This is a genomic window from Arthrobacter sp. efr-133-TYG-104, from assembly GCF_030208915.1.
Taxonomy (GTDB): domain Bacteria; phylum Actinomycetota; class Actinomycetes; order Actinomycetales; family Micrococcaceae; genus Arthrobacter.
The window spans coordinates 1-56,748 of sequence record NZ_JARVTA010000010.1; the positions used below are offsets into that span (position 1 = coordinate 1).

50 protein-coding genes, 2 tRNA genes and 1 riboswitch are annotated in these 56,748 nt (G+C 63.4%); of the genes, 26 read left to right on the forward strand and 26 right to left on the reverse strand.

The window, feature by feature from the left end:
• Positions 1–280 precede the first annotated feature (280 nt).
• Together QRN04_RS08740 and QRN04_RS08745 are read right to left on the reverse strand one after the other, a co-directional pair.
• Complete coding sequence (locus QRN04_RS08740; RefSeq protein ID WP_284975631.1) at positions 281–1,726, reverse strand: MFS transporter; 1,446 nt, start codon at positions 1,724–1,726, stop codon at positions 281–283.
• A 104-nt stretch (positions 1,727–1,830) separates the two neighbouring features.
• Positions 1,831–3,996 (reverse strand): RecQ family ATP-dependent DNA helicase, encoded by a 2,166-nt coding sequence (locus QRN04_RS08745; RefSeq protein WP_284975632.1) that lies wholly within the window; start codon positions 3,994–3,996, stop codon positions 1,831–1,833.
• Between the two features lie 140 nt (positions 3,997–4,136).
• Here QRN04_RS08745 and QRN04_RS08750 point away from each other — a divergent pair, with 140 nt between their 5' ends.
• The 3 genes from QRN04_RS08750 to QRN04_RS08760 are packed head-to-tail and all read left to right on the forward strand — an operon-like array spanning position 4,137 to position 6,579.
• Positions 4,137–5,555, forward strand: a complete 1,419-nt coding sequence (locus QRN04_RS08750) for a phosphomannomutase/phosphoglucomutase (protein ID WP_284975633.1) — start codon at positions 4,137–4,139, stop codon at positions 5,553–5,555.
• Between the two features lie 12 nt (positions 5,556–5,567).
• Positions 5,568–6,104 (forward strand): hypothetical protein, encoded by a 537-nt coding sequence (locus QRN04_RS08755; RefSeq protein ID WP_284975634.1) that lies wholly within the window; start codon positions 5,568–5,570, stop codon positions 6,102–6,104.
• 4 nt (positions 6,105–6,108) lie between these two features.
• Positions 6,109–6,579, forward strand: coding sequence for an RrF2 family transcriptional regulator (locus tag QRN04_RS08760; protein WP_284975635.1), 471 nt, complete (start codon positions 6,109–6,111; stop codon positions 6,577–6,579).
• Positions 6,580–6,680: 101 nt separating this feature from the next.
• Here QRN04_RS08760 and QRN04_RS08765 read toward each other — a convergent pair whose 3' ends face one another.
• On the reverse strand, positions 6,681–8,507 hold the full coding sequence (locus QRN04_RS08765) for a phosphoenolpyruvate carboxykinase (GTP) (RefSeq protein WP_284975636.1): 1,827 nt from the start codon (positions 8,505–8,507) through the stop codon (positions 6,681–6,683).
• A 283-nt stretch (positions 8,508–8,790) separates the two neighbouring features.
• Between QRN04_RS08765 and QRN04_RS08770 the strand changes: the two genes are divergently transcribed.
• A tRNA-Arg gene (locus tag QRN04_RS08770) sits at positions 8,791–8,864 on the forward strand.
• 218 nt (positions 8,865–9,082) lie between these two features.
• On the opposite strand, the gene QRN04_RS08775 is transcribed toward QRN04_RS08770, so the two are convergent.
• The gene (locus QRN04_RS08775) at positions 9,083–9,811 is read right to left on the reverse strand and encodes a FadR/GntR family transcriptional regulator (protein WP_284975637.1); all 729 of its coding nucleotides are present in this window, start codon (positions 9,809–9,811) and stop codon (positions 9,083–9,085) included.
• A 406-nt stretch (positions 9,812–10,217) separates the two neighbouring features.
• Between QRN04_RS08775 and QRN04_RS08780 the strand changes: the two genes are divergently transcribed.
• The 5 genes from QRN04_RS08780 (at position 10,218) to QRN04_RS08800 (ending at position 15,907) form a co-directional block, all read left to right on the forward strand.
• Positions 10,218–11,675: a dihydrolipoyl dehydrogenase family protein gene (locus QRN04_RS08780; protein ID WP_284975638.1), complete on the forward strand. Its 1,458-nt coding sequence runs from the start codon at positions 10,218–10,220 to the stop codon at positions 11,673–11,675.
• Between the two features lie 90 nt (positions 11,676–11,765).
• Complete coding sequence (locus tag QRN04_RS08785) at positions 11,766–12,497, forward strand: ABC transporter ATP-binding protein (RefSeq protein ID WP_284975639.1); 732 nt, start codon at positions 11,766–11,768, stop codon at positions 12,495–12,497.
• The gene (locus tag QRN04_RS08790; protein WP_284975640.1) at positions 12,494–14,530 is read left to right on the forward strand and encodes a YhgE/Pip domain-containing protein; all 2,037 of its coding nucleotides are present in this window, start codon (positions 12,494–12,496) and stop codon (positions 14,528–14,530) included. The genes QRN04_RS08785 and QRN04_RS08790 overlap by 4 nt, the downstream gene beginning before the upstream one ends.
• On the forward strand, positions 14,527–15,177 hold the full coding sequence (locus QRN04_RS08795) for a TetR/AcrR family transcriptional regulator (RefSeq protein WP_284975641.1): 651 nt from the start codon (positions 14,527–14,529) through the stop codon (positions 15,175–15,177). Before QRN04_RS08790 ends, QRN04_RS08795 begins: the two co-directional genes overlap by 4 nt.
• Before the next feature lie 172 nt (positions 15,178–15,349).
• On the forward strand, positions 15,350–15,907 hold the full coding sequence (locus tag QRN04_RS08800; protein WP_284975642.1) for a hypothetical protein: 558 nt from the start codon (positions 15,350–15,352) through the stop codon (positions 15,905–15,907).
• 50 nt (positions 15,908–15,957) lie between these two features.
• Here the strand turns inward: QRN04_RS08800 and QRN04_RS08805 are convergent, their stop codons facing one another.
• Positions 15,958–16,869 (reverse strand): EamA family transporter, encoded by a 912-nt coding sequence (locus tag QRN04_RS08805; RefSeq protein WP_284975643.1) that lies wholly within the window; start codon positions 16,867–16,869, stop codon positions 15,958–15,960.
• Between the two features lie 72 nt (positions 16,870–16,941).
• On the opposite strand from QRN04_RS08805, the gene QRN04_RS08810 reads away from it, so the two are divergent.
• Positions 16,942–17,829, forward strand: a complete 888-nt coding sequence (locus tag QRN04_RS08810; protein ID WP_284975644.1) for a LysR family transcriptional regulator — start codon at positions 16,942–16,944, stop codon at positions 17,827–17,829.
• On the opposite strand, the gene QRN04_RS08815 is transcribed toward QRN04_RS08810, so the two are convergent.
• From QRN04_RS08815 to QRN04_RS08825, 3 genes are all read right to left on the reverse strand, one after another.
• Positions 17,826–18,350, reverse strand: a complete 525-nt coding sequence (locus QRN04_RS08815) for a SixA phosphatase family protein (protein WP_284975645.1) — start codon at positions 18,348–18,350, stop codon at positions 17,826–17,828. The two genes, QRN04_RS08810 and QRN04_RS08815, sit on opposite strands and share 4 nt — an antisense overlap.
• Before the next feature lie 81 nt (positions 18,351–18,431).
• Positions 18,432–19,298 carry a winged helix-turn-helix domain-containing protein gene (locus QRN04_RS08820; protein WP_284975646.1) on the reverse strand — a complete coding sequence of 289 codons (867 nt, stop codon included), beginning with the start codon at positions 19,296–19,298 and terminating at the stop codon, positions 18,432–18,434.
• Between the two features lie 749 nt (positions 19,299–20,047).
• On the reverse strand, positions 20,048–20,971 hold the full coding sequence (locus tag QRN04_RS08825; RefSeq protein ID WP_284975647.1) for a hypothetical protein: 924 nt from the start codon (positions 20,969–20,971) through the stop codon (positions 20,048–20,050).
• Positions 20,972–21,172: 201 nt separating this feature from the next.
• Here QRN04_RS08825 and QRN04_RS08830 point away from each other — a divergent pair, with 201 nt between their 5' ends.
• The 6 genes from QRN04_RS08830 (at position 21,173) to QRN04_RS08855 (ending at position 30,047) form a co-directional block, all read left to right on the forward strand.
• Positions 21,173–21,913 carry a response regulator transcription factor gene (locus QRN04_RS08830; RefSeq protein ID WP_284975648.1) on the forward strand — a complete coding sequence of 247 codons (741 nt, stop codon included), beginning with the start codon at positions 21,173–21,175 and terminating at the stop codon, positions 21,911–21,913.
• A gap of 3 nt (positions 21,914–21,916) precedes the next feature.
• Positions 21,917–23,410: a HAMP domain-containing sensor histidine kinase gene (locus QRN04_RS08835; protein WP_284975649.1), complete on the forward strand. Its 1,494-nt coding sequence runs from the start codon at positions 21,917–21,919 to the stop codon at positions 23,408–23,410.
• A gap of 132 nt (positions 23,411–23,542) precedes the next feature.
• Positions 23,543–23,700: riboswitch (cyclic di-AMP (ydaO/yuaA leader) on the forward strand.
• Positions 23,701–23,707: 7 nt separating this feature from the next.
• Positions 23,708–24,556, forward strand: a complete 849-nt coding sequence (locus tag QRN04_RS08840) for an aggregation-promoting factor C-terminal-like domain-containing protein (RefSeq protein WP_284975650.1) — start codon at positions 23,708–23,710, stop codon at positions 24,554–24,556.
• Positions 24,557–24,727: 171 nt separating this feature from the next.
• The gene (locus tag QRN04_RS08845; RefSeq protein ID WP_284975651.1) at positions 24,728–26,059 is read left to right on the forward strand and encodes a glycosyltransferase; all 1,332 of its coding nucleotides are present in this window, start codon (positions 24,728–24,730) and stop codon (positions 26,057–26,059) included.
• Entirely contained in the window at positions 26,056–28,089 is a 2,034-nt protein-coding gene (locus QRN04_RS08850; RefSeq protein WP_284975652.1) for a glycosyltransferase family 39 protein, read from the forward strand. The genes QRN04_RS08845 and QRN04_RS08850 overlap by 4 nt, the downstream gene beginning before the upstream one ends.
• 2 nt (positions 28,090–28,091) lie before the next feature.
• Positions 28,092–30,047 (forward strand): ArnT family glycosyltransferase, encoded by a 1,956-nt coding sequence (locus tag QRN04_RS08855; protein ID WP_284975653.1) that lies wholly within the window; start codon positions 28,092–28,094, stop codon positions 30,045–30,047.
• Between the two features lie 17 nt (positions 30,048–30,064).
• Here the strand turns inward: QRN04_RS08855 and QRN04_RS08860 are convergent, their stop codons facing one another.
• From QRN04_RS08860 to upp, 3 genes are read right to left on the reverse strand one after another with little or no spacing between them, the layout of a single operon-like run.
• A complete protein-coding gene (locus tag QRN04_RS08860; RefSeq protein WP_284975654.1) occupies positions 30,065–30,760 on the reverse strand; it encodes an HAD-IA family hydrolase in 696 nt (231 codons plus the stop codon).
• A 40-nt stretch (positions 30,761–30,800) separates the two neighbouring features.
• Positions 30,801–31,178: a glyoxalase superfamily protein gene (locus QRN04_RS08865; RefSeq protein ID WP_284975655.1), complete on the reverse strand. Its 378-nt coding sequence runs from the start codon at positions 31,176–31,178 to the stop codon at positions 30,801–30,803.
• A gap of 60 nt (positions 31,179–31,238) precedes the next feature.
• The gene (upp, locus tag QRN04_RS08870) at positions 31,239–31,874 is read right to left on the reverse strand and encodes a uracil phosphoribosyltransferase (RefSeq protein WP_284975656.1); all 636 of its coding nucleotides are present in this window, start codon (positions 31,872–31,874) and stop codon (positions 31,239–31,241) included.
• 22 nt (positions 31,875–31,896) lie between these two features.
• Between upp and QRN04_RS08875 the strand changes: the two genes are divergently transcribed.
• The gene (locus QRN04_RS08875; RefSeq protein ID WP_284975657.1) at positions 31,897–32,445 is read left to right on the forward strand and encodes a nucleoside deaminase; all 549 of its coding nucleotides are present in this window, start codon (positions 31,897–31,899) and stop codon (positions 32,443–32,445) included.
• On the opposite strand, the gene QRN04_RS08880 is transcribed toward QRN04_RS08875, so the two are convergent.
• Genes QRN04_RS08880 through QRN04_RS08895 form a run of 4 tightly spaced genes read right to left on the reverse strand, consistent with a single transcriptional unit; the run spans position 32,392 to position 36,106 of the window.
• On the reverse strand, positions 32,392–33,612 hold the full coding sequence (locus QRN04_RS08880; RefSeq protein ID WP_284975658.1) for a DNA glycosylase AlkZ-like family protein: 1,221 nt from the start codon (positions 33,610–33,612) through the stop codon (positions 32,392–32,394). The genes QRN04_RS08875 and QRN04_RS08880 overlap by 54 nt on opposite strands.
• A gap of 40 nt (positions 33,613–33,652) precedes the next feature.
• A complete protein-coding gene (locus QRN04_RS08885) occupies positions 33,653–34,657 on the reverse strand; it encodes a glycosyltransferase family 4 protein (RefSeq protein WP_284975659.1) in 1,005 nt (334 codons plus the stop codon).
• The gene (locus QRN04_RS08890) at positions 34,658–35,056 is read right to left on the reverse strand and encodes a 6-pyruvoyl trahydropterin synthase family protein (protein ID WP_284975660.1); all 399 of its coding nucleotides are present in this window, start codon (positions 35,054–35,056) and stop codon (positions 34,658–34,660) included.
• Between the two features lie 3 nt (positions 35,057–35,059).
• Positions 35,060–36,106 (reverse strand): zinc-dependent alcohol dehydrogenase, encoded by a 1,047-nt coding sequence (locus QRN04_RS08895; RefSeq protein WP_284975661.1) that lies wholly within the window; start codon positions 36,104–36,106, stop codon positions 35,060–35,062.
• A gap of 107 nt (positions 36,107–36,213) precedes the next feature.
• On the opposite strand from QRN04_RS08895, the gene QRN04_RS08900 reads away from it, so the two are divergent.
• Positions 36,214–36,303 (forward strand) — tRNA-Ser (locus tag QRN04_RS08900).
• 79 nt (positions 36,304–36,382) lie between these two features.
• Here QRN04_RS08900 and QRN04_RS08905 read toward each other — a convergent pair.
• The 3 genes from QRN04_RS08905 to QRN04_RS08915 all read right to left on the reverse strand — a co-directional run bounded on the left by QRN04_RS08905 (position 36,383) and on the right by QRN04_RS08915 (position 38,777).
• Positions 36,383–37,585: a type II toxin-antitoxin system HipA family toxin gene (locus tag QRN04_RS08905; RefSeq protein WP_284975662.1), complete on the reverse strand. Its 1,203-nt coding sequence runs from the start codon at positions 37,583–37,585 to the stop codon at positions 36,383–36,385.
• Positions 37,578–37,781 (reverse strand): helix-turn-helix transcriptional regulator, encoded by a 204-nt coding sequence (locus QRN04_RS08910; protein ID WP_284975663.1) that lies wholly within the window; start codon positions 37,779–37,781, stop codon positions 37,578–37,580. Before QRN04_RS08910 ends, QRN04_RS08905 begins: the two co-directional genes overlap by 8 nt.
• Before the next feature lie 216 nt (positions 37,782–37,997).
• The gene (locus QRN04_RS08915) at positions 37,998–38,777 is read right to left on the reverse strand and encodes a hypothetical protein (protein WP_284975664.1); all 780 of its coding nucleotides are present in this window, start codon (positions 38,775–38,777) and stop codon (positions 37,998–38,000) included.
• A gap of 110 nt (positions 38,778–38,887) precedes the next feature.
• Here QRN04_RS08915 and QRN04_RS08920 point away from each other — a divergent pair, with 110 nt between their 5' ends.
• On the forward strand, positions 38,888–40,042 hold the full coding sequence (locus tag QRN04_RS08920) for a cation:proton antiporter (protein WP_284975665.1): 1,155 nt from the start codon (positions 38,888–38,890) through the stop codon (positions 40,040–40,042).
• A 55-nt stretch (positions 40,043–40,097) separates the two neighbouring features.
• Here QRN04_RS08920 and QRN04_RS18150 read toward each other — a convergent pair whose 3' ends face one another.
• Entirely contained in the window at positions 40,098–40,376 is a 279-nt protein-coding gene (locus tag QRN04_RS18150) for a hypothetical protein (RefSeq protein WP_350224929.1), read from the reverse strand.
• On the opposite strand from QRN04_RS18150, the gene QRN04_RS08925 reads away from it, so the two are divergent.
• Genes QRN04_RS08925 through QRN04_RS08935 form a run of 3 tightly spaced genes read left to right on the forward strand, consistent with a single transcriptional unit; the run spans position 40,279 to position 46,519 of the window.
• Entirely contained in the window at positions 40,279–40,758 is a 480-nt protein-coding gene (locus tag QRN04_RS08925) for a DUF4232 domain-containing protein (protein ID WP_350224926.1), read from the forward strand. The two genes, QRN04_RS18150 and QRN04_RS08925, sit on opposite strands and share 98 nt — an antisense overlap.
• A gap of 57 nt (positions 40,759–40,815) precedes the next feature.
• Positions 40,816–45,696, forward strand: coding sequence for an ATP-dependent helicase (locus QRN04_RS08930; RefSeq protein WP_284975667.1), 4,881 nt, complete (start codon positions 40,816–40,818; stop codon positions 45,694–45,696).
• A complete protein-coding gene (locus tag QRN04_RS08935; RefSeq protein ID WP_284975668.1) occupies positions 45,689–46,519 on the forward strand; it encodes a DNA-formamidopyrimidine glycosylase family protein in 831 nt (276 codons plus the stop codon). Before QRN04_RS08930 ends, QRN04_RS08935 begins: the two co-directional genes overlap by 8 nt.
• Here the strand turns inward: QRN04_RS08935 and yczE are convergent.
• Positions 46,516–47,130 carry a membrane protein YczE gene (yczE, locus tag QRN04_RS08940; protein WP_284975669.1) on the reverse strand — a complete coding sequence of 205 codons (615 nt, stop codon included), beginning with the start codon at positions 47,128–47,130 and terminating at the stop codon, positions 46,516–46,518. The two genes, QRN04_RS08935 and yczE, sit on opposite strands and share 4 nt — an antisense overlap.
• Before the next feature lie 59 nt (positions 47,131–47,189).
• On the opposite strand from yczE, the gene yczR reads away from it, so the two are divergent.
• Positions 47,190–48,653 carry a MocR-like transcription factor YczR gene (gene yczR / locus QRN04_RS08945; protein WP_284975670.1) on the forward strand — a complete coding sequence of 488 codons (1,464 nt, stop codon included), beginning with the start codon at positions 47,190–47,192 and terminating at the stop codon, positions 48,651–48,653.
• 17 nt (positions 48,654–48,670) lie between these two features.
• Here the strand turns inward: yczR and QRN04_RS08950 are convergent, their stop codons facing one another.
• Positions 48,671–49,177: a DUF4188 domain-containing protein gene (locus QRN04_RS08950; RefSeq protein WP_284975671.1), complete on the reverse strand. Its 507-nt coding sequence runs from the start codon at positions 49,175–49,177 to the stop codon at positions 48,671–48,673.
• An 81-nt stretch (positions 49,178–49,258) separates the two neighbouring features.
• Here QRN04_RS08950 and QRN04_RS08955 point away from each other — a divergent pair, with 81 nt between their 5' ends.
• Positions 49,259–49,834, forward strand: coding sequence for a TetR-like C-terminal domain-containing protein (locus QRN04_RS08955; RefSeq protein ID WP_284975672.1), 576 nt, complete (start codon positions 49,259–49,261; stop codon positions 49,832–49,834).
• A gap of 12 nt (positions 49,835–49,846) precedes the next feature.
• On the opposite strand, the gene QRN04_RS08960 is transcribed toward QRN04_RS08955, so the two are convergent.
• Both QRN04_RS08960 and QRN04_RS08965 read right to left on the reverse strand, forming a co-directional pair.
• Entirely contained in the window at positions 49,847–50,539 is a 693-nt protein-coding gene (locus tag QRN04_RS08960) for an SRPBCC family protein (protein ID WP_284975673.1), read from the reverse strand.
• 42 nt (positions 50,540–50,581) lie between these two features.
• On the reverse strand, positions 50,582–51,184 hold the full coding sequence (locus QRN04_RS08965) for an ArsR/SmtB family transcription factor (RefSeq protein WP_284975674.1): 603 nt from the start codon (positions 51,182–51,184) through the stop codon (positions 50,582–50,584).
• Between the two features lie 149 nt (positions 51,185–51,333).
• On the opposite strand from QRN04_RS08965, the gene QRN04_RS08970 reads away from it, so the two are divergent.
• Positions 51,334–52,260: an RluA family pseudouridine synthase gene (locus tag QRN04_RS08970; RefSeq protein ID WP_284975745.1), complete on the forward strand. Its 927-nt coding sequence runs from the start codon at positions 51,334–51,336 to the stop codon at positions 52,258–52,260.
• Here QRN04_RS08970 and QRN04_RS08975 read toward each other — a convergent pair.
• The gene (locus QRN04_RS08975) at positions 52,257–52,799 is read right to left on the reverse strand and encodes an O-acetyl-ADP-ribose deacetylase (RefSeq protein ID WP_284975675.1); all 543 of its coding nucleotides are present in this window, start codon (positions 52,797–52,799) and stop codon (positions 52,257–52,259) included. The genes QRN04_RS08970 and QRN04_RS08975 overlap by 4 nt on opposite strands.
• A 53-nt stretch (positions 52,800–52,852) precedes the next feature.
• Here QRN04_RS08975 and QRN04_RS08980 point away from each other — a divergent pair, with 53 nt between their 5' ends.
• On the forward strand, positions 52,853–53,485 hold the full coding sequence (locus QRN04_RS08980; RefSeq protein WP_284975676.1) for a DedA family protein: 633 nt from the start codon (positions 52,853–52,855) through the stop codon (positions 53,483–53,485).
• A gap of 29 nt (positions 53,486–53,514) precedes the next feature.
• Here the strand turns inward: QRN04_RS08980 and QRN04_RS08985 are convergent, their stop codons facing one another.
• The gene (locus QRN04_RS08985; RefSeq protein WP_284975677.1) at positions 53,515–53,820 is read right to left on the reverse strand and encodes a hypothetical protein; all 306 of its coding nucleotides are present in this window, start codon (positions 53,818–53,820) and stop codon (positions 53,515–53,517) included.
• A 17-nt stretch (positions 53,821–53,837) separates the two neighbouring features.
• Positions 53,838–56,636 carry a phosphoenolpyruvate carboxylase gene (ppc, locus tag QRN04_RS08990; protein WP_284975678.1) on the reverse strand — a complete coding sequence of 933 codons (2,799 nt, stop codon included), beginning with the start codon at positions 56,634–56,636 and terminating at the stop codon, positions 53,838–53,840.
• Positions 56,637–56,748: the final 112 nt, after the last annotated feature.

Below are 56,748 nucleotides of genomic sequence, written 5' to 3' on the forward strand. Positions count from 1 at the left end.
CTGAGAACGATGTCCCGACTCACGTGTGAACTATGTCGTGAAACTACACACCCCCGTCTCCGCGTTGTGTGATGAGTCGAGACATCCTTCACGGATGTGTCGGGACATCATTGACACCCCCGGTCTTCGGACCGGGGGTGTTTTGTTTTTTCGGTTGGTAGCCGCGGGCTGGGTTAATGGTGAAGTCGGCGAGGATTTCGCCGCCGATTTTCGAACCCGGACCACCTGCGTTGGGGGGGTCTGCCCCTAGGCCGGCGCTTCACTCCCGGAGAGGCAGCGGCTAGGGATTTGCCTGCTTTCGCTTGGCCCCTCCGCTGACTTCCGCACCGGCGTGCCGGTGCAGAGTAAGGCTGTCGGCTGTGCTGATGAGCATCAGCGCCGCCATAGCAAGGAACGCCCCTTTGTAAACCCCCACGTGATCGGGACCGAACAGATGTGACGTCTCAAAAGATCGGAGGAACAAAGCGGCTATGGCGATTCCACCGGCGGCGGCCAGCTGAACCAGCGTTGCGGAGATCGCGTTGGCCGAAGAGAGTTGGGCGGGAACTATGTCCGCGTACTGCACTGAGGCATAGGCGGAGAAACCGATGGAACGGAACGCGCCACTGAAAAGTAGAAGAGTGAAGATGAGCGGTTCAGGTGTCTGGGCCGTCAGGAGAGCGCACATCGCGAACGTCAGGGCTGACGCGAGTGACGCGAAGACAAGGACTGGCTTGAATCCAAAGCGACTTATGAGTGGCGTTGTAGCGGGCTTGATGCCGATATTACCCACGAAGACTGCGGCGACCATGACCCCGGCCTTCAACGGGTCCCACCCGAACCCGTCTTGGAACATCAGGGGCAGCAGGAATGGCACCGAACTGATGGTCAGACGGTAAACGAAGCCGCCAGTCGACGTCGTGCGGAAAGTCTTGGTCGCAAAAACAGCGAGGTTGAACAGCGGAACCCTCGCCTTGGACATCCACCAGACAGCTCCCCCGAGGGAAAGTGCACCGCCGACGACCGTTACACCGGTCAGCAAGTTGGATCCGCGCCCGCCGAGGGCTTCAAGGCCCACCACCAACGCGCCGACCCCCAGGGTGGTGAGCGCCAAGCCAAACCAATCGAGTCGACGGTTGGAGTCGAAGTTCGTTTGTGGAACCAGGCGCAGGGCGGTAATGAGTGCAGCGATTCCAAGCGGAACGTTAATGAGGAAAATCCAGTGCCAGGACAGGAAGGTGGTGAGGGCACCGCCTACCATCGGAGCCAGCACGGGCGCGAGGAGGCCCGGCCACACCAAATAGGCGGTGGCTCGCAGCAGCTCGGACTTAGGGGTGCCGCGCAAAACCACCAGCGTTCCGACGGGGACCATCATGGCACCGCCCACGCCTTGGGCAACACGGCTGAGGGTAAGCTCCGGCAAGCCCGTGCTGAGCGCGCAAAACAACGAGGCGATGGTGAATATCGAAATGGCCAGGCAAAAGACCCTGCGGGCACCGAACCTTTCGGCGAGCCAGCTGCTAAGAGGAATTCCCATGGCCACCGTCACCAAGTACGCGGTCATGGTGACGTTGATATCAGCCGGGGCCGCATGGAAATCCGAGGCGATGCTGGGCATCGCTGTGGTGAGGATTGTTCCATCCAGGAACTCCATGAAGAACGTCGCTGCAACCAGAAGGGCCAATTGCGGTCGCCACGAGCTCTCCGCGGCGTCGACGGTTTGGATATCTCTGGGATTTAAGGTCATGGCTCCGGTCCAAGGTATGCCTGGTCCAACCGTGGGGCGGACACGGACGGGTTTCTCTGATCCTAGCCGGAACGAGTGAGAGCGCTCACAAGATGACGTCCCAGCTAGCCTGCCTGGGCCAAGGCCAACGGGAGCACCGCTCCTACGCCGGCTTGACGCAACGCCCGGGCCGAAACAGTCATGGTCCAACGGCTGTCTATAAGATCGTCCACCAAGAGGACCGACTGTCCATCGATCCCAGTAAGGCCTTGGGCTAATTCTGGGCCCACCACAAGGCGGTCCCAAACTCCCGCGAGCCTGTATGCGCTGTTGCCCCCACGAGAGCCCGCCGGTCCGCCGTGAGCGATCTGCAGTTGGCCCAAGTAAGGCATTCGACCAATGCCGGCAATTCCTCGGGCGAGCGAATCAACTAGCAAAGGCTTACTCCGCGAAGGGATACTGATCACGGCCGCCGGCCGTCCTGCGCCACTCCACGCAGGACCCCCTTCAGCGCCCGACCACTCGCGCAGCACCTGCACGCACGCTTTCAGCATACCCGGGTCAACGGAGCGGTCGGGGGCCCCCGCCGCGAACAGGTCCCGGAGTGCGCCACCCCAGCCCAAGTCGGTAAGCCTCGCCAAAGCACGCCCTACAGCCGCGTTTTCGTCTGGCTTGATCTTGCCTTTGACGGCAACGCCCAGGCGATCCATCCCTGAGGGCCACTGGAGTCGTGGTTCGATCACAACGCCGGCCCGGCGCAAGGTTTGCCCCGCGGCGTCGACGGCGGATGCCGCTATGTCCACGGGAAACCACCGGCCGGCACAATTATCACAACGGCCACACGCGGTAGCGCTCTCGTCATCCAACACGGAGGTGATGTATTCCATGCGGCAGCCCGCCGTGTCTTGATAGATCACCATGGAGTCCTGCTCATCTACACGGGCCTCCGCGATGCGCGCGTAACGCTCGGCATCATAGGTCCAGGATCGGCCGGTTGCTTTCCACCCGCCGCCGACGCGTTCAACAGCTCCGTCCACGGCCAAGACTTTCAACAGCAGTTCCAAGGGCGTTCGTCGAAGATCCACTCGCGCCTCCAGGGCAACCGTGGAAAGAGCTGCTCCTGCCTCCGCGAGAACCGACAATACGGCGGCTGCTTTCTCAGCCGATGGCATGGACGCCGTTGCGAAGTACTGCCAGATTTCACGGTCCTCAGCTCCTGGGAGGAGCAGTACGTCAGCGTTGGCCGCTCCACGCCCGGCACGACCAACTTGCTGGTAGTAAGCAACCGGTGATGAGGGCGCACCGAGGTGGATCACGAACCCCAGATCCGGCTTGTCGAACCCCATACCCAAGGCGGAGGTGGCCACAAGGGCCTTCACCTTGTTCTCCTTAAGTAACTGTTCAGCCCGCTCCCGGTCCGCTGGATCGGTTCGCCCTGTGTAGGAAAGGACGTTATGGCCAGCCTCAACCAAAAGCCGGGCTGTGTCCTCCGCCGCTGAAACAGTGAGAGTGTAAACGATCCCGCTGCCGGGCATCTCAGCCAGGTGGGTAAGCAACCAGCCCAACCGGTCCCGGGAATCGGGCAGGCTAAGCACCCCGAGCCGCAGCGACTCTCGGCCAAGTGCTCCGCGGATGGTCAGCACACCCTCACCCAATTGCTCCTCGATATCATGCACCACCCTTGAGTTCGCCGTTGCAGTGGTAGCAAGAACCGGAACCGATGCCGGCAGTTGGGCTATCAAGTCGGCAATGCGACGATAATCGGGGCGGAAGTCGTGCCCCCAGTCGGAAATACAATGAGCCTCGTCAATAACCAAAAGGCCCGTCCTGCGGATGAGCTCCGGAAGCTGGTTTTCCCTGAAAGACGGATTAGTGAGCCTTTCGGGAGATACAAGGAGCACGTCGACCTGGTCCGCAGCCAACTGAGCCAGCACGCTATCCCAGTCGAGCGCATTGGCAGAGTTTATGGCGACAGCCCGCACACCTGCGCGGGCTGCTGCCGCCACCTGGTCCCGCATGAGCGCGAGCAAGGGCGAGACGATCAGCGTCGGACCTGCTCCCCGCCGGCGCAGTAGCAATGACGCCACAAAGTAAACAGCCGATTTTCCCCAGCCGGTGCGCTGGACCACCAACGCGCGACGCCCCTCGTCGACCAAAGCCTCAATAGCTTCAAATTGGCCGTCGTGGAACGTGGCTTCAGGGTGCCCCACCAGTTCGCGGAGGCATTGCAGGGCGTCCTGTCCGGTAGGTGATTGCACTGAAACTGAAGCATTCGGGGAGTTGTTGGCCATCACTCCAGTATTCCAGTCGGTCATGAGGGCCGGGATCGCTGGGCCTCCTATGTGGACAACAGCAGCCCAGGCCCATCGGCTGTCCACAGACAGCGGCCGGCATAGGCACCGAATTGCGCGTCCACAGTAGGATTGAGCCCGTGACTAAAGAGCAGAACAAGACATTCGACCTCTCCGCTTCCTTCAAGGCGTATGACGTCCGTGGCATCGTGGGTGAGTCCATCACGGCCCAGATCGTCGAGGCCGTGGGTGCTGCGTTCATTGACGTCCTGGGCCTCGAGGGCGGCACAGTGTTGGTTGGGGGCGATATGCGCCCATCTTCACCGGAGTTCAGCGAAGCCTTCGCCAAGGGTGCAGCAACACGGGGAGCCAACGTGCAATTGCTGGACCTGATCTCCACCGATGAGCTTTACTACGCATGCGGGGCCCTCAATGCTGCGGGTGCCACGTTCACGGCGAGCCACAACCCTGCGCAGTACAACGGCATCAAAATGGCCAAGGCCGGAGCGCAACCCATCTCTTCTGAGTCCGGGCTTAAGGAAATTCAAGCCCTCGCCGAGCAATACCTGAACGCCGGGGTTATCCCCCCCGCTGCAACGCGCGGGGAGATCGGCGTGCACGATGTCCTCAAGGACTACTCTGTGTACCTGCGTCAACTGGTTGATCTCTCCGGCTCACGTCCGCTGAAGATTGTGGTCGACGCTGGCAACGGAATGGCGGGCCTGACCACTCCGGCGGTCCTGGGCGACAGGTTGCTTCCGGCCCTGCCGTTCGAGATCATCCCGCTGTACTTCGAACTTGACGGCTCGTTCCCGAACCACCCGGCCAACCCGCTGGAATCGGAGAACCTCCGCGATCTCCAGGCCGCCGTCATCAAGCACGGCGCCGACATCGGCCTGGCGTTCGACGGCGACGCTGACCGCTGCTTTGTGATCGACGAAAACGGTGACCCGGTTTCCCCTTCCGCCATCACTGGCATGGTCGCCCGTCGCGAGATCGCCAGGGCACAGGCAGCGGGCGAACAGACCCCGGTCATCATCCACAATCTCCTGACGTCCAAGGCCGTTCCGGAGCTCGTAGCAACAGACGGCGGTCGTGCAGTCCGGACCCGTGTGGGGCACTCGTTCATTAAGGCCGTCATGGCCGAGGAAGGAGCAGTCTTCGGCGGGGAACACTCGGCCCACTTCTACTTCCGCGATTTCTGGAACGCGGACACCGGAATGCTTGCCGCCATGCACGTCCTCGCCGCCTTAGGAGAGCAGGACGGTCCACTGTCCGAACTCGGACGCCAGTACGAGCCCTACGTCTCTTCAGGGGAAATCAACTCGGAGATCGAGGACAAAGCCGGAGCGGTGGAGCGCGTGCGCGTGGACTTCGAAAATGAAGACGTAGAAATCGATCATCTGGACGGCAGCACCTTCACTGCCAGGGACGGTAGCTGGTGGTTCAACTTGCGCCCATCCAACACCGAACCGTTCCTCCGCTTGAACGCAGAGGCCACGGACCAGCCCACCATGGAAAAGATCCGTGACCGCGTCCTCGCCCTGGTCCGGGCTTAGGAGCCGGGCAGTATGAGCGAATTGGGCACCGGCAATGCCACCCCGGACAACGGAAGTTCCGGCGATACCCCTTCCGGGGAACCGGCTACGTCAGCGGACTTTACTGGTCCGCAGGAGTCGGTTCAGGATAGGGAGTTACGGGAAACCCTAGGAACCGGTCTAGGCACGGCTCAGGAGCATCTCCAACAGAACGGCGGATTTTTTCCCTTCGGCGTGACACTCTCAAATGATGGAGAGCTAAGGGTTCTCCTCGTCACCCCCGGCGAGCCCGACGAAGACGGGGAAGTAGATGCCGGAAAGATGCTGGACGATCTTCATGAATTGCTTCGGCAAGGCCGTGACGAGTTTCGGGCCGCAGCAATCATTAGCGATGTTAGCCTCCCGGAGCACGGCTCCGACGGCATTCACGGTGCGGCCGAACACCGGGATGGGAGCGTGGGCGCCGCCATCATTCCCTACATCCCAGGTGCTGAGGGCTTCGTCTTTCAGGCGATGGAACCCGACACCCACGAGCCATCCATTTGGGTGGACGAGAGCTACCTAGGCTGAACCCATGAAGATCAACGCCTTCGCCGATGTCAGCCTTCGCGCCATCATGGTGTTGGCGGCGGTTCCTGAGGGCGCCCTGCTGACCACTCAGGCGGTGGCCGACGCAGTCGGAACACCGTACAACCATGTCAGCAAAGCAATGGTTCGTTTGCGCTCGCTCGGCTTTATCGACGTCGAACGTGGCCGTCTGGGCGGTTCGCGGCTTAACGAAGCCGGGCGTAAAGCCACCGTTGGAATGCTCCTCCGCCATTTGGACAGCCGGCAAGACCCCGCCGAGTGCCAGTCAAGCGCTGGGGATTGTCCACTCATCACCGAATGCGCACTGCGCCACGCCATGAGTCGCGCACGTGAGGCTTTCTACCGGGAGCTCGACGGAGTAGTCATCTCATCGCTCCCCCATGCTCGACAAATGAACCCGGTTTTCCAGTCCATCGGCCTCCGGCCTGAATTCAGGAAGCCCGCGGCGCAACTCTGACCAAAGCACTCTGACCAAAGAACGACGGCGGCCCGTCACCTTCAACCGAAAGGTGACGGGCCGCCGTCGTTCACTTAAGAACGCCGTTGTTCCTAAGAGGTCTAGGCCAGCCTGGCCTTAAGGCCATCCAGCTCGGACTGCAGTGCCGCCGGGAGTGATTCGCCGAAGTTGGCAAACCACTCCTCGATGGATGCCAGCTCGGTTGCCCACTCGTCCGGATCCACCCTAACAGCGGCTTCAACCTCGGCCGGGGTCATGTCCAGGCCTTCCAGATCGATAGCCTCACCGGTCGGAACAAAACCGATCGGCGTCTCCACCGCCTCAGCCTTGCCTTCGAGGCGCTCGATAGCCCATTTAAGGACGCGGGCGTTGTCGCCGAATCCGGGCCATGCGAATCCACCCTCAGGTGTGCGTCGGAACCAGTTGACCAAGAAGATCTTGGGCAGACGGTCGGGGTTGGCCTTGGCAGAAAGGTTCACCCAGTGGTTCAGGTAGTCACCCGCGTCGTAACCGATGAAGGGAAGCATCGCCATCGGGTCGCGGCGAACAACCCCAACGGCACCGGCGGCCGCAGCCGTGGTTTCCGAGGACAGCGTGGAGCCCATGAAGATGCCATTTGACCAATCGCGGGCTTCGGTAACCAACGGAATGGTGGTCTTGCGGCGGCCACCGAAGAGGATAGCGGAAAGTTCCACACCGTCCGGGCTGAAGTACTCCTCAGCGAGCATGTCGATCTGGTCGATCGGCGTGCAGAAGCGCGAGTTGGGGTGCGCCGCAGGTGTATCCGAGTCCGGAGTCCAGGAGTTGCCCTGCCAGTCAGTCAAGTGCGCGGGAGTTTCCTCCGTCATACCTTCCCACCACACGCCCCCGTCATCGGTGAGGGCCACGTTGGTGAAGATGCTGTTGCCCTTGGCGATGGCGCGCATGGCGTTCGGGTTGGTGCCCCAGCCGGTGCCGGGAGCAACCCCGAACAGTCCTGCTTCAGGGTTGACGGCGCGGAGCTCACCTTCTTTGCCGAAGCGCATCCAGGTGATGTCATCACCCAAGGTTTCCACCTTCCAACCCTTAATGGTGGGGTCCAGCAGCGCAAGGTTGGTTTTTCCGCAGGCCGACGGGAATGCAGCGGAGACGTAGTAGGTCTTCTGCTCGGGGGACGTCAGCTTGAGGATGAGCATGTGCTCAGCCAACCAGCCTTCATCGCGGGCCATGACCGAAGCAATGCGCAGCGCGAAGCATTTCTTGCCGAGCAGTGCGTTGCCGCCGTAGCCTGAACCGAAGGACCAGATGGAGCGTTCTTCGGGGAAGTGCACAATCCACTTATCCGGGTTGCAGGGCCAGGCGACGTCGGCCTGACCGTCCTCCAGCGGAGCGCCGAGGGAATGCAGAGCCGGAACGAAGAATGCATCGGTCTGCGTAATGCGGTCCAGGACGTCGGTGCCGATGCGGGCCATGATGCGCATTGAGGCAACCACGTATGCGGAGTCAGTGATCTCGACGCCAAACTTGGGATCCTCTGCATCAAGGTGGCCCATGACGAAGGGGATGACGTACATGGTGCGGCCGCGCATGGAGCCGGCGAACAATCCGCGCAGCTTCTGCTTCATCTCGGCCGGAGCCATCCAGTTGTTGGTGAAGCCGGCGTCGCGCTTGTTTTCGGAGCAGATGAAGGTCTGCTCCTCTACGCGGGCAACATCGGCGGGGTCGGAGAACGCCGCGAAAGAGTTGGGGAACGTTTCCGGGTTCAACCTCTGCAGGGTCCCGGCTTCGACGAGTTCGTCCGTCAGTTTCTTGTTTTCTGCTTCACTACCTTCAACCCAGTGGATTCGCTCGGGCTGGGTCAGTTCGGCAACTTCCTCTACCCAAGCCAGAAGGCCAGCATGCGTAGTAGGTGCCTTCTCAAGCAGCGGCAGTCGCGCCAGATCGCCCATTGCGGTTCCCTTCCTCGGGTTCAGTGGTGTGTCCTAAACGATAGGGGTCGCGGACCAGACCAATCCGTTGTCAGACATATGACGTCCACCTAGGCGAAATGCAAAAACCTCTAGAAATCAAGGGAGCGGACTCAGAAACCCGACATTTAAGTGACTAAGGTCACGTAGACCGGTCTAGTCGGCCAGGTAACACCTGCTGGATTTGGAACTTCACATGAACTTCTGTAAAGTTTATTGAGGTTCGAGGGGGTCTGAGAAACAGACTGCCGCGAAACACGAAAATGCGCCCATAGCTCAGCTGGATAGAGCGTCTGTCTACGGAACAGAAGGTCAGGGGTTCGAATCCCTTTGGGCGCACAAATCAAGACCCGCATCGGTTAGCCGGTGCGGGTCTTTTTTGTTTCTCCGCCAGGGCAATTTCTCCCGGCCCGCGCAAGCCCGCCCTAGGCAACGCGCAAGCCTACCCAAGGCAATGAGCAGCAGCGCGCGTGCCCCCCAGACGTGCTCTGCCACTACTTAGTAGGGCGCGGGAGGGAGACCTTGCCCCCACTCGCGCCCCAACTAACCGTCCTCAACTAGTCGCGCACGGCCTCTCCGATACGGCGCCGAATACCGTCAAAATGCCGGTTAAGCAGCTCGGCGGCCAGGACTTTATTGCCCGCCGCCACTGCCGCGTAAATGCTGCGATGGTTCGCGGCGGTCTTGATCAGGTCCTCATTGCCGGGCCCGATCTCCAGATGGATCTTTCGGTACGCCTTCCAGAACACACCCATCAGGTTTATGAGGATTTCATTGTTGAGGGGTTCGAACAGCCTGCGATGGAACTCGGCGTCGGCCATGACGAAGTTCTCCCCGGCACCCGCCAGCTCCTCCATCTGCTTGACCGACTCTTCAATGGTGGCCAGCTGTTCTTTGGTCATGAAGTCGATGGACGAGCCGATGAGTCCCGACTCAAGTGCCTGACGCACGTCAACCAGTTGCAACGCTTCGAGTCCGTGGTGACGAAGCGATAGTCTCCCCCGGAACGTGAGTCCGTCTGCGAGGGCATCGAAGTTAGTGGGCGCCACGAACATGCCGAAACCGTGGCGGATCTCGATGACGCCGAGGGCCTGAAGGACTTTGAGGGATTCACGTAGCGTGTTGCGGCCGACGCCGAGTGCCACGGATAGCTCATTCTCTGTCGGCAAGGGATCGCCCGCCTCGAGCTCACGCTCCAGGATCAGTTCCATAATGTCCGACTGCAAGGCTCGCAGCCTGGTCTGTGCGCTGAACCGCGCTTGCGGGACTACACCGGAAGTTGTCATGGCGCTCTCCTTGCAAATGCACCAATCGGGGGTTCGGAGGGTTCGGATGCTCCAATACCGGATGGTGCAGCGTTAATGTTGAGGCGAGCTTATTACCCGCCGCAGAATCAGTGACTCGCAACATACAATATCGGATGTCCCACCTCCTTCATAGGCCATGTGGCTAAATCCGTTGAGATTTTGCCTGCCCGCACGGCCTCCGTTCTGCTGGATCATTCAAACGGCCTCCACGCGGAAGGGCTGTCTCGACGGCGTTCTGCACAGGTTGACCTGCTGATGATCCAGCAGAACGTAGCGATGCACGAGTAGCCCTTTCGTTGCGGGGCCCGCCCTGCACCCCGAAACACGCTCAAACCCAGCAAAGCGGGCCCCGCAACGCAGGGGGAAGCGGCGGTAGGCTTTCCACATGACTGCCGAGAACTCCCGCGAATTTGACGTCATTGTGATCGGCGCCGGCGCCGTAGGAGAAAACGTTGCGGACCGGGTGGTTCGAGGCGGCCTGTCTGCCGTGATCATCGAAAACGAACTGGTCGGCGGTGAATGTTCCTACTGGGCATGCATGCCTTCGAAGGCACTCCTGAGGCCGGGCAGTGTGCTCCACGCGGCCCAGGGGATTCCCGGCGCAACAGAAGCTGTCACGGGAACAATCGACGCCCACTCCGCTCTGCAGCACCGGGATTGGTTTACCAACAACTGGCAGGACGGCAGCCAAGCGGAGTGGTTGGACAGCGCAGGCATCGAACTCATTCGCGGCCGGGCCCGCATCACCGGCCCGCGCGAGGTCCTCGTCGATGGGCTCGACGGCAACAGCTATGCGCTCAAAGCACACCACGCCGTGGTGGTGGCTACCGGCTCCACCCCCTCCATTCCAGACATCGATGGCCTCAGCGACGTGCCCTTCTGGACCACGCGCGGAGCGACGGCAGCCAAGGAAGTTCCGAAGCGATTGGTGGTCCTCGGCGGTGGCGTCGCCGGCGTCGAACTCGGCCAGGCTTTCGCCCGGCTCGGATCCGAGGTGGCCGTGGTGGCCCGTGGTCGGCTACTGAGCAGTTACCCGGAGGAGGCCGCCAGTCTGGTACTGGCCGGGCTTCGGGCCGACGGCATCGACGTCCGCCTTCACACCGACGTCGCGAAAGTCGAGAAGAACGACGACGGTTCCATCACCGTGACAGTCGACGGCAAGAACCTCACAGCGGACCAACTCTTGGTCGCATCCGGACGCCACCCCGCGCTGGCCAATCTTGGCTTGGAAAACGTTGGCATAGAGGCCCCTGACGGCAAGCCCCTCCGGCTGACTACTGATCCGAGCGGCCTGGTGGATGGCCCTGCCAGCGACGGGACCAGCGGGTTCTGGCTCTACGCGGCCGGAGATGCCGCCGGAATGGTCCTCCTGACCCACCAGGGAAAGTACGAGGCCCGCGCCACGGGTGATGCAATCGTCGCAAGGGCCAACGGCAAGCTGCACGGAGCACCTCAACCGTGGAGCCCCTGGGCCCACACGGCCAATGAGCATGCGGTCCCCAGCGTTGTCTTCACCGATCCGGAGGTGGCCTCGGTGGGCCTCAGCCTGGAGCAAGCGCTGTTGCAGGGCAGGAACGTCACTGGCGTGGAACTCCCCATTGATGTCTCCGGGGCGCAGCTGTACTCCCCGGATTACAAGGGCTGGGCCCAGATGGTGGTGGATGAGGACCGCAAAGTGATCATTGGGGCAACTTTCGTGGGCCCGGGCGTCGCTGAGTTGCTGCACTCCGCCACGATCGCGGTCGTTGGCGAAGTGCCTTTGGACCGCCTCTGGCATGCGGTTCCTTCCTATCCCACTATCAGCGAGGTCTGGCTGCGCTTGTTGGAAAAGTACGGCCTCTAGGAACCTGTTTCGGACGGGCTACGCTATTTGAACTGACCAGTCAGTTCAGTTAGACTTTCAGCAGACACCATTTCTGCGAAAGGCTTCATTGTGCTGTCCGTACAGCAACTCCAGATCACCGGCCGCCGGGGAGACCTCCTTCCAGCTACCTCCCTCCAAGCCCATCGTGGCGAACTCCTCCTCGTCTCCGGCGAGGGGCAGGACCAGCGGACCGCGCTGGCACTGGCCCTGAGCGGCCGCATGAAGCCCAGCAACGGGGTGCTGAGCTGGGACAACAACACCCCCACGAAGAAGATCCGGCTCGCGAGCGCACTGGTGGACTCTCCGGGCGTGAATGAGCCTGAGCAACACCTCAGCGTTCGGGACCTCGTGACCGAAGACCTCTCCTTGATACCCCGCCGCTACCGGGGGGCGCTGTTGAGCAAACCGTGGTTGAAGGTCCACAGCTTCGAAGACATCGCAGAGCTTTGGATCGAACAAGTTCCGCCGGCGCGTCGGCTGGAGCTACTCACCGCCCTCGCACTGGCAGATCCCGCCACGGACCTCCTGGTGGTGGACTCCCCCGACCGGCACAGCGCCAGCCCCGCCACGTGGTTGCCCCGGCTTGAGGCTTTGGCGGCCGACGCCGGGCGGCCGCTCGCCGTCGTCGCCGTCGTCGCCTCCTTGCCCGAGAGCTGGGCCGGTGCAGCCGCGGTGATCGGCAACTCGGTGACCCGCGCTCCCGAGCCGGAACCTGAGCCCGCCGCGATACCTGAAGCCGAACCGGCAAACGAACGTTCAAATGAACGCGAATCCCAAGAACTCCAAAGGATTGAAAAGTGACTGTTCTGCGGCTGGCCCGCTCCGAACTCAAGCGTATGACCGGCGGGCTTTTGCCCAAGCTGACGATCCTTGCGCTGACCATGGTGCCGCTGTTGTACGGCGCCGTGTACCTCTACGCCAACTGGGACCCTTACGGCAACCTGGACCACATTGATGCCGCGCTCGTCGTCGAAGATTCCGGTGCCACGTCAGCGAACGGAACCCAACTTCAGGCGGGCAAGAAGGTGGCGGACAGCCTGGTTGAGGGCCACGTTTTCAATTGGAAGCAGGTCTCCAGCGCGGCCGAGGCCGATGCCGGCGTCCGTACCGGCGAATATGCCTTCGCCCTGCGCATTCCCAAGGACTTCTCGGCCAACCTCGTCTCCCCAGGTAGCTTCGACGCCGCCAACCAGGCCATGCTCCACGTGACCACCAACGATGCCAACAACTACCTGTTGAGCACCATCGTGGACAAGCTGACCACGGCCGTCCACTCAACCGTGGCCAAGGAAGTGGGTGAGGAAACAGCCAACCAGCTCCTCACGGGGTTTGGCACCATCCATTCCTCCATCGTCAAGGCCGCGGACGGGGCATCCGACTTGGCCACCGGCGTCGGGCAACTCAGCGATGGAGCGGCGACGCTGCACAACGGCACCAGCCAGCTTGTCACCGGAGCCGATCAGCTGGTGGCCGGCCAGACCCAGCTCCGTGACGGCGCCAACCAGCTCAACAGCGGTGCCGGCCAGTTGAGCTCCGGGCTCAACCAGCTCAAAAGCAAAACCGCTGCCCTCCCCGCACAGTCCCAACAGCTCGCAGCTGGAGCAGCCCAGGTTGCCGCCGGAAACGCCGAGTTGAACACCAAGGTCCAAGACGTTGCGGCGCAACTTGACGCTGCCGACAAGGGTTTGCGCGAGCGGCTGGTCCAGTCCAACGCGCAGCTCGTCGCCTCCGGCGTGTTGACCCAAGCTCAAGCCGACAAGGTGATGGCGGACTTCGATACTGCCGCCGCCTCCACCCCGGTCACGGACGCCAAGGCGAAGCTTTCCGGTGACGCTGCCAAGATCCAGCAACTCTCGGAAGGCTCAGCCGCCGTCAGCGCCGGAGCCGCCCAGCTCGCAGGGGCGACGCCGGCCCTAACCGATGCCATCTCGCAAGCCGCTGCCGGGGCCGGCCAAGTGAGCAGCGGAGCGGCCACCCTCGCTGCTGGCCAGCAGACGGCACTGGACGGCGCCGCCAAGCTCGACGACGGCGCCCACCAGCTCGATACCGGCGCTGCACAGCTGGCTTCCGGCGCTTCCACAGCGTCCGACGGCGCCCACACCTTGGCCTCGGAACTCGCCAAGGGAGCCGGCCAAGTCCCGAATCCCAATGATGCGCAGAAGAGCAGCGTCTCCAAGGTCATTGCCGACCCCGTAGCAGTGGACAACGTTTCGCAGGCCAAGGCTGGCTCCTATGGTGCCGGGCTTGCTCCCTTCTTCATGACGTTGGCGCTCTGGATCGGCGTCTTCATGTTGGTCCAAGCCATGCGCCCCATCACCCAACGGGCACTGGCCTCGAACGCGGCGTCCTGGAAAATCGCCGTCGGAGGCTGGCTGCCGTTCTTCGTGGTGTCAGTCGTCCAGGCAAGCATCCTCACTCTGGTGGTGGACCTCGGCCTCGGCTTGAAGCCCTCGCATCCGATCGGGATGTGGCTCTTCATGCTGGCTGCAGTGATGGCCTTCAGCGCTATCATCCAAGGCATCGTGGCGCTCATGGGGACCCCCGGAAAGTTCGTGGTCCTGGTGCTGTTGGTGCTCCAGCTTGTGTCCTCCGGAGGCACCTTTCCTTGGCAGACCACACCGATGCCGCTCCACGTGGTGCATGAGGTCTTGCCTATGGGCTACGTGGTGACCGGGATGAGGCACCTGATCTACGGCGGGGAGCTCAGCATGATCTGGCCCACCGTACTGGGCTTGGTTGGTTACACTTTGCTGGGAGCTGCGTTGTCGACGCTCGCAGTCCGCAAACATAAGGTGTGGACCCTCAAGACCCTGAAACCGGAGATCGCAGTATGAGCACCACCGAGCCGGTCGCTACGGATTCGACTGCCGATTCCGCTTCCGGGGGCAAGAAGCTCCGGCCACAACGGACCAATGCCACCAAGCAGCGCTTGTTCGAGGCCTCCATGGAGCTTATTGGGGAGCGCGGCGCGGCCGGCGTTACTGTGGACGAAATCGCCGCGGCCGCTGGAGTATCCAAAGGCACCGTCTACTACAACTTCGGCAGCAAATCTGACCTGATCGCACAGCTGCTGCGACACGGAGTGGACATCATGCTCGCGCGGCTCCAAGCCATTGAAGCCCAGAGCAACGACCCCTTGGAATCGATGACGAACATGGTGGACCAAGCCATGGTCTTCATGGACAAGTATCCGTCCTTTGCCCGGCTATGGGTGAGCGAGAACTGGCGCATGCCTGGCGAGTGGAGTTCTGTGTTCACAGAGCTACGGGCTGAGTTGTTGGCCGTCATTGGCGCGGCAGTGGAGCGTGTGGCAGCGGGATACCAAGTGGACACGAGCATCGCCCGGGGCAGCCTGGAAGCGGCGATTTTCGGAGCCATCTTCGTCGTCGGCCTGGACCGCCAGACCTACAACCCCGAAAGGTCCCGCGAGCAATGCGTCGCGGCGGTCATGACCATCATGCACGGGTACGTGATCAAGTAGCCCGCCCTACACTCACGTTGCGAGGCCCGCTCTGCACTCACGTTGCGAGGCCCGCTCTGCGCGGTATTGGGCACTCCTAGCCTGCAGAGCGGGCCCCGCAACGGTATCCAACTGCAATCTACGACGGCGTGGCGCGGCGCCGCCGTCGTAGATGATTAACCTCATGCGTCACATGGGGAACAGCGGAAAGCTTGCGGTAGTGGCCGCGTTCGTGTCACTCGGTCTCCTGGCGCTGGCCGCCACTCTGCTCGAAGAAGTGCTCCTTTACCTCTTCCTGGCCGCCGTGGCGGTCTGCTACCTGGCCTCGATGGTTCAGGTCTTCAATCGGCGTCGGTACGTCATCGTTTTTCTCGGCGCGGCCGGAACCAGCTTGTTCATCGGCTTCAGCATCGCATTCCTGCGCATGTGGGGACTGGCCTTCAGGCAGGATGGGGATGCGATGGGGAGCGACGTGAGCAGCACGGACTCGGACATCTACTTCTACTTGGCGGCCCTGGCAGGCTGCGGAACCCTGGCTCTGATGTTCCTTGGGGCCGTGCTGCCATCCTTCGGTTCGCGCGCCGCTGCTGCCCCCAAAAGGGCCGTCCCTGCGGCCAAGCGAACGCCCGCTGCCCGCAAGCCCGCCGCACGCTCGACGACAGGCAAGCCAACGACAGCGGGCAAGTCCCCGACGTCGTCCAAGCCCACCAATCGACCCGCAACCCCACGTAAGACAGCCTCCAAACGCTGACCAGCCTCCCCACCCTCTTGCGGGGCCCGCTCTGCAGGCTTCGCGGGCTTCTATGGGTGCAAAGCGGGCCTCACAACGGGGGCTGCGGGCCGGTTTCGGGCGCCGCCCAGAACGGCAGTGGCCACCCCCAGAAGCAAAATCAGGCCGCCGCCGATTTCAGGCAATGACGGAACTTCGTTGAGGACGAGCCACGCGGCAGTCATCCCCACCACCGGAACCAGCAGCGTGAAAGGCACGACGTCGGAGCTCGGGTAGAGCGTCAGAAGACGATTCCAAATTCCATAACCCACCAACGAGGCGAAAACGGCCGTGTAGACGGCGCTGAGGATAGTCGCAGGCTGCAGATCGGACACAGTTGCCCATAACGTGTCCGGCCCGTCAACCATCAGCGACAGCCCAGCCAACGGAAGTGGCACTACGGCACCGGACCAGACCACCAGGCCCAGCCCGGAAGCTGCCTTGGTGCGGTGCGCGATCACGTTACCCACAGCCCAGGACAATGCGGCAGCCAACACGATCATCAGCGGCACCACGGGAGCCACCGCGCTCCGCCCCAGCGCCACCACGCCCAGCCCCGCAATGCCGAGAACCACGCCAATCATTTGCCTGCGGCCAGGCCGTTCGCCGAGGACACGCGCGGCAATGAGAACCGTAAAAAGCACCTGCGCCTGCAGCACCAAGGACGCAAGGCCGGCCGGCATGCCCAAAGCCATTCCCAGATACAACAGGCCAAATTGTCCGGCGCTCATGAAAAGCCCGACGCCGGCAATCGCCTTCCAGCCCACGTCGGGTTTCCTGACGAAAAAGATGAACGGGAAGACGACCAACAAGAAGCGCAGCGCAACGAACAACAGGGGCGGCACGTCATGGCCTTGCGGGTGCAGGCCAAGGTCGATGGCGACGAAGTTCGCGCCCCAGAGGACGGCGACTAGGACAGCGAGGAAAGAGTGGCGAATGGTCACGAGTCCACTCTGACGCGTTTGGCAATGAAGCACCAGCGTTGAATTCAGCATCGAACAATGTAGATTTGCTTCATGATCGATATCATGGCACTGCGCGCCCTTGTCGCCGTGGAGCAGCACGGTTCCGTAGTGGCCGCCTCGGAGGTGATGGGCTACAGCCCCTCGGCAGTATCGCAGCAAATCAAGAAGCTGGAGAAGCAAGCCGGAGTCGCCGTTTTGGAACGGAACGGCCGCGGCGTCCTGCTCACGGAGAAGGGCGTTGCGTTGGCCGGATATGGCCGTCGCATCATGGGGGAACTGGAGGAATTGCAGGCAACGCTGCTCGCAGATCCAGCCAAGCCCGCAGGCCTTCTGCGGCTCGTCGCCTTCTCGACTGCATGCCGGGGTCTCGTGGGGCCCGTGCTCGGACGTATCGCAGAATCACATCCGGACCTGGAAGTCACCGTGCTTGCCGAAGATCCCCGCGAGGCCGTCCAACGGGTAGCCTCTGGCGAAGCAGAGCTTGCCGTAGTGCACAACTGGAATTCCGTACCCTTGGTGATTCCGGAGAACCTGGTCCACGAGGACCTCTGCGTAGATCAGGCCGATGTCATCGTGAACACTGCGCACGCACTCGCCGGCCGAGCCGCCGTCGAGCCTGAAGACCTGCTGAACGAAACCTGGATCAGCACCCCTGCCGGTGCCATCTGCAATGAAGCGCTACTTTTGATTTTCGCTGGGCTTGGCCGTGTGCCTGACATTCGAATCTACGATCCGGACTTTTCCACCCATATCGCCATGGTGGAACAGGGCGTGGCCGTGGCGCTCGTTCCGCGACTTGGCCGGCCCACCCTGCCGTCCAACGTGGTCGCTGTTCCAGTGATCAACCCAGTCCAACAACGTTCCGTAGGCATCGTGTACAGGAAAACGATGGCACAGAGCCCGAATATCCGGCTGGCCATTGACCTGCTGCGGGGCTAGGGCCGTGGCACTTTGAAATGCGTCAGGCGAGCGTCTTGCCCGTCCAGTTCAGCCCATGGTTTCTCCGTTTCCATCACCGTCAGCGCGCTCGTGGGGTAGTGGGAAGCAGCATCCATGTAGGCGTCATGATCTGATTCCCGGGAGGCCAGATGCATGGCCAAGTCCTGCACGCCGGGCATGTGCGAGATCACCATCAGGGTGGTCACCGTCTCCGGAACGTGGTTGAGTACCGCCAACATACGGTTCGCGGAGGCTGAGTACAGGCCATCCTCGAGTTTTGGCGTCGGAGCCTTATCGCCCAGTTCGCTGCACACCCATGTGCACGTTTGTCGGGTTCTGAGCGCCGAAGAGCAGAGAATGAAGTCCGGGACAACGCCGTGCTTGAGCAACCACTTCCCGGCCAGGGGCGCTTCCCGGTGGCCGCGCTCCTCCAAAGGACGGTCATGGTCGGGCACCCCCGTGGGCCAGTCCGCCTTCGCATGGCGCATGATCACCAGGCGCTTGATGTGGTGGTCGCTCATCCTCCAACCCTATAACCGCGAAGGCACAAGCAACGCAGAAGCGCCCGCCCCTGCTGGGACGGGCGCTATCTCAGTGAAAAACTAGATGGAGTATTCCGGAGCAGCCCAGACAATGACTTCGGGGTGCTCATAGAACCGGTACCCCTGGCCGCGGACGGTGCGTACAGTGTTTGCCAAACGTCCCAGCTTGGAGCGGAGCCGGCGAATGTGAACGTCGATGGTGCGCTCGTTCGGCACCTCTTCGGCGTTGCGCCACAGGCCTTCGAGCAGTTCATCGCGCCCCACGGTGCGGGTGCCGTTTTCGACGAGGTAGTTAAGGAGTTCGAATTCCTTGAAGGTCAGATTCAGTGATTCGCCGTCCAAGTGCACTTCACGGCGGGCAAGGTCGATCAGCACGCCGGACGGGCGGGCCTCCTGCTGCTGAGCCGGGCGGGATGCCTCCGAGCGCTGCCGGGTGGCCACGGTTGGGTCACCGAACGTGGAACGGACGACGTCGAGGGCGGACCCGGGCGCGCCGGCCGGGGCAACAGCGACGGCGGCGTAGCTTTCGGCTCCCGACACGAGGGACTGGGCGTAGGCCCGAATTTCCTGGGCGAGCTTGGCAATGGATGTCCCCGCTGCAGCGGCAGTCTCCTCGTCAATACCCATGTAGAGGACAAAGCCGCGGGCCACGGTGTCGTTGGCAACCGGGCGCAGCCTGTCAGACTGGGCGATCACTGGAGTGGGGGCCGTCATGGGAGCAGGCTCGCTTGCCGGGACGGCGCGCAATTGTCCATACGAGTTGGGGTTGTAGCCCTGCGGAACGTAACCGGGGGCCTGCTGGCCCGAGCCCTGCGGGGCGGGAGCGTAGGCCGGGCGGTTACCAAAACCGGGGCGAAGCCCTGCGTTCGATGCAGCCTTGTTGGCGTTACGGACGGAGATGTGGACGTATCCAGATGCAACTGACATGGAGTGCTTACCTCAAAGTGAATAGCCGTCATCGCGGCTTCGAATGCTGGTTTGTCCCCGCACTGATTCTGGGGATGGCGCCCATCGCTGGGCTGGGGGGCGAATGCCTGAAACTTTTTGGGGTGGAAAGTTAGGCTTGCATTCGACAACAGCGGGTCTCGGCGCCAGCGGGTGCGCTGGGCCGGATTGCTGCGGCTGCAGGTGCTGTTGAGTTCTTGTTCACATTGGAAGTGTGCAACGTAACAAAGGCAACACGCAAGTAACAAAGCGTGAAACCGTCCACATTTTGAGACTCCGAGGTCTAGTGTGCTCTAAATCACCATTCAGTCAGACGGAAGATGAGCATCCTTACATTCGTCAGGTCGGCCGTCCAGGGCTTCTTTTTCGAACAGAATTCGGATCACTGGCCACCTTTGGCCATATCCATTCGCCCGCACCGGTTGAACGCGGAATCTCACGATCTGAAACAGATGCTGCCTAATCAACGTGGGAGGCCGGAGCGCATTTTTGTACGAGTGAGGGTCACTTGGGCTATGTTCGCCCGACCGAAGTCCTCGCTACTCCGCTGCTCGAGGCCCCAGGTCCGGGCCTTGCGATGCCTTGGCTTCAGGTGCCACTGAGCGAACCTAGCGGAGAGTTGAAAAGAGCGTCGGTAACTTATCTGCGCTGAGGACGAGCCAAACAGCAGTGCCAACCACAAAGTAGATGGCGTCGCGCCGACTCCAGCCCGCACGACGCCTACCGCACTCCTAAGAGGTTCCCTGCCCCGACGTCGTTCCTTGCCCCGACGTTTTGGCAGTGGTGAGCCTCAGCGCCGTGGCCGTGTAGGTGTCTCCGTTTTTGGTGGCTGTCACCCGGAGGGTGGAACCTACTGTGACGTCAGCCAGCGTCAGGGTGCTGGGGGTACCGCCACGTTGCCGCGTGGCCGAACCCACAGTGGTGCTCGAGTTGAGGACGTAGGCCTTGGTGTAGCCGTCGGCGCTTTTGACTGTCACGGAGGTGGCAGAGACGTCGGTGACGTCGCCAAGCTGGTCGGCCATGGTCACATAGGTGGATCCGTTGAGGATCACGTACTCCGAGTGGATGGATGCAACGAGGCCGCCTCCCAAGCCCGCGCCGTTCCCCCCGCGTAACCCCGATCCTCCCCCGGCTTGGCCAGGTCCGCCCGGGACTTGCCCTCCTCCTGGCTGACCGTTGAGTCCGGAATTCCCATTCTGGTTCTGTGCCACGTTTGCCGCGTCCGCCGATCCCGCTCCCCCGCCGAGGGTGTAGATCCCTGCTGCCGTTCCGGCAGCGACCACCACTGCCACGCCGGCAACCACAAGGATGCGCCGGGGAGTCCACGGCTTCGCGTCCTTACCGGACCCCGGGCGCTGGGAACCGTAGCGTTGGGGGCCCGACGGCGGCGCACCCCACCCAGCAGACGGCGCATTGGTCTGCTGCGGGAGCTGCTGCGTGGTATCTTGCGGCGCGCTCCACCCAGCCGACGGCGGCGCGCTCCACCCTGCGGACGGCGGGCTGTAAGGGGCGTTCTGGCTCTCTTCCTGGGGTGACCACGCCCATCCCGAGCCTGCGTTGGACGACCCGGCCGGCGCCGGGTTTGCCGGGCCCGGGTTAACCGGTGGCTGGTTTGCCGGACCCGGGTTAACCGGTGGCTGGTTCTGCTCGTTCATGGTGCTCTCCATCTAGCGTGTGATCAGGAACTACGCCTAGCATCGGACGCTTGGCTGTGCGGATCCTGTGTGGCACTGAAGGCTTCCCTGTGACCTGTGGATAAGAGTGCTTCGGGGTTCCCACCTCGCTAGTCTTGACCTCACAGCGTCCTCACAGGGCGGGCAAAGCGCGGGCAAACCCGCAGACTGGAGAGTAGTCCCATGGCCACACCGCACTCCATGACCAATAACCTCCCCCAGTTGTCCCATCCGGATGGTTCCCCCATCCGCGCCTTGGTAGTGGATGACGAGCCCAGCTTGGCCGAACTCATGAGCATGGGGCTTCGGATGGCCGGCTGGTCAGTGGCCGTCGCAGTGGACGGTCCGGACGCTGTGAAAACCGCCAAGGAATTTCGTCCGGATGTGCTGGTGTTGGATGTCATGCTTCCCGGATTCGACGGCGTCGAAGCCCTCGGTCGCATCCGTGCCTTCGCGCCTGAGGTGCCGGCGTTGTTCCTGACCGCGAAAGATGCGGTGCAGGACCGCATTGTCGGTTTGGCGGCCGGCGGCGACGATTACGTGACGAAGCCTTTCAGCATGGAAGAAGTTCTCCTGCGACTTCACCGACTGATCCAGCGTTCGGGGGTCGCGGCTATGGACACGGCAGAACTGGTGGTGGGAGACCTGCGGCTGAACGTTGACACCCGCGAGGTCACCCGCGGCGGCGAGGACATTCCGCTCACCGCAACGCAGTTCGACCTATTGCGTTACCTCATGGAAAATCCCAAAAGGGTGGTCAGTAAGGCACAGATCCTGGACAGGGTGTGGGACTACGATTTCGGCGGCCAAGCCAACATCGTGGAACTGTACATCTCCTACCTACGCAAGAAAATCGAAGCAAACCATCCTCCAATGATTCACACCGTGCGTGGCGCGGGGTACGTCATCAAGCCCGCGGACTAAGAATTGACCACACTCTCAGGAGTAGCCAAGACCACGCACCGTAGCTGGCTCAATCCATCGACCTGGCATTTGCGCACCCGCTTGGTCCTCGTAGCCATGGTCCTTTTGGTCGCCATTTGCGGTGCCGTGGGGCTGGTGAGCTACGCATCCATGGACCTGGTCTTCAATAAGCAGCTCGACATGCAACTGGCACAGGCCTCGGGCCGCGCGAACGTGTTCGGAAGGGCGCCGTCGAACTTTCCCTCGTCCGGAAGGCCTGACCCGCTGGAAGCACGTGGCCAAGGCGCAGGAACGCTCAACGCCCGTATCAGCGGAACCACGGTCAGCAGCTCCGGGCTCATCGATGCCGGCGGTAACCGGGTGGCGTTGTCCTCCACGGATCAGCAAGTACTCTTGTCACTGCCCCGCGGGAACCTGCCGGTGGACCGTTCCCTCTCCAACGGCGACTACCGCCTGGTCGCCGTCGAAACCCCGTACGGAGACGTGATCGTGACGGGCCTGCCGCTGGCTGATAAACAAAGCACAGAGGCCTCGCTGGTATGGACCATGGTCCTTGTGTCGTTGGGCGGCCTGGTTTTGATTGGCCTCGCAGGCACCGTGGTCATTCGACGGACCATGCGTCCACTCGAGCAACTGGCCGACGTCGCCACCAAAGTATCCCGCCTGCCGCTCGACGCCGGTGAGGTGGCACTGGGCGTACGGGTGCCGCCGTCGGCCGCGCATCCAGGGACGGAAGTGGGCAGCGTCGGCTATGCCCTGAATCAGATGCTGGACAACGTAGCGAACGCCTTGGAAGCCCGCCAGCAAAGCGAAACCAAGGTCCGCCAATTCGTCGCGGACGCTTCCCATGAACTGCGCACGCCGCTCACTGCCATCCGTGGCTACACGGAGCTGCTGCGGATGACGGAATCTTTCACCGATGATGGCCGCAAATCGCTGGCCCGCGTCCAAAGCCAGTCGGAGCGCATGACCACGCTGGTAGAGGATCTGCTGCTGCTGGCCCGCTTGGATGAGGGACAACCCCTGCATGTCACGGATGTGGACCTCACGCAGTTGGTCATTGAGACCGTCAACGACGAGAAAGTCATGGCACCGGACCATCACTGGCAACTGCGGCTTCCCGATGAACCGATCTCGGTCCGGGGCGATGCGACGCAGCTGCATCAGGTCATGGCCAATCTGCTATCGAACGCCCGCAAACATACCGATCAGGGCACCACTGTGGTGACCGGTGTATCGCTCTCGGCAGACGGCAGCGCCGTGGTCACCGTGACGGACAACGGCCCTGGCATACCCGAGGACTTTCAACGCCGCATCTTCTCGAGGTTTGCCCGTGCAGACGCTGCCAGGTCGGGGTCCGAAGGTACCTCGGGGCTGGGTCTGTCCATCGTCGAATCCATAGTCCAAGCACACGGGGGGAACGTGGAAGTGACATCCCGTCCGGGGCGGACGGAGTTCGCCTTGCGTCTTCCGTCAATGAACACCGGCTTGACGTAATGAAACGAGCAAGTCGACTCTCCGCATTCGTGATCTCTGTTACCTAAATGTGACTTTGAGCGAAGGGTCCTGTACCGTCGAAAGGGTGGGTCGCTCCAACTGGCCCACTTCCGGGATGCGCCGAGCTCTGCCACTTCCCGGAGTCCGTTCTTCTTTGAGGCAGAGACGGGGGACCCAGAGTCTCCGGGCCAGGCCTAGTGCCAGCCCTTGGGGTGAAACCGCAGCGTGATGCGCGGCCGGATGACCTCATCCGAACCCGACAGCTAACTCCGCAGGCGCTGAGAGGCAATCAAAACCATGTCTGAATTTAACGATCAGGCGCGCCCTTCCGCGCGTCACCGTGACGACAAGAGCACACCCCTGACCAAGTCGCAGTCCGTCCTAAAGAACGCTGCCCGCCGGGGTAAAAGCGGCTACCGCATGTCGGTAGTGGCCGGCGTTATCGCCGCAGGGCTGGGTGTTGCATCGCTGGGCCAGGCCGCGAATGCAGCGTTCACTCTTCCTGAAATGAGCAAGGCAGCGGAGACCCAGTCAACCGCACAGTCTGACAGCAAGGCTAAGGACGCTGTGGCACAGGCTGTAGCAAAGGCCGACGCCGCCAGGCAGGCCGCTGCAGACAAGGCAGCAGCTGACAAAGCTGCAGCCGATAAGGCAACAGCAGACAAAGCTGCAGCCGATCAAGCAGCAGCAGCGAAAGCCGCAGCGGACAAGGCAACTGCGGACCAAGCCGCTGCCGCACAAAAAGCTGCTGCGGATGCTGCCACGAAGCAGGCCGCTGACGCCGCTGACGCCCAGACTGCTGCTGCCGCGCAGGCTGCCGCCACCCCCGTGGCTGTGGACGATCCTGCCGGCGCCAAGGCCTATGCAGCAAGCGTTCTCTCCAGCTACGGCTGGGGCCAGGGCGAAATGACCGCCCTGAACGCACTGTGGGAAAAGGAATCAGGATGGCGGACCACTGCTACCAACGCTTCCAGCGGTGCCTACGGCATTGTCCAGTCCCTTCCCGCTTCCAAGATGGCTACTGCCGGTGCTGACTGGCAGACCAACTACCAAACCCAGATCAAGTGGGGGCTGGACTACATCAAGCAGCGTTACGGCTCCCCCTCGGCTGCCCTCGCGTTCCACTTGGCCAATAACTGGTACTAAACCACCAGGGCTAACCATCGCCGCACTGTCCCTGATTGCCGCACTGTCCCTGCATGTCCACTACAGCGTCCGCTGCAGTAGGCAATCGGGACGGTGCGGCAATTCCGGTTTCACAGTCACATCACAGCTTCCGCCTAAAGCACTCATACGAGGCTGCCCCACGCTGGATACATGACGCTCACAGATCCGGCAACTGGTGCACCACCAAGCCCACGCCAAGGCGGGGAACTGGCATCCTCCGCTGTGCCGCTGGCGCAAGCGCGGCGCTCTCCGGTTGATACCCACACTGCCGTTCCGGTCCTTGACGTGACAATCCCTGTCCACAACGAGGAAAGCGACGTGGAAGCCTGCCTCCGCAGGCTTCACGCGCACCTTGCGGAAACGTTCCCCCACAGCTTCCGTATCACCGTGGCCGATAACGCAAGCACGGACAACACCCTCCGGATCGCGGAAAGACTTGCTCGGGAAATCCCGGAAATCGTGGTGATGCGCTTCGAGGAAAAAGGCCGGGGAAACGCGCTGCGCCAAGTATGGATGGCTTCGGCCTCACCGGTCCTGGCCTACATGGACGTGGATCTCTCCACCGACCTGGCCGCCCTTGCCCCTCTCCTTGCGCCCCTCATCTCGGGCCACTCAGACCTCGCCATCGGCACCCGCCTTGCCCGCAACTCACGGGTGGTCCGCGGTCCCAAAAGGGAATTCGTCTCCCGCAGTTACAACATGCTGCTGCACACCGTGATGGGGGCCCGCTTCTCCGATGCGCAATGTGGCTTCAAAGCCATCCGCGCAGACGTTGCCCACCGGCTGCTCCCGCACACCCTGGACAACGCGTGGTTCTTCGACACCGAACTGCTGGTAGTAGCCGAGCGTTGCGGCCTCCGGGTCCATGAAGTCCCGGTCGACTGGACGGACGACCCCAACTCGAGTGTCGACGTCGTACGTACCGCTTTAGCCGACCTTCAAGGGATGGCGCGCCTCACGCGTGACCTGGTGACCGGGCGAATCCCGGTCCCCGAACTCCGCGCCGCATTGGCCCGCGGCCCGCTCCCCGCTTCCTCGCGAACTGCCGAGCTGACGCCAAAAAGCAGCCTCTTCGGCCAACTGGTCCGGTTTGGCGCGATCGGCGCCGCCTCCACGGTGGCGTATTTGGCAATTTTCCTCTTTTGCCGAGGTTTCATGGACCCGCAGCTCGCCAACTTCCTGGCGCTCCTGATCACAGCGATCGCCAACACGGCCGCTAACCGGCGCTTCACCTTCGGCATCCAAGGCGGCAACCCTGCCCGGCATCACTTTGAAGGCCTGATTGTCTTTGGCATCGGCCTGGCCCTCACCTCCGGGGCACTTGCCTTGGTGCACGGAACCACGACGCCGACCGCTTGGGTGGAGGTGGGCACCGTCGTGGCTGCCAACCTCCTCGCGACGGCCGCACGGTTCCTGTTGTTCCGCCTCTGGGTCTTCCGTAAGCCAACCACCGAATCAGTCGCCGAGGAGTCCGCATCATGAGCACCGCCCTGATTTCGCCGCAAGTCCAAGCCACTCCCGCTGAAACCGGCAGCGACCACACGCGGTGGGAGCGCATCGCCTTTGGCGGTCAGCCCCGTTGGGTCCGGCCGTCCGCCGCAGGCCTGCTCGTAGCGACCGCGTTCCTGTACCTGTGGAACCTCGCCGCCAGCGGCTACGGCAACTCGTTCTACGCCGCAGCGGTACAAGCCGGTACCAAAAACTGGACGTCGTTGCTTTTCGGTTCGCTCGACGCCGGCAATGCCATCACCGTGGACAAGCCGCCGGCGTCGTTGTGGATCCCGGCACTGGTGGGCCGCGTCTTTGGCTTTTCCCCCGCAAGCATGTTGGTACCGCAGGCACTCATGGGAGTTGCCGCCGTCGGCTTCCTTTATCTGGCCGTCAAACGTGTGACCGGCCCGGCAGCAGGGCTGATCGCAGGAGCCGCCTTGGCGCTGACACCGGTTGCAGCACTGATGTTCCGGTTCAACAACCCCGACGCCATGCTCACCCTTTGCTTGGTTCTGGCGGCATACCTGACCACCCGGGCGATCGAAAAGGCCGGCTGGAAGTGGCTCGCAGCCGCTGGCGCCGTCATCGGTTTGGCGTTCCTGAGCAAGATGCTGCAGGGCTTCTTGATCGTTCCGGGCCTTGCTCTGGCGTACCTCTGGGCCGCTCCTACCACCCTGCGGAACAGAATCCTGGACTTACTCGGCGCAGCGGGCGGAATCGTGGTGGTCGCAGGGGCCTACATCGCACTCTTCCAACTGACTCCAGCCTCCGCGCGGCCGTATATGGCGGGCTCGGAAACCAACAGCTTCCTGGAGCTCACGTTTGGCTACAACGGCCTGGGCAGGATCACCGGCTCGGGCGACGGCGGCGCAGGCGGCGGTGCGCCGGGCGGTGGTTTCGGCGCGGGCGCTGGTTTCGGCGCGGGCGCTGGCGGCGGGGGGAACACCGGTTTCGGTGGAGTTGCCGGCATCGGCCGCATGTTCGGCACGAGCTTTGGCGGCGAAGTCTCCTGGCTCCTGCCTGCTGCCCTGATCTTGCTGGCGGCTGGGTTTTGGTTCACCCGCCGCGAGCACAGGACGTCCCGCAGCAGGGCTGCGCTGCTGATGTGGGGCGGTTGGATGCTGGTGACTGCAGGGATTTTCAGCTTCATGACAGGCATCATCCATCCGTACTATGCAGTGGCCCTGGCTCCAGCCATCGCCGCACTGATCGGCATAGGCAGCGTTGAACTCTGGCGTGGACGCTCCTTCTGGGCGGCACGGATAACGCTGTCCGTGGTTGTCTTGGGCAGCGCCCTGTGGTCCGCAGTGCTGCTGGGTCGCGACGCTTCCTGGATGCCATGGCTGAGGGTTGCGGTGGTGGTGCTGGGCGTCCTCGCTGCCGCGGGGCTCCTGCTCCGGGTGGATACGATGCGGCTGCACCGTGGAACCAACCGTTGGGCGCAACGGGCTCCGGCAGCCGCCGTCGTTATCATCTCGCTCCTGGCGGGCGGCCTGGGCACTACCGCCTGGACTCTTGCTACCGCCGCAACACCGCACACGGGCTCAATCCCGATGTCCGGACCCTCCGGCGCCCAAAACGGCGCCTTCGGTGGCCGCGCCGGATTTGGGGGCATCGCCCGGGATGGTTTGGGCGACGCCGCCGGTTTCCCCGGCGGCCAGGCCGGTCCGGGTGGCGAAGGCACCGCCAACGCGGATCTGGCAACACTCTTGAAGTCCACCAACACCAAATGGTCGGCGATCGTTTCAGGAGCCAGCCAGGCAGCGAGCTTGGAACTGGCATCGGACACCAGCGTGATCGCACTGGGTGGTTGGAATGGCGGCGACCCCTATCCCACATTGGCCGAATTCCAGGACATGGTGAACAAAGGCCAAATCAGTTACTTCATCTCCGGCGGTGGCGCCGGTGGTGGTGGGGGCTTTGGCGGCCGCGGTGGCAACTCCGAGGTCGCGGCTTGGGTGGCGGCGAACTACACCGCCCAAACTGTTGGCAACTCCACGGTTTACAAGTTGATGGGCTAACCGTGACAGCTTCCACCGCCCTGGGAACGGAACACTCCACTAATCCAGGCAGGTTCGGTCAAGGATCCTTGCGGCAGCGGCTGGAGTTGGCCGCGATGCTGGTGGGCACCGCACTTCTCTACTTGTGGGGATTGGGAGCCTCGGGCTGGGCAAATGCCTTCTACTCGGCCGCTGCCCAAGCCGGCGCCCAGAACTGGACCGCCTGGTTCTTCGGCTCATCCGATGCTGCAAACTCCATCACCGTAGACAAGCCACCCGCCGCGCTCTGGGTGACAGGGCTGTCCGTTCGGCTGTTCGGGCTCAACTCGTGGAGCATCCTGGTACCTCAAGCGCTCATGGGGGTCGCCACAGCGTGGATCCTCTATTTGGCAGTCCGACGGGCCGCTTTTCCAGCCACGGGCAGTGACCGTTTGGCCCACCGTGCCGGCCTGTTGGCTGCTGCGGTCCTGGCGCTGACTCCGGTAGCCACGCTCATGTTCCGCTTCAACAATCCCGACGCCTTGCTGGTGCTCCTCATGACCGCAGCCGCATACGGCGTACTGAGGGCTATCCAGGAGCAGCGGATGCGCTGGCTCGTGCTGGCAGGTGTCTTCTTGGGATTGGGGTTCCTGACGAAACAACTGCAAGTCCTCTTGGTTGTCCCAGGCTTTGCGTTCGCTTACCTCATCGCAGCCCAACCCAAAGTGGGCAAACGTGTGCTGCACCTGCTTGCCGCGGGCGGTGCCATGGCGGTATCGGCTGGTTGGTGGCTTGCCGCCGTCGAGCTTGTACCGGCCCAGCTACGGCCCTACATAGGCGGGTCGCAGGATAACTCGATCATGGATTTGACCTTCGGTTACAACGGATTCGGCCGCCTGAACGGCGACGAGACCGGCAGCGTCGGCGGCGGTAACGGTTGGGGCCAACCAGGGCTGTTCCGCATGTTCGGGGCAGAGTTCGGCGGTCAGATCGCTTGGCTGATTCCGTCGGCCCTGATCCTCGGCGGGGCCCTCCTTTGGCTCGGTCGCAGGGCGCCCCGCACGGATGTCGTCCGCGCTTCGGTGCTGGTGTGGGGTTCTTGGTTGCTGGTGACGGGATTGGTCTTTAGTTTCATGGCGGGGATCATCCACCCCTATTACGCGGTGGCGCTGGCACCTGGAATCGCCGGGCTGACCGGTTTGGGTGGTGTCCTCCTCTGGCAGCGCCGATCCCAGGTGTCCACCGCAGCGGTTCTGGCCCTGGCCGTAGTGGCCGCCGGGCTGACGGCAAACTCCGTTCTGGCCAGCGCCCCGACTTTCCTGCCCTGGCTGCGCTGGATGATTCTGCTTGGATCAATCGCTGCCGGGGCGGCCTTGCTTGTCCCGGGCGGCTGGAGCTCGGTGCTGGTGACCCGCACGACGGCGGGGCTCGCCATCGCAGCATCCCTCACCGGGCCATTCGCCTATTCTGTAGCCACAGCCTCCGTTCCGCATACCGGCGCGATCGTGAGCGCCGGTCCTGCAGTCACTGCTGGATTCGGTCCGGGATTCGGCGGTAATCGGCCCCCGCGAGGGATCACAAGGCCCAACGCAGCGCTTGGCGGGACCGGAGCGGGCCCAGCTGCTGGTCCTGGTGGAGGCATGGGCGGGCTGCTCGACACGGCGACGCCGTCGTCCGACGTGGTGGCTGCCCTCCAAACCGACGCCGGCAGCTATACCTGGGCCGCCGCCGTCGTGGGTTCCAACAACGCGGCCGGCTACCAACTGGCGACGGGCCTGCCGGTGATGGCCGTGGGCGGCTTCAACGGCACTGATCCGTCTCCCACGCTCGCCCAATTCCAGCAAGATGTGACGGATGGAAAGATCCATTACTTCATCGCCAGCCAGATGATGCGCGGTGATAGCGGATCCGATACCGCGACACAGATCGCTGCTTGGGTGGCGGCAAACTACCAGGCCCAGACGATCGGCAACACCACGGTGTACAGCCTCCACGGCTGAGAACGGCTGAGGGCTGCTCAGCCCAGCGCGAGGCTGAGCAGGTGGCCGCCGTCGTCGTGGGTTTGGGCAGTGACCGTCACTGCCCGATAGTCCGGAATGCGCCACATTCCTTCTTCAAGCTCGACGCCGGCCCCGCCCACCACCACCGTCCGCATTCCGGCGGCACGCGCGGCAGCGATACCCGCAGGGGCGTCCTCGAAAACCACGACGTCGGCCGGCCGCACTCCCAGCAATGCTGCGGCTTTCAGGTACCCTTCGGGATGCGGTTTGCCTCGAGTAACCGCCTCCGCTGTAACGGCTGTCGCTGGCATGGCCAGTCCCGCTGCCCTCATGCGGATCTCGGCCAGAACAAGGTCCGCCGACGTAACCAGTGCCACTGCCTCCGGTGGAAGCGCCGAAAGCAGCGCAGCGGCACCAGGCAGCGCCACAACCCCATCAATTCGACTCCGCTCCATCTCCCCTAGCTCGGCAGTCAACGCGACTACGTCCGCGCCGGCCGGTGCGTAACGGCGCACGGTATCCCCCGCTTGGACGCCATGGGAAGTTCGCAAGATGTCCTCGAAGTCCAAACCGTAGCGGTCAGCGAACTCGGACCAGACCTGCTCCACGATGGCAGTTGAATCAACCAGCGTGCCGTCCATATCGAAGAGGACTGCGCGGGCGGTCAGTTGTGGCGACGCGGCAGGTACGGCGTTTGCGGCGGGAAGGCTCATGCTTCCATCCTGCCGCACGTCAACCCGCCGCGGTCAACCCTTAGCCATTGGGCCGCTGTGGCAGGTACTGGACGGCCCACTTATTGCCGTCCGGATCGGCGAAGTAGACAAAGTGGCCCCACTCCTGGACGTCGATATCACTCACGTCCACGCCGTTGGCTTTGAGCTGCTGATGTGCCTCGTTGATGTCACTGACCACCATTTGTAGCGACGGCGCGGTCCCCGGAGGGGCATCATTGAGTCCCTCGCCGATGCAGATGGAACATGCCGAGCCCGGCGGGGTGAGCTGCACGAAGCGGATACTGTCCGAGGGACGGGCATCGTAGTCAGCGTTGAAACCGACTTTGTTGACGTAGAAGTCCTTGGCGTGATCGACGTCGGACACAGGGACAAACACCAGTTCAAGTTTCCAGTCCATGGGCTCAGGCTAGCTGCGTGGACCTTGGACGGGTAGAGGAGCGGCGTCGAAACCCGGAAGTTAGCCTGCCACGCCGTAGAGGCGATCGCCGGCGTCGCCCAAGCCCGGAACGATGTACGACTTCTCGTTGAGCTTTTCGTCAATGGAAGCCAGGACAATGTTCACGTTGGCATCTGCCAGCTCTTCTTCCAGCTTGGCCAAGCCCTCCGGAGCGGCCAACAGGCAGATGCAGGTGACGTCCGAGGCACCGCGCTTGAACAGGAACTTGATGGCCTCGCGCAGAGTGCCGCCGGTGGCAAGCATGGGATCCAGCACGAAGATCTGCCGGCCCGTGAGGTCCTCGGGCAGGCGCTCGGCGTAGGTGATGATGTCCAGTGTTTCTTCGTCCCGGGCCATACCCAGGAAGCCAACCTCAGCGGTGGGGACCAGTTTGGTCATGCCTTCGAGCATGCCCAAACCGGCGCGCAGGATGGGCACCACCAGCGGAGTGGGTTTGGTGAACGCGGTGCCGATGGTCTTGGTGACAGGTGTCTCGATCTCGACCGGCTGCGTCTTGACCTCTCGCGTGGCTTCGTAGGCCAGGAGGGTGACGAGTTCTTCGGTGAGCTGCCGGAAGACCGGTGAAGGGGTGTTCTTATCCCGCAGTACGGTGAGCTTGTGGGCGACCAGCGGGTGGTCCACGACGAATGTGCGCATCCCCCAAAACTATCATTGAGCTATGAGCCCCACCGAGCCGTATCACGCAGACCACCTGGCGTGGATGGGCCTCGCCCTGGACCAAGCCCGCTTGGCGTTGACCACGGCGGACGTGCCCATTGGTGCAGTGGTGTTGGGACCCGACGGCGTCGTGCTGGGTTCGGGGCGCAACGAACGCGAGGCGCAAGGCGACCCGACGGCCCATGCCGAGGTGGTCGCGATCCGGCAAGCAGCCGCCGTGTTGCAGCAGCGCGCGCTCGACGCCGGCGGCCACGGCGACGGCTGGCGGCTTGAAGACTGCACCCTTGTGGTCACCCTTGAGCCGTGCGCGATGTGCGCCGGGGCGATTATCCTGGCCCGCATCCCGCGCGTGGTGTTCGGGGCATGGGACGAGAAAGCCGGGGCTGTGGGGTCAGTGTTCGACATCCTCCGCGAGCGCCGCCTCAATCACTGGGTGGAAGTTTATGCCGGGGTCCGCGAGGAAGAATGTTCTGCGCTGCTCCGGGAGTTCTTTGCTTCACATCGACTGCTTGGCAGCGGCGTCCAACGCGTCAATCCGCCGCTGGCGTGAAGCCGGCGAGTCGAGGCTGAAGGACCGGAAGTCACCGAGTTGCTGCCCGATCCACTGCTCCACCTCACCTATCCGTTCCTTCACCGCGGCCGTAGGAGCAGCGAATGTCCAAGCTGCGATCCGTTCCGCACCGGGATCGTATTGCCAGAGCCCGATGATCCGGCCACGGTCAAAGATGGGGTGGTCCGGGAGGTCGGCTTGGAGCGCGAGCGTGGAACCGAGCACGTCCTTGCCCTTGTCCTCGTCCGCAAACATGTCCGCCGAGTTCCTCCGCAGGAGCACCAACGAATCTGTCCCCGCCAGCAGTTGGATCTGCTCATCTTGGAGCTGTTCGAAAGCGGCCAACTGTTCGAGGTCGTCCGCCAGCATCCACAGCACGTCACCGTTCGCGGTTGGCACTTCCACAGCGCCGACGGCGGTCAACCCGGCTTTGCTCTGGGCGACGGTGAAGGCCGTGAACCACTGGCTCTGTTTCAGCGTCGCTCCCCCGGTCCAGCCCAGGTAGCGCTTCATCAGCAGGCGGCGAGCGTCGTCGTCGTCGAGGTGGCTCGGCGACAAGCCCCATGAGGTGTAGGCATAACGTTGCTGGTCGAGGCGGCCGTTGACCGGGACGCGGCGGATGCGGCCGTCTGCCTGAAGCAGCCCGAGGGCGGTGGGCAGCGTGGTGGAGGCGCCCTTCTTCTTGCCCTCCTCGCCGAGATTGCGGACTGAGTCCCCCAGCACGTCCCGCAGTTGTTTGGGGTCCATGGGCTCACCGGACTCTTTGAGCGCATGCTCCACTTGGTCCTCGAGGAGGGTGATCTCGCAGCGGTCCACGCCGAGCCTGGCCAAGACTTTGAAAGTGGCGTTTGCGGCGTCCGCGCCAAGCTGCAGGCCCCATGCAAAGTCGCGGTGTGGCAGGACGTAGGTGCAGCCGCGGGCGGTGGGGAGTTCGTGGACCTTGAGTGCCTGTACATCCCGGTCCACCTGCTCGCGGCTTATGCCTGCCCGAGCATAGAGCGTCAGGTAAGGGTTGGCGCCGCCCACGGATCGGGCCCAGCCGGCGTGGCCCAGGACGTCCTCGGAAGTCTTGCCTTCCAATGAACCGTCCAGGCCTTGTTTGTGCCATGCCCACGCGCGGAGGCGGTCCGGGGTGAGGGTTTCTGCGGCTGGAATGCTGGTGGTCATGGCCCTATTGTGCACCTTGGGTCAGCTTCTGCAGCTTGCGTCACCTCGCGAGCGCCATGACAGCTTTGGCGACGACGGCGGCAGTTGCGTCCCAGCCCTGGAGTTCCTGCCGGGCGGTGCGCGCTGCGTTTCGCCAGTCTTGTTGGAGGGATGAATCCGTGAGCCAAGCCCTGATGGCAGTGGCGAGGGCCTTTTCGCCGCTGAGATCGAGAGCAGCACCGGCCTCCGTGGTGCCGAGCGCTTCGACCGCACCGGTCCCTTGACGGACCAGCACCGGAACTCCGTGCGCCAAGGACTCGGTGACCACCATGCCGTAGGCCTCCGACTGCGAGATCAAAAGGCTGAGGTTCGCTCGGTGCCATTGCTCTTCCAACGGTTCGCCGCTTAGCTCGCCGGTGATGGTCACGCGGTCCTGCAGTCCGTAATGCCCGACGGCGGCCGCCACCTCTGCCGCGTACGCCGGGTCCGCATCCAGTGAGCCGACCAAGGCCGCAGTCCACGGTAGGTCCTGGAGTTCGCCCAGAGCTTGAACGATGTCCCTTTGGCGCTTGTTGGGCAGCAACGCAGCGACGGCGAGGAGGTGCGGAGGTTCAGATCCGGCCGAGATATCGGCGCTGTCTGCACCCGGTTTGGCGACCTCTATGTGAAGCGGGCCGTGCTTGGCACGTAGCTCAGCGGCTGCATGCTCGCTGGGGCAAATGATGCCAGTGGCGGCAGCAAGCGCCTTTGCTTCGAGTCCGTGGTGGTCTGCCAACGCCATGTGCGAGAGGATCCACACGTTGGTTCCGGCTTTCGCTGCGCGGGCGATCTCCTCCGGCGCGCCGCTGGCGACCAAGCCATCGGCAATGACTGTGGGTCCGCCGTCGTCGAGCAAGTCTGCCAACCGGCGCCGATCCGCTACGCTGCCCACCGGCCAATCGCCGTCGACCGTCACGGTTTGCACGTCCTCCCCCAATGCGGCGAGGTGCTCGGCGAGCTTGGCGTTGTACTTGTTCCCGCCGGAACCGTGCCGCACGTTTCCCGGGACGATCAGGCGAATGCCCACTTACTGGCCTTGGAGCTCCAGCGAATAACCCGCCCAAGCGTCGGGGTTTTCGCGGAGCACCACGTCGATGCCCGTGAGCGCCGGGCCGTCTGCCGTGTCTTGGATGCGGGCAGCCATGGCGTCTGCGATGTGCTTGGCGAGTGCCTCGGTGGTGGAAAGTTTCCCCTTGAAGGCGGGGTGTTCATCGAGGTTCTTGTAGTTCAGGTCCCCGAGCACTTCCTCAAGGAAGCCGCTCGCAGCGCCGATGTCCAGGACTATTGCGTCGTCGTTGAGATCCGGACGGCGGAAGGTGACTTCGGCAACGAAGGTGGCCCCGTGCAGGCCCTGCGCCGGGCCAAAAGCCTCGCGGGGCAGGCTGTGGGCGATCATGAAATGACGTCGGACGGTCAGGCTAAACATGTACTAATCCTCCGGGTTTGGATACGCAACCACATGGCAAAAGCCGCCGGGCTGTTCGAACAACTTAACGAGTGTGGTGGGCAGGTTCTGGAATTGGCATTCGCTGGTCAGGAACGTGTCGAAGACCGGATCCTGGAGTTGGCTTGCCGCCAGTTGCAGTCGTTGGGCGTTGGTCCTCCGATGCCGTCTCGGAAGCGCGACCGCCCCAACCTGGCTGGAGCGGATGTTCAGCCGGCGGGCGTGGAAGTCTTCGCCTAGGGGCAGCGTGACTTCCTTGTCCGCGAACCAGGAAAGCTCGATCACGTCCGAATCATCGCCGGCAAGCTGCAGGCTCAGTTTGAGGCCCTCGTTGGACGCCGAACAATGGAAAACGATGTCGCAGTCCGCCTTGGCGTCCTCCGTGCTTGCAAACTCAATGCCGAGCTTTTCCGCGAGCTTTCTCTTCTCCGGATCGGCCTCCACCAGCTGGAGCCGTCCGAGTGGATACTTCCGCAGGAGCGTCGCCAAGACGCCGCCCACCAAGCCACCTCCGACGACGGCGACCCGATCTCCCAGCTTCGGCCCGGCTTCCCAGAGTGCATTGATGGCAACTTCCACGATGCCGGTCAGGACGGCACGGCGGGCAGGAACGTCCTCGGGAACGGCGGTGAGCTGGTTGGCGGGGATGACGTAGAAATCCTGGTGCGGGTGGAGGCTGAAAACCGTCTTGCCGATCCACTCCTGCGGGCCTTGCTCAACTACGCCGACATTCAGGTAGCCGTACTTCACCGGGCCCGGGAACTCGCCCTCCTGGTGCGGGGCTTGCATTCTTTCTGCCACGCGTTCGGGGACGCGTCCTTCGTGGACCACCCGCTCCGTGCCGCGGCTGACGCCCGAGTACAGGGTGCGGATAAGGGCCTCTCCGGGGCCGGGAGTGGGCATGGACTCACCGCGCAGCTCGCCGGCCCCGGACTCTGTGACCCAGTAGGCCTGGGCTTCGCCGGGCAGGCGGATGTGGTGCTTGCCTTGGGGGGCTGGGGGCTGTTTGTCGTACTGCTGGGAGATCGTCATGATACTTATGAATCTATCGCTGGGGCGCTTCAGACGGAAGTTGACGCCGTTGGACCGACGAGGGCGTTTTGGGGAACACGACCTAACTCCGGTACCCTATTTCAGTTGGTGACGTGTCCGAGCGGCCGAAGGTGCAACACTCGAAATGTTGTTTGGTGTAAAAGCCAACGTGGGTTCAAATCCCACCGTCACCGCCAACGAAAACCCCCGGGAAACCGGGGGTTTTCTGCATTTTTCTGGGTCTTCGATTCCGCGGCGCGGTGATCGGGACCAGGATCAGTCAGTGAGCTCAGCGCGACGGAACCGCAGCTCACGCACCGCCCCGTTCAGTGGTGAGCCGGTGAACGGCAGCTCCTCCAGGTGGATCGCTGATGCGGCGGCGAGGGCGACGGCGTTGGCGGCAACCGCCGCCCGCTGCGGCAGCCCGATGGCAGCGGCGAACTCCTGCCAATGTCTTGCCTTCAATGCCTTGACCCTTCCGTCGACGGTGAGGGCCATCGTGTCATCTCCGTAGAGCAGCGTGCACGGGATGTCATACATCGGTGCCACTGCCCAGCCGCTGTGCGGGCGGGCCAGAACAGAAACGTTTTTCGCGTGCAGGTCACCGTTGCCGGTAAGCCAGGCGAACACGAACTGCAGGTAGAGGTTCCGCACGGCCACCGGCCTGGCCTTGCACAACCCAGCCAGGGCGAGGACGACGTCCTCGGAACTGACCGCGTACTTGGACGCCGGCGGGAGGTTCATCACTTGGGCAGCGTCCTCCAGCGGCACCCGGCGGACGACGTCGCCGCCGTCGTCGTTCTGGATGCGGTCGAACCGCTCCACGAGCAGTCCGGGCAGACCTTGCCGGTCGCGGACCACGCTGTGCGCCGCGACGGGGATCTTCAAGCCCCTGGCCGCTGTTAGGTGTGCCGCCTCGTTGGCCACCAGATGCCGGTGAAGTGGCGGGTCCAGCTTGAGCAGGTACCGACGGCCTGCCAGCGCGAGCGCGGTGGTCAGCATTGACGCGCTGGCCTTGCTCTGGACGCCCGGCAGTCCGTGCAGGTCCACGGCGTCAGCCAGGGCAGTAAAGTCGAGGTCTTCGGGCCTGGACGTGTTGGCTAGGGGCGCGGGTTCAAGCGGCGGCTCCCCCGCCGGAACGATCTGGACATCGCCTGGAACGTCGGCGCCGACGGCCAGCAGCAGGCTGAGCTCGTCCGCCAGACTCGTCTTGACGGCGTCCTTGAGCACGGTCAAGCGATGGCCTTCCGGCAGGAGCCCGGCGAAAAAGGCAGGCAGTCCGCCGTTCGGGGATTCAACCGGATCATGGGTGAACGGCAGGGAACTCGCAACGGGACTGGCGCCGGAGGCGAAGTAGTCCGGGGCGTAGCTGAAGACCACGCTGCCGCGCTCCGTGCGTTCCAGATGGCCGGCGAGTACTCCCGACTTGTAGACATCCGCGCTTCGGACGAACTTCAGCTGTGCCAGATCCTCAGCCATCAATCGTCCCCAAGCGCAGGCCAACAGCATTGGCAGCCGCGACAACCGTCAGGAGTGACGGGTTCCCTGTGCCGGTTTCGATGGCGTGGATAGTGCGGGCGGACGTGCCGATCAGATCCGCGAGAGTGCCCTGCGTGATTCCGGCAGCCCTCCGGGCACGCCTGATGCTCACGCCGATAGCCTTGACGTCATCCATGGACAAACCGTTTCTGAAATATGTTGCGGATCTGGCATGCTCCAGCTCCTACCATGCCCGATTCAGGGAGAATGCGCAACATATTTCCGAACCAATGACTTCACCAAGCCACCGGGCGGCGCTCTATGAGAAATCGGCAAAATATTTCCGGTTTACTAAGTCCCCCGGTCTCCACCGCGACCGGCGAGCCCAAGCGCTCCGTACACTCCGTACGCTTCAATCGAAGGGCCGTTGGCAGTTGCACCACCGCAAGGATGCAGCGCCGGACGGATGTCCGTAAACAGCGTTCGCCACCGGCAGCGGGGTAAGGGTGATCCTCGTGAGCCCGGGAGCCCTTCCCCGTAGGTACTCCAGGCGCCCGTAGACGTGGAGGAGCGCAGCATAGCCCTGCTCCGAACGTGGCGTGAGGATGTAAAGGTGTTGCCGGTGAACAGCGGCGGCAGCCTCAACATCCATGAATTCGACGCTGACAATGGCCCCGATCTCCGCCAGCAAAGGCATGGTCATGGAGTGATGGCAAGGCGCCCACTCCACGTGGAGCGTCGCAATCCTGAAACTCGATTGCCTCTCCGTGGAACTCCGCGAAAGGTCATGCACCAGCTTTTTGAAGTGCTCTACGGTGCACAGCCCTGTTGAAACGTCGGTGCAACTCAACGGAGTGACCAGTTCATGCTCTTCCGCCCACGCCTCTGCCAGTTCGAGCACCGCCTCCAAATCCAAAGGCAAACCCATCGCAACGAAGTAGGCGCTGAGGTCCCGCAGGGTCTCCCTGATCCCCACTCCGCCATAAGCCCGAGCAGCGCCTAAGCGTCTCAGCGCCTCGTGATAGCGCGCGAGGTCGGCGTCGCCCCCGAAGTGGACGAGGTCGGTGACCTCCGGCACGAACCAGTCGGCCGGGAAACTCCATCCAGCTTGATAACTGCACCGTTGCCAGTCACCTACGTGGCGCAGGTCGTCGCCGTCGTCGGAAAATGCAGGACCCTTGTTATCCCCCATGTCGGTTCAGTACCAATGGCGTCCCTTTTGTGACGGACTTTGGGGAGAAAAATGTTCCTCGAACGCGAGTACATTAATCTCGAGCCCGCCAACCGTGGAAGTGAGCACTCGTGACGTTCTTGCAGCTTTCCCTGATCTCGGCGGTGGCCCTTCTGGGTCCGCTCCTGGCGTTGCCGCGCAAGTGGCACTTGCCGGTGGTTCTGGGCGAACTCCTTGCGGGGCTCGTCATCGGACGCTCCGGTTTCAGGCTGGTGGACTCCGGTGATCCCACGTTCACGTTGTTGGCCGATGTCGGCTTTGCACTCATCATGTTCGTTGCCGGAACCCACGTGCCGATGCGCGACAGGAAGATCCGGGCAGCACTGGGAAGCGGTCTGGCCAAGGCAGCGGCAACGGCCCTCCTGGCCGTGGGCCTGGGCGTTGGCATCGCCTACGCTTTTGGCTCTGCCCATGCTCCGCTGTACATAGTCATCCTTGCCTCGTCCTCAGCAGCACTCGTTCTGCCGATCATCGATTCGCTCCGGCTTTCGGGACCAAAAGTGCTGGCCATGACTGCGCAGGTAGCCATCGCGGACATCGCGTGCATCGTGGCCCTTCCCCTCGCCGTCGACCCGCCGCATGCGGGCCGGGCCGCATTGGGAGGTGCCGCCGTCGCATTGTGCGCAGCGGCGCTGTTCCTGGCCCTGCGAAAGCTGGAACGCGACGGCACACGCAGTAAGCTGCACGACGTCTCCGAAGACCGCAAATTTGCCTTGGAGCTGAGGATCCAACTGACGTTGTTGTTCGCCCTCGCGGCGCTAGCGGCCTTCACTCACGTGTCCATCATGTTGGCGGGTTTCGCTTTCGGGCTGGCGGTTGCCGCCGTCGGAGAACCGCGTCGCCTTGCCCACCAGTTGTTCGCCGTCACCGACGGCTTCCTGGGCCCGGTGTTCTTTGTGTGGCTCGGGGCGTCGCTGGACCTGAGCGAGTTGGGGAGCCATCCCCAGATGATCGTCCTGGGCGTGTCTTTGGGCGTCGGGACTCTCCTGATCCACGGCGCAATGCGCTTCCTGGGCCAGCCGTGGGCGTTGGCGGTTCTCTCTGCCTCCCAATTGGGCGTCCCCGTGGCCGCGGCGACCATTGGCTCCCAGCTAAAACTCCTCGAACCCGGCGAAGGGTCCGCACTGATCCTCGGCGCACTCATCACCATCGCGGCAAGCGCCGTGGCCGGCTCATGGGCCGCCCGCGCCAAACATCACGATCCGGCCGCCAATCCGGGTTCTTGACCGTGGCTCAATTGACTCCCGTCACGGCCGCCGTAAGGCTAGTGCGCATGTGGACTCAGCGCATTAAAACCGGCCTTCTTACGACGACGGCGGCCGCCTCGCTGCTGCTTATTGCGGCGTGCGCGGCAAGCCCCAGCCCATCCGGGACGAGCAGTGCTCCGCCCAGCTCCCCGAGCTCCGCTACGCCGTCGGCCTCGATGTCGACACCGCCCGCGACCGCCGCGGAAAACACCCCGATGACAGAGTCTCCATCCACCACCGGGACCTCGGTGCCGACCGTACCGGCAGCCGGCGGGGCCACGAGCTGCAAGGCGGCATCCCTCAGTGCATCCACCGATCCCACTGGAGGGGGCGCGGCCGGCAGCGTCTACGAAAAGCTGATCGTGACCAACACCGGAACCGTCGCGTGCACCATCGAAGGGTTCGCCGGCGTCTCCTTGACGGCCGATGCGAACGGGGCGCCGATCGGGGAAGCTGCAACACGCGACACCACCACCCCGGTCACCACCGTAAACCTCGCTCCGGGCAAGTCCGCGTGGGCCCAAATCCGTTATACCCAGGCCGGGAACTACGGTGACTGCACCAAGGTCGCGGCAGCGGGGTTCCGCATCTACCCGCCCAACGACACTGCCTCGTTGTTTGTGGCCGAGCCCCATGGCGCCTGCAGCAATGCTGGAATCAAGCTCCTGACCATCACGGCGTTCCAAGCCGTCTAATTTCTCCATCCCACGGTCCCGTCTTATTCTGTCGGGGCCGTGGGGCATGATGGAGGAATGCAGGAGCAGCAGGCGCAGGCGGGCGCCATGAGCCGTTTCAGCCAGGCAACCAGGGAATGGTTCCTCGGCGCTTTTTCGGCGCCCACCCCAGCTCAGGACGGCGCATGGAACGCCATCTCTTCCGGCTCCCACGCCTTGGTGGTGGCGCCAACAGGATCGGGCAAGACGCTCGCGGCCTTCCTCTGGGCGTTGGACAGGCTGCACTCCACCCCATCGGACACGCTCCCAGGGCTTGAAACTGTTCCAGCCAACAGCAAGGGCCGCGCCAAGCGTCCAAAAACCAAGACCCGCGTCCTCTACATCTCGCCCCTGAAGGCCCTCGGCGTCGACGTTGAACGCAACCTCCGTGCACCTTTGATCGGCATTACCCAAACCGCCAAACGCCTGGGCTTGCCCGCACCCTTGGTGACGGTCGGCGTCCGTTCAGGGGATACGACGGCGGCTGATCGCCGCACGCTGTTGACTTCCCCTCCGGACATCCTCATCACCACCCCCGAATCCTTGTTCCTCATGCTGACCTCCCGGGCGCGGGAGACCCTCAGTGAAGTGGACACCATCATCATCGATGAGGTTCACGCCGTCGCGGGCACCAAACGCGGTGCGCACTTGGCCGTTTCCCTCGAACGCCTGGATGCACTGCTGCCAAAGCCTGCCCAGCGTATTGGGCTGTCCGCAACCGTCCAACCACGCGAGCTAGTGGCCCAGTTCCTTGCGGGACAAGCGCCCGTGGAAATCGTGGCCCCTCCGTCCAAGAAGAACTGGAACCTCACGGTCACGGTCCCTGTGGAGGACATGTCCGACCTGCAGGGTGCTGCCGGGGCGTTCGATTCGGGCCCGGCTTCAGGGTTGCAGCCGCAAGCCTCCATTTGGCCCCATGTGGAGGAACAGATTGTGGATCTGGTCCTGTCCAAACAGTCCACCATCGTGTTCGCCAACTCCCGTAGGCTCTCGGAGCGCCTCACCGCCAGGCTGAACGAGATCTATGCCGAACGCCAATTGATGGCAGTAGGTGGAGGTACATGGGCGGCCCCGGAGGAGAACCCGGGAGTTCCGGCGTCCACGGCCACTCCGGCGCACATGATGGCGCAGGCTGGGAGCACCACGGGCGCCGATCCTGTGCTGGCCCGGGCCCACCACGGCTCAGTGTCCAAAGACCAACGGGCCATGATCGAGGACGACCTCAAATCCGGCAGGCTGCGCTGCGTTGTTGCCACATCGTCGCTGGAACTCGGCATCGACATGGGCGCCGTGGACCTGGTGATCCAAGTCGAGTCGCCGCCTTCAGTGGCCAGCGGACTCCAGCGGGTAGGGCGTGCCGGACACCAGGTGGGCGAAATTTCCGAGGGCGTCTTGTTCCCCAAGCACCGCGCGGACCTCCTACACACCAGCGTTACGGTGGAACGGATGCTCAGTGGCCAGATCGAACGGCTCAGCATCCCCACCAACCCTTTGGACATCCTCGCCCAGCAAACGGTGGCCGCCACAGCATTGGGAAGTATCGACGTCGAGGAGTGGTTCAGCACCGTACGGCGGTCGGCTCCGTTCGCCAGCCTGCCGCGCTCCGCGTTCGAGGCCACGCTGGACCTGCTGGCGGGGCGTTACCCCTCCGACGAATTCGCTGAACTACGGCCCCGCATTATCTGGGACAGGCACGCCGGGACCATCGAAGGCCGGCCGGGGGCCCAGCGCCTTGCCGTTACGTCCGGCGGCACCATCCCGGACCGCGGCCTGTTCGGCGTCTACATCATCGGCACTGAGGTGGAGGGTTCCGCCTCTCCCGGAGCAGCGGCGGGCGGCGAACCCACCGCTTCCGCGCGAGCGGCAAAAGGCGGTCGCCGCGTCGGCGAGCTCGATGAAGAAATGGTCTACGAGTCCCGCGTGGGCGATGTCTTTGCCCTCGGAGCCACCAGTTGGAAGATCGAGGACATCACCCATGATCGGGTCTTGGTCTCCCCTGCTTTCGGCCAGCCCGGCAAGCTTCCTTTTTGGAAGGGCGACTCCCTGGGCCGTCCCGTTGATCTGGGCCGCGCCCTGGGTGCCTTCATCCGGGAACTCTCCGCTGCCGACGACGCGCCAGCCATGGAACGCTGCCAAGCCAGCGGATTGGACGCTTTCGCCGCCAGCAACCTGCTCCAGTACCTCAGGGAGCAAAAGGAAGCCACAGAGATTGTGCCCAGTGACCGAACCTTGGTGGTTGAACGGTTCCATGACGAACTCGGCGACTGGCGGGTGGTCCTTCACAGCCCGTTCGGCATGCCGGTCCACGCGCCTTGGGCGCTGGCCGTCGGCCAGCGGCTCCAACAGCGTTATGGCTTGGACGGATCAGCCATGGCTGCCGATGATGGCATCGTCCTGCGCGTCCCCATGATGGAGGACGAGCCGCCCGGTGCCGAGCTGTTCCTCTTTGAACCGGACGAACTTGAGCAGATCGTCACAGCCGAGGTAGGCGGCAGCGCCCTCTTTGCGTCCAGGTTCCGGGAATGTGCTGCCCGGGCGTTGTTGCTGCCACGGCAGAACCCGGCCAAACGCCAACCATTGTGGCAGCAGCGCCAACGTTCAGCCCAATTGCTGGACGTCGCCCGTAAGTATCCCTCGTTCCCCATCGTGCTCGAGACGGTACGCGAATGCCTGCAGGATGTTTACGATCTGCCTGCCCTCAAGGACATCGCGGCATCCGTGGAGCGGCGAGAGTTGCGGATCGTCGAAACCACCACGCAACAGCCCTCCCCTTTCGCGAAGTCCCTGCTGTTCGGCTATGTTGCGCAGTTCCTTTATGAAGGCGACTCCCCGCTTGCAGAACGCCGGGCAGCAGCCCTCGCCTTGGACTCGACCCTCCTCAACGAACTCTTGGGCCGCGTGGAGCTCCGGGAACTGCTCGACGCCGCCGTTATCGATTCCACCGAGCGGGAGTTGCAACGGCTTGCCCCGGACCGCAAGGTCCGCGGAATGGAAGGAGTCGCGGACCTGTTGCGCTTGCTGGGTCCCCTGACTGTCGCCGAGGTAGCGGAGCGGCTTGAGGAAACGCCCGACGCCGGGACGCCCGACGCCGGCGCCCACTTGGCGGCGCTACAGAAAGCCAACCGGGCGCTCAAAGTGACCATTGGCGGCGTCGTGCGCTTCGCGGCTGTTGAAGATGCTGCCCGGCTCCGTGATGCCCTTGGAGTCCCGCTTCCCATGGGCGTTCCCCTCGCTTTCATCGAGCCCGTCCATGATCCTTTGGGTGACCTTGTTTCACGGTACGCACGCACCCACGGACCCTTCACCGCCGCAGAAGCGGCCTCCCGCCTTGGGCTGGGGGTCGCAGTGGTCAACACCGCCCTGAAGCGCCTAGCCGGTGACGGCCGCGTGGTGGAAGGCGAATTCCGGCCGCACGCCGTCGCCGAACCGGCGACCACCGATGCCGTTGACATGGAGGTCATGAGCGTTGACGCTCCGCCATCCAGTGAATGGTGTGACGCCGAGGTCCTGCGGAAGCTGCGGCGTCGCTCCCTGGCCGCTCTCCGGGCTGAAGTGGAACCGGTGGATACAGCAGCCTATGGTCGTTTCCTTCCCGCGTGGCAAAACGTCACGGCGCCGGGCACGTCCCGGAGCCAGGCGTTGCGGGGGCTGGACGGAATCATCACCGCCGTGGACCAATTATCCGGCGTGCCGGTTCCGGCGTCAGCGTGGGAACCATTGGTGCTCTCCAGCCGTGTCGCTGACTACAAACCTGCCATGCTCGATGAACTGATGGCCGCCGGCGAACTTCTTTGGTCCGGAGCCGGCTCCTTGCCCGGCAATGATGGGTGGATCAGCCTCCACGTCGCCGATTCTGCCGAACTGACACTCAACCCTGCACCCGACTTTGAGCCTGGCGACGCCCAACAACGGCTGTTGGATCACTTCAGCGCTGGGGGCGGCTACTTCTTCCGGCAATTGACAGACGTGGCAGGTGGCATGGACGCCGTGCTCAGCGACGAGGCCGTGGTCACCGCGCTGTGGGATTTGGTCTGGGCCGGGCGGGTCACGGGCGATACGTTCGCGCCGGTCCGGGCCATGATTTCCGGTGGCAAAACAGCCCACCGGCAAGTCGCCAAGGCTCCCCGGGCGCGGGCACCGCGCATGAGCCGGCTGGGCCGCTCCCATGGCACCGGTCTTCTCGGATCACCCGGCCTCACGGGAGGACGGTTCGGCTCCGCCACGGGCGCTGGGGCCGTGCCGCCGTCGGCCGTGGGACGCTGGGCAGCGCTACCAGCACCCGAGCTCGACCCCACCATCCACGCACGCGGCACCGCCGAGCTGCTGCTGGACCGCTACGGCGTGGTGACCCGGGGTTCCGTCATGGCAGAGAACATCATCGGCGGCTTCGGCCTCATGTACAAAGTACTGGCCCGGCTTGAAGAGGCCGGCCGCTGCCGCCGCGGCTACTTCATCGAACACCTCGGGGCGGCACAGTTCGCAGTTCCTGCCACAGTTGACCGGCTGCGGTCCTTCACTGAGGACGCCCGTGTTGCCAACGCCGAACCGGTCGCGTTGGCCCTGGCCGCTACTGATCCCGCCAACCCCTACGGGGCTGCACTCCCGTGGCCGGCTGTATCGGTGGACGCCGGTTCCGGCCATCGTCCGGGGAGGAAGGCCGGGGCGCTGGTGGTGATGGTCGACGGCGCACTGGTCCTCTATGTGGAACGCGGCGGCAAGACGCTGCTCACTTTCAGTAACGAAGGCGCCGTGTTGGGAGTCGCCGCCGAGGCGCTCGTCGGGGTGGTCCGCCGCGGTGCTGTGGACAAGCTCTTCATGGAGAAGGTCAACGGCCACGACCTCTTGGACACCCCCATTGCCGCGGCGCTGACGTCAGCTGGCGCTTACTCGACTCCGAAGGGACTCCGGATCCGTGCCTGAAGGCGATTCCGTCTGGCGGGCCGCTAACCGGCTGAACCAGGTACTGGCAGGGCAAAAAATCACCGCCTCGGACTTCCGCGTGCCCCGTTTCGCCACGCTCAATCTGTCGGGGTGGACCATGACAGAGGTGGTCCCCCGGGGAAAGCACCTGCTCATGCGGCTCACTGGGCCCGCCGACGAAGAGGCCGGTGCCAGCAGGAAGCCCCGCGCCTTGACCATCCATTCGCACCTCAAAATGGAGGGGAACTGGATGATTTATCCGCCGGGCGGCCGGTGGACCAAGCCCGGCCACACCGCTCGCTGCGTTCTCCGGACCAGCTCGGCAGATGCCGTTGGCTTTTCCTTAGGCATCCTGGAAGTGGTTCCGACCGCGGATGAGGACAAGATAGTCGGTCACCTGGGGCCGGACTTGCTCGGCCCCGATTGGGACGAGGCAGAAGCCCTGCGCAGGCTCCAAGCCGAACCGGACGTCCCGGTGGGGTTCGCTCTGTTGGACCAACGCAAGCTTGCAGGGATCGGCAACATCTACCGTTGTGAGGCCTGCTTCCTTTCCGGTGTCCATCCCACCTTGCCTGTGGGGTCCGTCCCGGACCTGGCCAAAATTGTCAACGATGCCAAACGGCTCCTCGGCGAAAACCTTGGTCCTGGCCGACGGACTACGCTGGGGCCGCGGGCAATGCGGCCCGGCTACTGGGTGTATGGCCGGGAACGCCAGCCCTGCAGGCGCTGCGGCACCATGGTCAGGCGCGCGCTTCTTGCGGCGCCTGACGGGACAGAGGAGCGGGACATCTACTTCTGCCCCCACTGCCAGCCGGTTCCCTAAGCCGCAGCGGACGTGACCTCAGCCGGCACATGGGCCGTTTCCGGCACCATGAACCTCGGCAGCAGCAATTGCACAATCGGACCGATCGCCAGCGCGTAGACCACGGTCCCTACACCCACAGAGCCGCCCAGCAGCCACCCAATAGCGAGGACCGCCACTTCAATCCCTGTTCGCACCAACCGGACGGACCACCCGGTTCGCCGGACCAGGCCGGTCATTAATCCATCACGCGCTCCCGGGCCCAAGCGTGCCCCGATGTAGCAGGCCGAGGCGATTCCGTTGAGGATCACTGCTCCGGCGAGCATGGCGATCTGGCCGCCGAGGTGCGAAAACACAGGAATGGCCCACAGGCCAAGGTCAGCGAATACGCCTACAAGGACGGCGTTGGCGATGGTCCCGATACCGGGCATCTGCCGCAGGGGAATCCACAGCAGGAGGACAACGAAACTGACCGCAATAACGACGACGCCGATGCTGAAGCCGGTCTTTTGGGAAATGCCCTGGTGGAACACGTCCCACGGATCAAGGCCCAGCCCGGCGCGGATAAACATCGCCAAGGAGATGCCGTACATGGCGAGGCCTATCAGGAGTTGCGTAAGTCGTCGTGTCATTGAACCATCATCGTAAAAACTGGCCTTGTATTCCATAGCCAGTTTGGAATACTGGTCTTATGGTTGGCTCGTTGAATCCCACCGCGCTCGTTCGTCTCTTGGGGCCATGGAACTCCGGCGCCCTTCCCGCCTACCGCGAGCTCGCCGACGTCGTCCGCTTGCTGGTGATGGACGGGCGCATCCCGTTGGACGTTGCGCTGCCCAGCGAGCGCGCTCTTGCCCAGGCGCTTAACCTCAGCCGCACCACTGTCACCGCGGCGTATGCCGCCCTTCGCGAGCAGGGCTTTCTCACCGCAGGCCAAGGCAGTCGGGGCCGGACGTGCATCCCCCACAGGACTTCACCGGTTAGCGCGCCAGGCCTGGCCATACCGGAGGGGCTCACGGACTTCGCCTACGCGTCGCTCCCCGCGGCTGGCGAGGTGGTCCACCGGGCGTTCGCCGATGCCCTGACCGACCTGCCGGCACTGCTTCCCGGCTTCGGATACGACGCCGTGGGGGTCGTGGCCCTGAGAAAGGCGATCGCGGAGAAGTACTGCGCCGAGGGCGTGCCCACCAGCGAGGAGCAAATCCTTGTGACCTCGGGAGCGCAGCATGCATTGAACATCGTGTTGCGGACCCTCGCCGGCAAACAGGACAAAGTGCTCGTGGAACACCCCACGTATCCCAACGCCCTGGACGCCATTCGCGCAGCAGGCTGTAAACCGTTGCCCGTGGGACTTCCGGGGACCATTTCCAGGACTTCGCCGGGCTGGGACATGGACGCCATGATGACCACCATGAGGCAACAACGCCCGGCGATGGCCTACCTCGTCCCCGATTTCCATAACCCCACCGGGCGGGTCATGTCCGACCTGCAGCGCCGGGTCTTGGTGCGCGCCGCCGCTGCTGCCGGTACGGTGCTTGTGGTCGACGAGACACTCCGCGCCCTGAATCTCGACGACGTCCGCACAGCCCCGATGGCCTCTTTCGGGCCGGGTGTGGTGTCCATTGGTTCACTGAGCAAGTCCCACTGGGCCGGCCTGAGGACCGGGTGGATCCGTGCAGAGGAAGAGCTGATCGCCCGGTTCGTTTCGGTCAGGGCCATCATGGATCTGGGCGGATCCGTTGTGGAGCAGCTGGCCGCGGCCCGGCTGGTCAGATCTTTTGACGAGCCCCTGAATGAGCGCCTGTCGGCACTGAGGGAAAACCGGGAATACTTGCTGGGCTTGTTGGGCGAACATTTGCCCAGCTGGGAGGCGGAACGGCCGCGCGGCGGGCTCACCGTCTGGTGCCGGTTGCCGACGCCGTCCAGCACTGCCCTTACGGTACTGGCCCCGGACTTTGGCGTGCGGTTGGCCGCCGGTCCGCGATTTGGGGTGGGAGGCGCTTTCGAGCAATACCTCCGCGTTCCATTCACCCTTCCGCCGGCTAAGTTGGAGGCCGCAATTCTTGCGATCCGAGCCGCCCAGGACAAACTCGACGCCGCGCCCCACCTCCGCCGCGACCTTGCGACCGGGCAGCCACCCGCCGTCGCCGTCGCCTAAGCGCCAACTGCCGTCGCCTAAGCGCCCGGGACCGGCGCTGTCCTGACTGCGGAGCCCATGCGTTGCTTCGCGGTGTTGCTCCCCGGCCGCACGGGGACATGGGATGTGGCTTTCGCCAGACCGAACAGGGGCATGCCGTTGTACACCACTTCAATTCCCGACGCCGGCACCTGGTACGTCTCGTGCCAAACGCCCACGTCGCCGCTGCCGGCAACCTGCTTCATGAACGTGCGCCAAGGGCCAAGATGCGGCGAGTCCTTATCTGCCGCGAATCGCCTCAGATGCTCAGGACTTTCCCAGTAGCTCAGCAGGATGGTGGTCCTCCCGAACCACTGTTCACTACCCAACAATCCTGAATCCGGATGAGTGGCCAGATGGCGCATCATCACGGTCATGGACGAGGCCACTCTTGTAATACGGCGCGCTTTCCACCACCTGTTTGCCCGCATGCCGATAAGGAAAACAGTGACGGACTCGCGCCCGATGTCCGCCGTAAACCGCCCTGGGAAGATCTCCTGCGCCATGCCACATCCTTCAGTCGGGGAAGTTATGTAACTGTGTTATGTAACGTCGTTACGGAACGATGTTATGAAATACTTTGTCTCATGGCAAGACCTATCGTTCATGACCAGCGCGTGCGGGAACAGTTATTGGCGGTTACGGCGGAACTCGTGGACCGCGAAGGACCCGCCCGAGTGACCCTCCGCGACGTGGCAGCCGCGGCGGAAACCTCCACAACGGCGATCTACTCCTTGTTCGGCGGGAAATCGCAGCTGCTGACGGCCGCCGTCGACGACGGTTTTCGCTCCTTCGGCGAGTCACAACGACACGCGGCCGGTGATGGGCTCCGGGGACTAGGACTGGCGTACCGCACGTGGGCGTTGGCGCATCCGGCCCTTTACAGGCTCATGTTCGGCGGCGCGTTGACCGCCTACGTGGGGTGCAGCCCGACGCCGGAAGTCGCCGGGGATGCCATCCTCCCCCTCGTGGAGGCGGTAACCGCCGCACAAACGGCGGGGAGGCTACGCACCGACAGCCCGGAGATGGTGGCGATGGCGATTTGGGGGCAAGTCCATGGGCTGGTCAGCCTTGAGCTGGCCCAGATGAACCACCCGGATACCGACTGGGACGCGATATATGACGCAGCACTCGAGTCCATGGCTCGAGCTTGGACGCCATAGCCCAGCTAGCCCTTACGCGTACACCTTTTCCAGGAAGGCGCCCCACGTCTTCGCGGTGAGCTCGGCGTCGCCGGAGCCCGAGAAGTCGTGGACGGTCATCCCCACCGGAGCGCCGAACGCGTTCCTGCCGAAGAACCGGTACAGGGCATCGGCAGTTCGCAGGCCGAGGAAGTTCTCGTTGGAATAGTCCACCTCCCCGCTCAACCGCCCGACGCCGTCGAGCTCCACATCAAAAGAAGCCCCTTCGCTCAGCCCGTCCACGCGCAGCGCGTTCTTCAACTGGAGAAATCCACCGGGAACCTGCGACGCAGCGGGTCCTTGGACGTCGGTAAAGACCACCGCTTTGCCATCAAAGTGCTGCAGATATTGACCCAGCGTGTGGAGGTAGAACGCGGTGTGCTTGCTGGCGCCGTCATATTGTTCGTCCCAGTTATCGGCGAAGATCCCGCTATGGACGTAGTGCAGTTGGGCACGGCCACCATCCAGCGGTTCAAGGACGTGTTCCAACTGGTTGAACCAACCGTCAGGACCTTCCATACGCGTCACCAGATGGCTCGGGTACTCCTCCACGGTCTTCACGGCCGGCCACTGATCCGTGGGGAACATCCACGCCGCGGTGTCCTGGGTGACTGCCTGCCACACGCGCTCCGGGGTGCCGGGCAGTGCGGTGTCGGCCACGATCTCAAATTTCCTGTTGTCAGTCATTGCTGTGGTCCTTTTCTGTTGCGTGTTCCCCGAGGAACTTGTTCAGCGCGTGGTCGATTTGAGTGTTGGGTGAAGTACGACGACGAGCCGGTGCTTGCGCGCGCCGCTGGCCAGTGCGTCAGCACCGCCGTCGTGGTACTTATCCACGAGAGCCGTCACCGCCACCCCGAGTTCTTCAGCGAAGGCCGCGCGTTCGGCGGCCGAGCGAAAAGCGATCTCGCCGTCGATCGCGAAGCTGGCCAATTTCTTCTTTGCCGCGGCGGCACCGGCGATGAGCTTGCCCATCTCCTGCACCGTGCGCGCAGCCAGGGCCAGGAGCCAGAATGCAGAGAACCTGTCCGCAAAGCGGGCCGGATTCGGGGCAACCGACGCCAACGCAACCGGCGAGATCAGGTAGGAAGCCGCCGTAGCGCGCAACACCCGCTCGGTCACGTTGCCCTTCTTGCGCTCCTCCACCAGCTCCACCAGCCCATGGCCCTCAAGGGCCTTGAGGTGATAGTTCACCTTCTGGCGCGGAAGTCCGATCCGAGCGGCCAACTGAGTGGCCGACGAAGGCTTGGTGAGCTCTTGAAGGATGCGCGTACGGATCGGGTCCAACGAGGCTTCCGCCGCCGCGGGATCCTCAATCACTTCGATGTCCAACATGCTTCCAGTATGCCAACCGACAATTTTTATTGTCAAGAACTTTTTTATGTTCGGTTCCATGCCGTTGCCAGGCCCGCTCTACCCGCACAATCGAGCTCAATCCGTGCAGAGCGGGCCCCACAACGCGGGGCCGATAGAATTAACCGGTGATGCAATCCCCCCTTCCTGTGCGCGACGGCGTGAACGCTACCCGCCTGCGCCTGCCTGCCGAGGGTCCGTGGGACACTGCGATGGACTACATGATGCATCGCTGGGGCCACATCGACCCCCAAGGCATCGAGGACCGGTTCGACGCCGGCGAGATCGTGGGCGAGGGCGGCGTACGGCTGGACCGGAGCACCAAGCTCGAGGACCACACCTTCATCTGGTACTACCGGACATTGCCCCAAGAGACCCGGATCCCGGTGGAACTCTCCATCCTCCACCAGGACGAGCACATCCTCGTGGTGGACAAGCCTCATTTCCTCCCCACCACCCCCGGCGGAACGTACATCCAGGAATCGGCGCTGGTACGGCTCCGGAACCAACTCGGCCTTCCAGATCTCATTCCCATGCACCGCCTGGACCGCATGACCGCCGGCCTCCTGCTGCTCTCCACCAACCCTGAGACGCGGGGCAAATACCAGGTGCTGTTTGAAAAGCGCCAGGTCCGGAAGGAATACGAGTGCGTGTCCGCCGCCGCGCCCGCCGCAGGCTATCCCGCCGTCGAGTTCCCTGCTGTGGTCCGCAACCGGATGACCAAGTCCCGCAGCTACCTGCTCGCTGAAGTCATCGACGGCGAACCGAACGCGGAAACCCGCATCGAACAGACAAAGACGTTCGACGCCGGAAGGCACCAGCGCGCGCTCTACCGCCTTGAGCCCCACACCGGAAAGACCCACCAATTACGGGTGCACATGGCCTCGCTCGGTCTGGGAATCGTCAACGATGCGTTCTACCCGGACCTGCTGGACAAGGCCCCGGACGACTACACCAAACCCCTTCAATTGTTGGCACGCGGTATCTCCTTTGTGGACCCCATCAGCAACCACCCCGTGGAGTACCGCAGCCAGTTGGAGCTCAGCGAAGCACGCTAGGCGCCGGCCTCGAACACTGCGCGGAAGGCCGCCGCGGTCCTCTCCGAGAAGAGGACGAACTCCACAACGTCGAGCTGATTGCTTGACACGGCACCCGCTGAGGGTGATCCGAAGGAGGTGACGACATCGAACGCTATCCTGGCGACTTGTTCGGCGTCCCAGCCATAAATCCCGGCACTGATCGCGGGGAACGCGATGGATCGGGCGCCGAGCCCGGACGCGGCCCTCAAGCTCTCCACGAAACAGGACGCCAACAGGGCCGGATCAGTTTGGCCGGCATGACGGTTGGGCCCCACGGTGTGCACCACCCAGCGGGCCGGAAGCCTGAACGCCGGAGTCGCGACGGCCGAGCCCACCGGCAGGCCCGCGGGCAGTTCCGTTCTGCGCAATTCGCGGCAGGCTGCCAGGAGTTCCGGTCCTGCGGCGCTGTGGATGGCGCCGTCCACTCCCCCTCCACCGAGTAGGGAGGAGTTGGCAGCATTGACGATGACATCGACGTCGCGCTTGGTGATGTCGCCCTGCAGGAGTTCGATTCGCATGCCGTCAGTCTTTCGCCGCAGCGTCCGGGCGGCAAGTGCGGTACCTTGTGCGCATGGACATCACCGCCCCGGATACGTGGGGATCCGCAATTTACCTGTGGATCGTACCCATGGTGATGGCCGACGCCATTTTCCCGCCAATCCCTTCAGAAATGATGGTCATCACCGGCGGAGCTTTGGCGGCCGACAACCATGTCAACGTGTGGCTCTTGCTCCTGCTGGCCGCGATCGCTTCCTGGCTCGGGGATATGGCCGTTTTCATGCTGTTCAAGCGACGCATCAGCCACGTCCTGGACAGATGGGCGTGGGGCCGCCGCCTGCATATCGGAGTCCACCGGGCCATCGCAAAGGCCGGCCGATCCTCAACGTACGGCGCGATTATCGGTGGTCGGTTCATCCCGGCGGGACGGCTGGCGACGTCGGCCGCCTCCGGCATCGCAAACGTGTCCGTCCGCGGGTTCAGCCTTTGTGCCGGGCTCGGCGCCGTGCTCTGGTCTGTGTGGCAGGTAGGCCTGGGCTACTTCACGGGTTCAGCGACGAAACTGCCGTTCTGGGCAAGCTCGATGATCGGAGCCGGGGCCGGCTTGCTCATCGGGGTGGTGGTGGGACTCATCGCGACACGCCGCCGAGGCAGCCGTTCCCCAGTGGAAGAAGGGTTCGACGGCGAGGCCCCCAGCCCCGAGTGACGCCCGGCAGCGCCGGCCCCTGCCGGAGGCTAGACAGGGGCCCAGCGGCCACGGTTGCGGCGCAAGACGTAGAGGTTCCCGGTCAGCGCAACGCGTTCGACGGCGTCGCGCATCATCGCGGCCGATGTCCGGGCGTCGTCGTTCTCGCCACTGTAATCCCGCGCATCGACCATGAAACGGAGGGTGAGCTGTGGCACTCCCCCGACGATATCGAGTTGGTTGGCCTCCACATGGTGGCGGGTTTCCAATGCTTCCACCGCTGCTGCCATCACGGACTCGGGCGCGTTTCCCGGCTTGAGGCCCGTGATCTTCAACTTGGTCTGGAACGACGGCATCCCACCACCCTAACTGGCTACCCGGTGTTTCGCAGGCCTGCGGCCACGCCGTTGACGGTGATGAGCATGGCCCGTTGAAGCCGCTCATCTATCTCGTTGCCGGACACCGACTCTTCACGGATTCGGCGCAGGAGCTCAACCTGCAGGTAGCTGATCGGATCCAGGTACTGGTCACGGATTTCCAGCGACCTTTTCAGCATGGGCTGGGCGTCCAACAGTTCGGCCTCACCTGTGAGCCGTTCGATCTCTGCCACGGTGAGCTCGTACTCGTCCCGGATCAGATGGAAAATCCGGTGCAGCTCCTCAGGGACCAAGGAAGAAACGTAGTGGCCCGCGATCTCCATGTCGGTCTTGGCCAATGTCATCTCCACATTGGAGATCACCGAACGGAAGAAGTGCCAGCGCTCCGTCATTTCCATCAGCTGTTCCGTGTTCCCGGCTTCCCGCGCCGCTTTCAGGCCCGAGCCTACACCGAACCAACCCGGCACGATCTGGCGGGACTGGGTCCAGCCGAAGACCCAAGGAATAGCGCGGAGGCCACCCAAGCCGGCGCCGGAGTCGGGGCGCTTGGAAGGCCGTGAGCCGATGTTCAGCGACCCCAGTTGTTCCACCGGCGTCGAGGCAAGGAAGTAGGCGGGCAACTCGGGATCGTCTATCAGGGAGCGGTACCGGGCGAACGCGGCGTCGGAAATGATTTCCATGACGCTGCCGTAACGCTCCCGCTCATCCTCGGAGGTTCGCGGGGTCCGGTGCAGCGCCGAACCCTGCATGACTGCGGCCAAGGAGAGCTCAAGGTTTTCCCGGGCAAGCTCCGGGAGGGAGTACTTATCGGAGATAACCTCGCCTTGCTCCGTGAACTTGATTTCCCCTTCAAGAACGCCGTTCGGCTGGGCCATGATGGCATCGTAGGTGGGTCCCCCGCCGCGTCCCACTGAGCCACCACGGCCGTGGAAGAGACGGACCCGCACCCCGTGTTTCGCGGCGATGTCCCGCAGCTTGCGCTGGGTTTTGTGGATTTCCCACTGGCTCGTCATCACGCCGGATTCCTTATTGGAGTCGGAATAACCGAGCATGACTTCCTGGATATCGCCGCGGAGACGGACCAATTCCCGGTAGGACGGATCCGAGAGCAGCTGGTCCACGATCTCGGCGGACGCACGCAGCTCTTCAACGGTTTCCAGCAGGGGCGCGAAGCCGATTTTCGCGTAGGGCGTTGCTCCAAAGAGGTCGATCAAGCCAGCTTCACGGGCCAAAACGGCTGCTGCCAAGACGTCGTCGGCGCCACGGGTCATGGAAATGATGTACGTCTCCACGACATCGGGCCCATAGGTGTGCAGAGCATGGCGGATGCTGCGGAACACGTCGTAAGTTCCGTCTGCCGTGCCTTGGAGCACGATCGGGTGGCCAGACAACGGGCGACGCGAAGCCAACTCGGCGCCCAGGAACTCAAAACGCTCCGCCCGGGACAGGGAACCATAGGGCTTCTCCCCGCCTAGCCGATCGACCAGTTGTCCCACGGCGTCGTGGTGGTAGTCGGCATGCTCGCGGATATCGAGGGTGGCAAGATGCAAACCAAAAGCCGCCAACGCACGGCGGACCCTTGCCAATGCGCCATCAGCAACCAGTCCGGCGGAGTGGTTACGCAGCGAGTCCTCAAGCAACGCGAATTCGGCCAAGAGCTCCGACGTGGTGGCGTAGTCGCGTCCGGGTTCGTGATGGGTGGACGCCGCGACGCGGCGGCCCGTGTTCATCATCTTGGCCTTGATGCACGTCAACTTGAGCCGGTAAGGCTCCTGGGCGTTGAGTTCAAGAACCCGCTTATCCAGGCCGGGCAGGTTCTTGACATCCACTGCGATGGAATCCAGGAGGGCTTGGTCCGCACCGAAGAGCGCAGTGGAATTTGAGAGCACCGAGATGAGTTCATCGATCAGGGCAATGCTGATGCGCACGGCGTTCTGGTTGTGGAGTTGCAGGATTTCCCGGGTGACAGCTGCCGTAACGTTCGGATTCCCGTCCCTGTCACCGCCGATCCATGACCCGAACCGCAGCGGCGCTGCACCTGCGGGCAGCGCCACACCGTGCTCGGCCAAGAGTTCCGCCAGGTCAGTGAGCATCTCCGGCATGGCATCGGTCAGGATGTTGTTCAAGTAGTAGATCGCGTTGCGGGCCTCATCCACGGGAGTGGGGCGCACTTGGCGGAGCTCATCTGTTTGCCACATCTGGTCAATGATCTCGGCGAGCTGGCGATCCTGGCGCCGTCGCAGGGAAGTCCTCTCCGCGGTCGGTTCAGCGAGGACGTCCGAGAGCTTCCGGATCTTGTCCAGCACCGATCGACGTGAAGCCTCGGTGGGATGTGCCGTAAAAATCGGGCGAACATCGAGTTCGTTGATGACATCCTGCAGCACATCGGACCCGGCTTTGTTGGCGATCTCCGAGACTGCCTTTGCCAGCCAACCATCCTTTTCCTGGCGCGTCCGGAGGCCGCGAACACGGTGAACCTGTTCGGCAGCGTTGCTGAGGTGGAAATAGAACGCAAAGGCACGGACCAAGTCGGTCGCTTGGTCAAGCGGCAGGGAGGCGAGGAGTTCGCGGACCTGGGCTACGACGTCGTGCGCGCTCCACGGACCGGTGGCATCGGCACCGCCACGTGCGGCCTCCTTGGATTCCTTGGTCAGCAAGCGAACCTGTTCCACCAGGGCAAGGAGCCCGGGGCCATGCTGCCGGACCAGGGACTCACCCAGAAGGGTGGAGAGCCGGCGAACGTCGGCGCGAAGTTCGGCAGCGAGATCAGTGTCTTGATGGGCAGTGTGAACCATAGATACTTACCTTCGGGATCTGGTTTGACTCGTACACTGCGCTGGATACTGTGAGCCGGGTTACTTGTTTCCTAGGGGATATTACCCGCAAAAAAGCCGTCCGCCGCAACGC

Bases quoted from the DNA above. Each gene is read 5' to 3' on its own strand.
- QRN04_RS08960 (WP_284975673.1), bottom strand. From the start codon at position 50,539: ATGACTGACAACAGGAAATTTGAGATCGTGGCCGACACCGCACTGCCC.
- QRN04_RS08850 (WP_284975652.1), top strand. From the start codon at position 26,056: ATGAGCACCGCCCTGATTTCGCCGCAAGTCCAAGCCACTCCCGCTGAA.
- QRN04_RS08980 (WP_284975676.1), top strand. From the start codon at position 52,853: ATGGACATCACCGCCCCGGATACGTGGGGATCCGCAATTTACCTGTGG.
- QRN04_RS08875 (WP_284975657.1), top strand. From the start codon at position 31,897: ATGAGCCCCACCGAGCCGTATCACGCAGACCACCTGGCGTGGATGGGC.
- QRN04_RS08975 (WP_284975675.1), bottom strand. From the start codon at position 52,799: ATGCGAATCGAACTCCTGCAGGGCGACATCACCAAGCGCGACGTCGAT.
- QRN04_RS08880 (WP_284975658.1), bottom strand. From the start codon at position 33,612: ATGACCACCAGCATTCCAGCCGCAGAAACCCTCACCCCGGACCGCCTC.
- QRN04_RS08780 (WP_284975638.1), top strand. From the start codon at position 10,218: ATGACTGCCGAGAACTCCCGCGAATTTGACGTCATTGTGATCGGCGCC.
- upp (WP_284975656.1), bottom strand. From the start codon at position 31,874: ATGCGCACATTCGTCGTGGACCACCCGCTGGTCGCCCACAAGCTCACC.
- QRN04_RS08845 (WP_284975651.1), top strand. From the start codon at position 24,728: ATGACGCTCACAGATCCGGCAACTGGTGCACCACCAAGCCCACGCCAA.
- QRN04_RS08810 (WP_284975644.1), top strand. From the start codon at position 16,942: ATGATCGATATCATGGCACTGCGCGCCCTTGTCGCCGTGGAGCAGCAC.
- QRN04_RS08740 (WP_284975631.1), bottom strand. From the start codon at position 1,726: ATGACCTTAAATCCCAGAGATATCCAAACCGTCGACGCCGCGGAGAGC.
- QRN04_RS08965 (WP_284975674.1), bottom strand. From the start codon at position 51,184: ATGTTGGACATCGAAGTGATTGAGGATCCCGCGGCGGCGGAAGCCTCG.
- QRN04_RS08830 (WP_284975648.1), top strand. From the start codon at position 21,173: ATGGCCACACCGCACTCCATGACCAATAACCTCCCCCAGTTGTCCCAT.
- QRN04_RS08840 (WP_284975650.1), top strand. From the start codon at position 23,708: ATGTCTGAATTTAACGATCAGGCGCGCCCTTCCGCGCGTCACCGTGAC.
- QRN04_RS08745 (WP_284975632.1), bottom strand. From the start codon at position 3,996: ATGGCCAACAACTCCCCGAATGCTTCAGTTTCAGTGCAATCACCTACC.
- QRN04_RS08765 (WP_284975636.1), bottom strand. From the start codon at position 8,507: ATGGGCGATCTGGCGCGACTGCCGCTGCTTGAGAAGGCACCTACTACG.
- QRN04_RS08755 (WP_284975634.1), top strand. From the start codon at position 5,568: ATGAGCGAATTGGGCACCGGCAATGCCACCCCGGACAACGGAAGTTCC.
- QRN04_RS08775 (WP_284975637.1), bottom strand. From the start codon at position 9,811: ATGACAACTTCCGGTGTAGTCCCGCAAGCGCGGTTCAGCGCACAGACC.
- yczR (WP_284975670.1), top strand. From the start codon at position 47,190: ATGGTTGGCTCGTTGAATCCCACCGCGCTCGTTCGTCTCTTGGGGCCA.
- QRN04_RS08950 (WP_284975671.1), bottom strand. From the start codon at position 49,177: ATGGCGCAGGAGATCTTCCCAGGGCGGTTTACGGCGGACATCGGGCGC.
- QRN04_RS08970 (WP_284975745.1), top strand. From the start codon at position 51,334: ATGCAATCCCCCCTTCCTGTGCGCGACGGCGTGAACGCTACCCGCCTG.
- yczE (WP_284975669.1), bottom strand. From the start codon at position 47,130: ATGACACGACGACTTACGCAACTCCTGATAGGCCTCGCCATGTACGGC.
- QRN04_RS08860 (WP_284975654.1), bottom strand. From the start codon at position 30,760: ATGAGCCTTCCCGCCGCAAACGCCGTACCTGCCGCGTCGCCACAACTG.
- QRN04_RS08895 (WP_284975661.1), bottom strand. From the start codon at position 36,106: ATGACGATCTCCCAGCAGTACGACAAACAGCCCCCAGCCCCCCAAGGC.
- QRN04_RS08905 (WP_284975662.1), bottom strand. From the start codon at position 37,585: ATGGCTGAGGATCTGGCACAGCTGAAGTTCGTCCGAAGCGCGGATGTC.
- QRN04_RS08910 (WP_284975663.1), bottom strand. From the start codon at position 37,781: ATGGATGACGTCAAGGCTATCGGCGTGAGCATCAGGCGTGCCCGGAGG.
- QRN04_RS08795 (WP_284975641.1), top strand. From the start codon at position 14,527: ATGAGCACCACCGAGCCGGTCGCTACGGATTCGACTGCCGATTCCGCT.
- QRN04_RS08760 (WP_284975635.1), top strand. From the start codon at position 6,109: ATGAAGATCAACGCCTTCGCCGATGTCAGCCTTCGCGCCATCATGGTG.
- QRN04_RS08925 (WP_350224926.1), top strand. From the start codon at position 40,279: ATGACAGAGTCTCCATCCACCACCGGGACCTCGGTGCCGACCGTACCG.
- QRN04_RS08890 (WP_284975660.1), bottom strand. From the start codon at position 35,056: ATGTTTAGCCTGACCGTCCGACGTCATTTCATGATCGCCCACAGCCTG.
- QRN04_RS08800 (WP_284975642.1), top strand. From the start codon at position 15,350: ATGGGGAACAGCGGAAAGCTTGCGGTAGTGGCCGCGTTCGTGTCACTC.
- QRN04_RS08955 (WP_284975672.1), top strand. From the start codon at position 49,259: ATGGCAAGACCTATCGTTCATGACCAGCGCGTGCGGGAACAGTTATTG.
- QRN04_RS08930 (WP_284975667.1), top strand. From the start codon at position 40,816: ATGCAGGAGCAGCAGGCGCAGGCGGGCGCCATGAGCCGTTTCAGCCAG.
- QRN04_RS08815 (WP_284975645.1), bottom strand. From the start codon at position 18,350: ATGAGCGACCACCACATCAAGCGCCTGGTGATCATGCGCCATGCGAAG.
- QRN04_RS08915 (WP_284975664.1), bottom strand. From the start codon at position 38,777: ATGGGGGATAACAAGGGTCCTGCATTTTCCGACGACGGCGACGACCTG.
- QRN04_RS08820 (WP_284975646.1), bottom strand. From the start codon at position 19,298: ATGTCAGTTGCATCTGGATACGTCCACATCTCCGTCCGTAACGCCAAC.
- QRN04_RS08985 (WP_284975677.1), bottom strand. From the start codon at position 53,820: ATGCCGTCGTTCCAGACCAAGTTGAAGATCACGGGCCTCAAGCCGGGA.
- QRN04_RS08825 (WP_284975647.1), bottom strand. From the start codon at position 20,971: ATGAACGAGCAGAACCAGCCACCGGTTAACCCGGGTCCGGCAAACCAG.
- QRN04_RS08865 (WP_284975655.1), bottom strand. From the start codon at position 31,178: ATGGACTGGAAACTTGAACTGGTGTTTGTCCCTGTGTCCGACGTCGAT.
- ppc (WP_284975678.1), bottom strand. From the start codon at position 56,636: ATGGTTCACACTGCCCATCAAGACACTGATCTCGCTGCCGAACTTCGC.